At 65.3% G+C, this 56339-nt stretch carries 53 protein-coding genes and 1 tRNA gene (1 of these 54 running past the window's edge); 17 read left to right on the forward strand and 37 right to left on the reverse strand.

Translation table 11 applies throughout. The features are described 5' to 3' along the window. Window positions 1-625, forward strand: a 625-nt coding sequence (locus tag AC1DRE_RS13215; protein ID WP_476985069.1) for an NAD-dependent epimerase/dehydratase family protein, incomplete at its 5' end; no start/stop codon positions are given. A 54-nt stretch (window positions 626-679) separates the two neighbouring features. Here the strand turns inward: AC1DRE_RS13215 and AC1DRE_RS13220 are convergent. From AC1DRE_RS13220 to fdxA, 3 genes are all read right to left on the reverse strand, one after another. Beyond that, entirely contained in the window at window positions 680-1963 is a 1284-nt protein-coding gene (locus AC1DRE_RS13220) for a citrate synthase (protein ID WP_104172158.1), read from the reverse strand. A 260-nt stretch (window positions 1964-2223) separates the two neighbouring features. Then, complete coding sequence (gene dapC, locus AC1DRE_RS13225) at window positions 2224-3372, reverse strand: succinyldiaminopimelate transaminase (RefSeq protein ID WP_476985070.1); 1149 nt, start codon at window positions 3370-3372, stop codon at window positions 2224-2226. A gap of 10 nt (window positions 3373-3382) precedes the next feature. Further along, window positions 3383-3709, reverse strand: a complete 327-nt coding sequence (gene fdxA, locus AC1DRE_RS13230) for a ferredoxin (RefSeq protein WP_055796733.1) — start codon at window positions 3707-3709, stop codon at window positions 3383-3385. A gap of 151 nt (window positions 3710-3860) precedes the next feature. Here fdxA and AC1DRE_RS13235 point away from each other — a divergent pair, with 151 nt between their 5' ends. Together AC1DRE_RS13235 and AC1DRE_RS13240 are read left to right on the forward strand one after the other, a co-directional pair. Continuing rightward, a complete protein-coding gene (locus AC1DRE_RS13235) occupies window positions 3861-4109 on the forward strand; it encodes a putative acetyltransferase (protein ID WP_476985071.1) in 249 nt (82 codons plus the stop codon). Window positions 4110-4172: 63 nt separating this feature from the next. Beyond that, window positions 4173-4682 (forward strand): helix-turn-helix domain-containing protein, encoded by a 510-nt coding sequence (locus AC1DRE_RS13240; protein ID WP_476985072.1) that lies wholly within the window; start codon window positions 4173-4175, stop codon window positions 4680-4682. A 7-nt stretch (window positions 4683-4689) separates the two neighbouring features. Here the strand turns inward: AC1DRE_RS13240 and AC1DRE_RS13245 are convergent, their stop codons facing one another. Then, window positions 4690-5058: a hypothetical protein gene (locus AC1DRE_RS13245; protein WP_476985073.1), complete on the reverse strand. Its 369-nt coding sequence runs from the start codon at window positions 5056-5058 to the stop codon at window positions 4690-4692. A gap of 48 nt (window positions 5059-5106) precedes the next feature. Continuing rightward, the gene (gene typA, locus AC1DRE_RS13250; protein ID WP_364119421.1) at window positions 5107-7035 is read right to left on the reverse strand and encodes a translational GTPase TypA; all 1929 of its coding nucleotides are present in this window, start codon (window positions 7033-7035) and stop codon (window positions 5107-5109) included. Window positions 7036-7310: 275 nt separating this feature from the next. On the opposite strand from typA, the gene AC1DRE_RS13255 reads away from it, so the two are divergent. Then, complete coding sequence (locus AC1DRE_RS13255; RefSeq protein WP_476985074.1) at window positions 7311-8264, forward strand: SGNH/GDSL hydrolase family protein; 954 nt, start codon at window positions 7311-7313, stop codon at window positions 8262-8264. A gap of 98 nt (window positions 8265-8362) precedes the next feature. On the opposite strand, the gene AC1DRE_RS13260 is transcribed toward AC1DRE_RS13255, so the two are convergent. The 5 genes from AC1DRE_RS13260 to AC1DRE_RS13280 form a co-directional block, all read right to left on the reverse strand. Continuing rightward, window positions 8363-10078, reverse strand: coding sequence for an ABC transporter ATP-binding protein (locus AC1DRE_RS13260; RefSeq protein WP_364119415.1), 1716 nt, complete (start codon window positions 10076-10078; stop codon window positions 8363-8365). 11 nt (window positions 10079-10089) lie between these two features. Further along, on the reverse strand, window positions 10090-11040 hold the full coding sequence (locus tag AC1DRE_RS13265; protein ID WP_476985075.1) for an ABC transporter permease: 951 nt from the start codon (window positions 11038-11040) through the stop codon (window positions 10090-10092). Continuing rightward, window positions 11030-11959, reverse strand: a complete 930-nt coding sequence (locus tag AC1DRE_RS13270) for an ABC transporter permease (protein WP_476985076.1) — start codon at window positions 11957-11959, stop codon at window positions 11030-11032. Before AC1DRE_RS13270 ends, AC1DRE_RS13265 begins: the two co-directional genes overlap by 11 nt. A gap of 133 nt (window positions 11960-12092) precedes the next feature. Beyond that, the gene (locus tag AC1DRE_RS13275; RefSeq protein ID WP_476985077.1) at window positions 12093-13778 is read right to left on the reverse strand and encodes a peptide ABC transporter substrate-binding protein; all 1686 of its coding nucleotides are present in this window, start codon (window positions 13776-13778) and stop codon (window positions 12093-12095) included. 239 nt (window positions 13779-14017) lie between these two features. Further along, window positions 14018-15853 (reverse strand): ABC transporter ATP-binding protein, encoded by a 1836-nt coding sequence (locus tag AC1DRE_RS13280; protein WP_476985078.1) that lies wholly within the window; start codon window positions 15851-15853, stop codon window positions 14018-14020. Between the two features lie 77 nt (window positions 15854-15930). Between AC1DRE_RS13280 and AC1DRE_RS13285 the strand changes: the two genes are divergently transcribed. After that, entirely contained in the window at window positions 15931-16560 is a 630-nt protein-coding gene (locus AC1DRE_RS13285) for a PH domain-containing protein (RefSeq protein ID WP_476985079.1), read from the forward strand. Window positions 16561-16584: 24 nt separating this feature from the next. Here the strand turns inward: AC1DRE_RS13285 and AC1DRE_RS13290 are convergent, their stop codons facing one another. The 4 genes from AC1DRE_RS13290 to ychF all read right to left on the reverse strand — a co-directional run bounded on the left by AC1DRE_RS13290 (window position 16585) and on the right by ychF (window position 22599). Beyond that, the gene (locus tag AC1DRE_RS13290) at window positions 16585-17685 is read right to left on the reverse strand and encodes an ABC transporter permease (protein WP_476985080.1); all 1101 of its coding nucleotides are present in this window, start codon (window positions 17683-17685) and stop codon (window positions 16585-16587) included. Further along, window positions 17682-19223 (reverse strand): ABC transporter permease, encoded by a 1542-nt coding sequence (locus AC1DRE_RS13295; protein ID WP_476985081.1) that lies wholly within the window; start codon window positions 19221-19223, stop codon window positions 17682-17684. The genes AC1DRE_RS13290 and AC1DRE_RS13295 overlap by 4 nt, the downstream gene beginning before the upstream one ends. Before the next feature lie 175 nt (window positions 19224-19398). Continuing rightward, window positions 19399-21177, reverse strand: a complete 1779-nt coding sequence (locus AC1DRE_RS13300; protein ID WP_476985082.1) for an ABC transporter family substrate-binding protein — start codon at window positions 21175-21177, stop codon at window positions 19399-19401. A 336-nt stretch (window positions 21178-21513) separates the two neighbouring features. After that, on the reverse strand, window positions 21514-22599 hold the full coding sequence (ychF, locus tag AC1DRE_RS13305) for a redox-regulated ATPase YchF (RefSeq protein WP_364119388.1): 1086 nt from the start codon (window positions 22597-22599) through the stop codon (window positions 21514-21516). Between the two features lie 128 nt (window positions 22600-22727). Here ychF and AC1DRE_RS13310 point away from each other — a divergent pair, with 128 nt between their 5' ends. Next, a complete protein-coding gene (locus AC1DRE_RS13310) occupies window positions 22728-23939 on the forward strand; it encodes a DNA recombination protein RmuC (protein ID WP_476985083.1) in 1212 nt (403 codons plus the stop codon). Window positions 23940-23967: 28 nt separating this feature from the next. Here AC1DRE_RS13310 and AC1DRE_RS13315 read toward each other — a convergent pair whose 3' ends face one another. Both AC1DRE_RS13315 and AC1DRE_RS13320 read right to left on the reverse strand, forming a co-directional pair. Continuing rightward, window positions 23968-25047 carry a 4-hydroxy-3-methylbut-2-enyl diphosphate reductase gene (locus AC1DRE_RS13315; protein WP_476985084.1) on the reverse strand — a complete coding sequence of 360 codons (1080 nt, stop codon included), beginning with the start codon at window positions 25045-25047 and terminating at the stop codon, window positions 23968-23970. A 9-nt stretch (window positions 25048-25056) separates the two neighbouring features. Then, entirely contained in the window at window positions 25057-25914 is an 858-nt protein-coding gene (locus AC1DRE_RS13320; protein ID WP_476985085.1) for a hypothetical protein, read from the reverse strand. Between the two features lie 196 nt (window positions 25915-26110). Between AC1DRE_RS13320 and xseA the strand changes: the two genes are divergently transcribed. Together xseA and AC1DRE_RS13330 are read left to right on the forward strand one after the other, a co-directional pair. Continuing rightward, entirely contained in the window at window positions 26111-27385 is a 1275-nt protein-coding gene (xseA, locus tag AC1DRE_RS13325) for an exodeoxyribonuclease VII large subunit (protein WP_476985240.1), read from the forward strand. A 66-nt stretch (window positions 27386-27451) separates the two neighbouring features. Then, window positions 27452-27682, forward strand: coding sequence for an exodeoxyribonuclease VII small subunit (locus AC1DRE_RS13330; protein ID WP_104172140.1), 231 nt, complete (start codon window positions 27452-27454; stop codon window positions 27680-27682). A 41-nt stretch (window positions 27683-27723) separates the two neighbouring features. Here AC1DRE_RS13330 and AC1DRE_RS13335 read toward each other — a convergent pair whose 3' ends face one another. The 7 genes from AC1DRE_RS13335 to rsgA all read right to left on the reverse strand — a co-directional run bounded on the left by AC1DRE_RS13335 (window position 27724) and on the right by rsgA (window position 34964). Further along, complete coding sequence (locus tag AC1DRE_RS13335) at window positions 27724-28578, reverse strand: polyphosphate kinase 2 family protein (protein ID WP_476985086.1); 855 nt, start codon at window positions 28576-28578, stop codon at window positions 27724-27726. 104 nt (window positions 28579-28682) lie between these two features. Further along, the gene (locus AC1DRE_RS13340) at window positions 28683-29903 is read right to left on the reverse strand and encodes a pyridoxal phosphate-dependent aminotransferase (protein ID WP_104172138.1); all 1221 of its coding nucleotides are present in this window, start codon (window positions 29901-29903) and stop codon (window positions 28683-28685) included. Between the two features lie 147 nt (window positions 29904-30050). Beyond that, window positions 30051-31007: an ABC transporter substrate-binding protein gene (locus tag AC1DRE_RS13345; RefSeq protein ID WP_476985087.1), complete on the reverse strand. Its 957-nt coding sequence runs from the start codon at window positions 31005-31007 to the stop codon at window positions 30051-30053. After that, the gene (locus AC1DRE_RS13350) at window positions 31004-31750 is read right to left on the reverse strand and encodes an ABC transporter permease (RefSeq protein ID WP_476985088.1); all 747 of its coding nucleotides are present in this window, start codon (window positions 31748-31750) and stop codon (window positions 31004-31006) included. The genes AC1DRE_RS13345 and AC1DRE_RS13350 overlap by 4 nt, the downstream gene beginning before the upstream one ends. Continuing rightward, window positions 31747-32457 carry an ABC transporter permease gene (locus AC1DRE_RS13355; protein ID WP_476985089.1) on the reverse strand — a complete coding sequence of 237 codons (711 nt, stop codon included), beginning with the start codon at window positions 32455-32457 and terminating at the stop codon, window positions 31747-31749. The genes AC1DRE_RS13350 and AC1DRE_RS13355 overlap by 4 nt, the downstream gene beginning before the upstream one ends. Continuing rightward, window positions 32457-33557: an ABC transporter ATP-binding protein gene (locus AC1DRE_RS13360; protein WP_476985090.1), complete on the reverse strand. Its 1101-nt coding sequence runs from the start codon at window positions 33555-33557 to the stop codon at window positions 32457-32459. The genes AC1DRE_RS13355 and AC1DRE_RS13360 overlap by 1 nt, the downstream gene beginning before the upstream one ends. A gap of 231 nt (window positions 33558-33788) precedes the next feature. Continuing rightward, a complete protein-coding gene (rsgA, locus tag AC1DRE_RS13365) occupies window positions 33789-34964 on the reverse strand; it encodes a ribosome small subunit-dependent GTPase A (protein ID WP_476985091.1) in 1176 nt (391 codons plus the stop codon). Window positions 34965-35335: 371 nt separating this feature from the next. Here rsgA and AC1DRE_RS13370 point away from each other — a divergent pair, with 371 nt between their 5' ends. Next, the gene (locus AC1DRE_RS13370; RefSeq protein ID WP_476985092.1) at window positions 35336-36394 is read left to right on the forward strand and encodes a pirin family protein; all 1059 of its coding nucleotides are present in this window, start codon (window positions 35336-35338) and stop codon (window positions 36392-36394) included. Between the two features lie 3 nt (window positions 36395-36397). Here the strand turns inward: AC1DRE_RS13370 and AC1DRE_RS13375 are convergent, their stop codons facing one another. Then, window positions 36398-37372: an N-acetylglucosamine kinase gene (locus AC1DRE_RS13375; protein ID WP_476985093.1), complete on the reverse strand. Its 975-nt coding sequence runs from the start codon at window positions 37370-37372 to the stop codon at window positions 36398-36400. A gap of 36 nt (window positions 37373-37408) precedes the next feature. Between AC1DRE_RS13375 and AC1DRE_RS13380 the strand changes: the two genes are divergently transcribed. Continuing rightward, window positions 37409-38458 (forward strand): nitronate monooxygenase, encoded by a 1050-nt coding sequence (locus tag AC1DRE_RS13380; RefSeq protein WP_476985094.1) that lies wholly within the window; start codon window positions 37409-37411, stop codon window positions 38456-38458. A gap of 14 nt (window positions 38459-38472) precedes the next feature. On the opposite strand, the gene AC1DRE_RS13385 is transcribed toward AC1DRE_RS13380, so the two are convergent. Continuing rightward, entirely contained in the window at window positions 38473-39456 is a 984-nt protein-coding gene (locus tag AC1DRE_RS13385) for a LysR family transcriptional regulator (protein WP_476985095.1), read from the reverse strand. A gap of 90 nt (window positions 39457-39546) precedes the next feature. On the opposite strand from AC1DRE_RS13385, the gene AC1DRE_RS13390 reads away from it, so the two are divergent. Next, window positions 39547-40812, forward strand: a complete 1266-nt coding sequence (locus AC1DRE_RS13390; RefSeq protein ID WP_476985096.1) for an MFS transporter — start codon at window positions 39547-39549, stop codon at window positions 40810-40812. Between the two features lie 9 nt (window positions 40813-40821). Here AC1DRE_RS13390 and AC1DRE_RS13395 read toward each other — a convergent pair whose 3' ends face one another. Continuing rightward, the gene (locus tag AC1DRE_RS13395) at window positions 40822-41985 is read right to left on the reverse strand and encodes a trans-sulfuration enzyme family protein (protein ID WP_476985097.1); all 1164 of its coding nucleotides are present in this window, start codon (window positions 41983-41985) and stop codon (window positions 40822-40824) included. Between the two features lie 132 nt (window positions 41986-42117). Between AC1DRE_RS13395 and AC1DRE_RS13400 the strand changes: the two genes are divergently transcribed. Further along, a complete protein-coding gene (locus AC1DRE_RS13400; protein ID WP_307045800.1) occupies window positions 42118-42621 on the forward strand; it encodes an Lrp/AsnC family transcriptional regulator in 504 nt (167 codons plus the stop codon). Window positions 42622-42662: 41 nt separating this feature from the next. On the opposite strand, the gene AC1DRE_RS13405 is transcribed toward AC1DRE_RS13400, so the two are convergent. The 3 genes from AC1DRE_RS13405 to AC1DRE_RS13415 form a co-directional block, all read right to left on the reverse strand. Next, window positions 42663-42902, reverse strand: a complete 240-nt coding sequence (locus tag AC1DRE_RS13405; RefSeq protein WP_364119343.1) for a 2-nitropropane dioxygenase — start codon at window positions 42900-42902, stop codon at window positions 42663-42665. Continuing rightward, complete coding sequence (locus tag AC1DRE_RS13410; RefSeq protein ID WP_476985098.1) at window positions 42899-43750, reverse strand: ArsR/SmtB family transcription factor; 852 nt, start codon at window positions 43748-43750, stop codon at window positions 42899-42901. The genes AC1DRE_RS13405 and AC1DRE_RS13410 overlap by 4 nt, the downstream gene beginning before the upstream one ends. A 171-nt stretch (window positions 43751-43921) precedes the next feature. Further along, entirely contained in the window at window positions 43922-45163 is a 1242-nt protein-coding gene (locus AC1DRE_RS13415; RefSeq protein ID WP_476985099.1) for an MFS transporter, read from the reverse strand. Window positions 45164-45320: 157 nt separating this feature from the next. Between AC1DRE_RS13415 and AC1DRE_RS13420 the strand changes: the two genes are divergently transcribed. Genes AC1DRE_RS13420 through zapE form a run of 3 tightly spaced genes read left to right on the forward strand, consistent with a single transcriptional unit; the run spans window position 45321 to window position 47320 of the window. Further along, window positions 45321-45833: an Lrp/AsnC family transcriptional regulator gene (locus AC1DRE_RS13420; RefSeq protein WP_476985241.1), complete on the forward strand. Its 513-nt coding sequence runs from the start codon at window positions 45321-45323 to the stop codon at window positions 45831-45833. A gap of 15 nt (window positions 45834-45848) precedes the next feature. After that, entirely contained in the window at window positions 45849-46844 is a 996-nt protein-coding gene (gene corA / locus AC1DRE_RS13425; RefSeq protein ID WP_476985100.1) for a magnesium/cobalt transporter CorA, read from the forward strand. Window positions 46845-46855: 11 nt separating this feature from the next. Continuing rightward, window positions 46856-47320, forward strand: a complete 465-nt coding sequence (gene zapE / locus AC1DRE_RS13430) for an AFG1/ZapE family ATPase (RefSeq protein ID WP_476985101.1) — start codon at window positions 46856-46858, stop codon at window positions 47318-47320. Here zapE and AC1DRE_RS13435 read toward each other — a convergent pair. Further along, complete coding sequence (locus AC1DRE_RS13435; protein ID WP_476985102.1) at window positions 47317-49989, reverse strand: PEP/pyruvate-binding domain-containing protein; 2673 nt, start codon at window positions 49987-49989, stop codon at window positions 47317-47319. The genes zapE and AC1DRE_RS13435 overlap by 4 nt on opposite strands. A gap of 156 nt (window positions 49990-50145) precedes the next feature. On the opposite strand from AC1DRE_RS13435, the gene AC1DRE_RS13440 reads away from it, so the two are divergent. Continuing rightward, window positions 50146-50496 (forward strand): spore germination protein GerW family protein, encoded by a 351-nt coding sequence (locus AC1DRE_RS13440; protein ID WP_476985103.1) that lies wholly within the window; start codon window positions 50146-50148, stop codon window positions 50494-50496. Here the strand turns inward: AC1DRE_RS13440 and AC1DRE_RS13445 are convergent. The 7 genes from AC1DRE_RS13445 to galU form a co-directional block, all read right to left on the reverse strand. Then, the gene (locus tag AC1DRE_RS13445; protein ID WP_476985104.1) at window positions 50477-51316 is read right to left on the reverse strand and encodes a S1 family peptidase; all 840 of its coding nucleotides are present in this window, start codon (window positions 51314-51316) and stop codon (window positions 50477-50479) included. The two genes, AC1DRE_RS13440 and AC1DRE_RS13445, sit on opposite strands and share 20 nt — an antisense overlap. Window positions 51317-51493: 177 nt before the next feature. Continuing rightward, window positions 51494-53086 carry an ABC-F family ATP-binding cassette domain-containing protein gene (locus AC1DRE_RS13450; protein WP_476985105.1) on the reverse strand — a complete coding sequence of 531 codons (1593 nt, stop codon included), beginning with the start codon at window positions 53084-53086 and terminating at the stop codon, window positions 51494-51496. A 101-nt stretch (window positions 53087-53187) separates the two neighbouring features. Continuing rightward, a tRNA-Ala gene (locus AC1DRE_RS13455) sits at window positions 53188-53260 on the reverse strand. Window positions 53261-53318: 58 nt separating this feature from the next. Further along, window positions 53319-53534: an NAD(P)H-binding protein gene (locus AC1DRE_RS13460; RefSeq protein ID WP_476985106.1), complete on the reverse strand. Its 216-nt coding sequence runs from the start codon at window positions 53532-53534 to the stop codon at window positions 53319-53321. Between the two features lie 22 nt (window positions 53535-53556). Continuing rightward, the gene (locus AC1DRE_RS13465) at window positions 53557-54522 is read right to left on the reverse strand and encodes a hypothetical protein (protein ID WP_476985107.1); all 966 of its coding nucleotides are present in this window, start codon (window positions 54520-54522) and stop codon (window positions 53557-53559) included. A gap of 143 nt (window positions 54523-54665) precedes the next feature. Continuing rightward, complete coding sequence (locus AC1DRE_RS13470; protein WP_476985108.1) at window positions 54666-55283, reverse strand: GNAT family N-acetyltransferase; 618 nt, start codon at window positions 55281-55283, stop codon at window positions 54666-54668. Between the two features lie 6 nt (window positions 55284-55289). Next, window positions 55290-56195, reverse strand: coding sequence for a UTP--glucose-1-phosphate uridylyltransferase GalU (gene galU, locus AC1DRE_RS13475; RefSeq protein ID WP_476985109.1), 906 nt, complete (start codon window positions 56193-56195; stop codon window positions 55290-55292). Window positions 56196-56294: 99 nt separating this feature from the next. Between galU and AC1DRE_RS13480 the strand changes: the two genes are divergently transcribed. Then, window positions 56295-56339, forward strand: partial view of a 5-formyltetrahydrofolate cyclo-ligase gene (locus tag AC1DRE_RS13480; RefSeq protein ID WP_104172405.1) — the start only. Its footprint extends 552 nt past the window's final position; only the first 45 of its 597 coding nucleotides appear in the window; it begins with the start codon at window positions 56295-56297; the stop codon falls past the right edge of the window.

Genomic DNA, 56339 nt, shown 5'->3' on the forward strand with positions numbered 1-56339 from the left:
GCACAACCCCATCCCCTATGTGGAAAAGATGGAGATCGGCGCCAACAACCCCTACGGCCGGACCAAGGAACAGATCGAGGACATCCTTTCGGACCTCGGCGCCGCGGACAGCCGGTGGCACATCGCACTCCTGCGCTACTTCAACCCGGTGGGCGCACACCCGTCCGGCCGGATCGGTGAAGACCCGCAGGGCATCCCCAACAACCTGGTCCCGTTTATCGCCCAGGTGGCCGTGGGCCGCCGCGAGAAGCTCATGGTGTTCGGCGGCGACTACGACACCCCGGACGGCACCTGCCTGCGTGACTACATCCACGTCGTGGATCTTGCTGAAGGCCATGTGGCAGCCCTTAACCACGTGGCTGACCGTACCGGCGTCTACCGCTGGAACCTTGGTTCCGGCAAGGGTTCCTCGGTACTGGAAGTGCTTCGATCCTTTGAGAAAGCCGTGGGCCACAAAATCCCGTACGAGATCACCGGCCGCCGCGCAGGCGACCTCCCGGCCTTCTGGGCCGATGCCACCTCCGCCCTGGCTGACCTGAGCTGGTCCACCACGAAGACCGTGGACCAGATGTGCGAGGACCACTGGCGCTGGCAGAAGAACAACCCGCTGGGCTACAACTCCTAGCACGAAAAAGCGGCCGCCCGTCTCTCGCGAGGTGGGCGGCCGCCGTCGTTATTCCTAGCTGACCGGGTAGTTGCGCTCCGGCTCTCCGGTATACAGCTGCCGCGGGCGGCCGATCTTGGTGTTGGGGTCGCTGATCATTTCGCGCCACTGGGCAATCCAGCCCGGCAGGCGGCCGATCGCGAAGAGCACGGTGAACATCTTCTCCGGGAAACCCATGGCCTTGTAGATCAGGCCGGTGTAGAAGTCCACGTTCGGGTAGAGCTTGCGCTGGATGAAGTAGTCGTCATTCAGGGCCTTCTCTTCAAGGCGCAGCGCGATGTCCAGGAGCTCGTCGTTGCCGCCGAGTTTGGTAAGGATCTCGTGCGCCGTGTCCTTGACGATCCTGGCCCGGGGATCGTAGTTCTTGTAGACGCGGTGTCCGAAGCCCATGAGGCGGACGCCGTCCTCCTTGTTCTTGACCTTCTCCATGTAGTCCTCGGGCTTGGTGCCGTCGGCCTGGATCTGGCGCAGCATCTTGAGCACGGCCTCGTTGGCGCCGCCGTGGGCGGGGCCGAAGAGGGCATTGATGCCGGCAGACACGGAGGCGAAGAGGTTGGCGTTCGACGAGCCGACCAGCCGGACCGTGGAGGTCGAGCAGTTCTGCTCGTGGTCGGCATGCAGGATGAGGAGCAGGTCCAGCGCCTTGGCGACGATCGGATCCACCTCGTACTGCTCGGCAGGAAGGCCGAAGCTCAGGCGCAGGAAGTTCTCCACGAGGTTGTGGGAGTTGTCCGGGTAGAGCATCGGCTGGCCGATGCTCTTCTTCAGGGCGTAGGCGGCGATGACCGGCATCTTGGCCAGTAGCCTGTAGGTGGAGACCTCCACCTGCTCGGCGTTGAACGGGTCCAGCGAGTCCTGGTAGAACGTGGAGAGAGCAGACACTGCCGAGGACAGCACCGGCATGGGGTGCGCGTCCCGGGGGAAGCCGCTGAAGAAGCCCTTGAGCTCTTCGTGCAGCAGGGTGTGGTGGCGGATCCGCTGGTCAAAGGCTTCGAGCTCGGTGGGGCTCGGCAGGTTGCCGTAGATGAGCAGGTAAGAGACTTCCAGGAAGCTCGAGTGCTGGGCGAGCTGCTCGATCGGGTAGCCGCGGTAGCGCAGGATCCCGGCATCGCCGTCGATGTACGTGATTGCGGACGTGGTGGCCGCGGTGTTCATGAAACCGGGGTCAAAAGCAACGGCACCGGTCTGCTTCAGCAGCTTGGAAACGTCGTAGCCTTCGTTTCCTTCTACAACCTGGATGCGCGGGAGTTCGAGCTCGCCGCCGGCATGGCGCAGGGTTGCGCTGGTGGTCTCAGTCATGGAGTCTCCTCATGAGGCGTCAGGGCCTCTCTGTAGAAAGCTTGATCCAACATCTGGTGAAGCCGCCCGAGGAGCCTGTATGGACAGGGATTCCAACGGCCGGGCTACCTTCTTGTAGAAAGCCACCATTGATAGTCAGTTAAAAAGTACCGCTCCTTGGCAAGGTGGCACTAATCCGGTAGTGCCAAAATGCCCCAAAAACGCCCCAGTTGTGTCGCGTGTCACACCATTGTTACGGACCTGCACCTGCTTCGTGGCGGCTACGCGCCGATAGTCAGCCGCTCCACTGCCGCATCGATCCGTTCGTCCGCGGCCGTCAGCGCAACGCGAATGAACCCGTTGCCTGCATCGCCGTAGAAAACACCGGGGCCCACCACGATGCCGATTCCGGCGAGCCTGCCCACGGTGTCCCAGGTGGCTTCACCGGCAGTGCACCACAGGTAAAGCCCGGCCTGCGATTCGTGAATGGTCAGCCCGAATGCCTCGAGTGCCGGCACGATCCGTTCCCGCCGGCCGCGGTACAGGTCCTTCTGCGCCTGGACGTGGGCGTCGTCGCCAAGCCCCACCCGCATGGCTTCCTGGACCGGGTAGGGAACAATCATGCCCGCATGCTTGCGGCTGTTCACCAGGTTGGCCATGAGCACCGGGTCACCGGCCACAAAGGCCGCACGGTACCCTGCAAGGTTCGACTGCTTGCTGAGTGAGTACACTGCCAGCAGCCCCTCGTGGGAACCTTCGGAAACGCGCGGGTCCAGGATGCTGGGCACGGGCTGGCCGCCCCGCTGGACGTCCCACTCCCCCCAGCCAAGCTCCGCGTAGCATTCGTCGGATGCCACCACGGCGCCGAGGGTGCGGGCCTGGTCCACTATCCGTTTCAGGGATGCGGCGTCGCGGACGCTTCCGGTGGGGTTGGCCGGCGAGTTGACCCACACCAGCCGGACACGCTGCCGCGTTTCGTCGTCCAGTTCGTCGAGGTCGTCAGCGGCGATCTGTTCGGCTCCCGCGAACGTCGCCCCGATGTCATAGGTGGGGTAGGCAACTGTGGGACGAACGACGACGTCGCCCGGCTTGAGCCCCAAAAGGAACGGCAGCCACGCCACAAGTTCCTTGGAACCGACCGTGGGCATCACATGCTGCGGGTCCACCCCGGGAACGCCGCGGCGGCGGCCGAACCACTCGGCGATGGCCGCGCGGAGTGCCGGCGTGCCGTGCACTGTGGGGTACCCGGGGGCGTCTGCTGCCTTCTGGAGCGCCTCCTGGACCAGAGTGGGTGTGTGATCCACCGGTGTGCCGATAGAGAGGTTAACCGCCCCGCCGGGGTGCTCTGCCGCCCTGGCAAGATAGGGCGCCATGGCCTCCCACGGGTAGTCGGGCAGGCTGAGGCCGAAGCTGCGTACCGCCGAAGTCACGCCAGGCGCCTCAGTGGTCCTGGTTCTGGGGCGGCAAGGCAGCAATCATCGGGTGGTCGGTGTGGGTGTTGCCGACCTTCGCGGCACCGCCCGGCGATCCAAGGTCGTCAAAGAATTCGACGTTCGCCTTGTAGTAGTCGGCCCACTCGTCCGGAGTGTCGTCCTCGTAGTAAATGGCCTCAACAGGGCAGACGGGCTCGCAGGCACCGCAGTCGACGCACTCGTCCGGGTGGATGTAGAGGGACCGCTCACCCTCGTAGATGCAATCGACGGGGCATTCTTCAATACATGCCTTGTCCTTGACATCTACACACGGCTGCGCGATTACGTACGTCACGTCCCTTGCCTCTCCACGTTGGTTCCGGCACCTGCCGGTTATCACTCCCGGCCTAAGCGCCGGACTGCTGACTTCTGAGCCTATTATCTAACAGCCTGTTCCCGCGAACCTAGCGGCGCGTCATACAAGCCACGAGTCCTAGTATGAAGTGGTGAATTCGCAGATCCCCACTCCCCGGCAGTTCCTTGAAGGCGCCTCCCTGGGCACGAGGGTAGTGGTGCGGTACAGGATATCGGATGGCCTGACGGATGCGCTGGGCGATCTGGTGGCGATCAGCGATACCAACTGCACGGTCCGCACGCGGCGGGCCGACGTCGTTATTCCGTTGGCACGGGTGGTGGCAGCGAAGCCGGTGCCACCGGCGCCGGCGAGGCGCGCCCCGCGGACGGCTCCCTGGTAATTGCCTGTCTCCACGCTGACAGTGATTGGCATGTGTCAATCACTTGTTGGCTACACTTTCCTTATGAATCAGCCGGGGCAGGACTCTAATGCGGACGCTGTAGCCAAGGGCCGCGCCCTGAGTTCCCCGTTGCGGCTGCGGATCCTGCGGCTGTGCCTGCACCAATCACGGACCAACAAGGAAATCGCCGAACTCCTGGACCTCAATCCGGCGTCGAGCCTGCATCACGTCCGGACGCTCGTACGGACCGGATTCCTCGTCGCGGAGGAGCGCCGAAAAGGTAACCGGGGCGCCGTCGAGGTGCCGTACATAGCGAGCCGCAAGTCCTGGCAGACGCCCGTGGACAACGTGGCGCCGGTCCTGATCGAGACGTTCCTGCAGGAGACCAGGGACCTCCCGCCGGAGGACATCGAAGTCTGGCGGCTCGGGGTGAAATTCAATGCCGCCCGGCGCGAGGAAATGCTCGGCAAGCTGCGGGCGGTCATTGAAGAATATGTCCAGCTCCCGGCGGACGACGACGGCGAGGCCACCTCGCTGATGATCGCGCACCACCGGGACCCCACGGCGGGCTAACGCGCCGTCAGGCCGGCGGCTGCGTGTGCGGCTGCCGGTAGCGCCGGCACCAGGCGAGCATGAGCACCGATGTACCGGCGATGCCGTAGATCCAGATATTCCCGGAAATATCGGCGGCGATGAGCCGCTTGCCGGGCTCCAGCATCGACCACCAGCCCGCCAGCATGTAGCACAGCACTCCGCAGGCCGCCGTCGGGATCAGGGACCTGAAGGCCGCCCCGAGCAGCAGCTGAACGGAGCCGAGCAGGAACAGGGCCGCCACTGCACCCCAGGGAAGAATGACACCGGACAGCATCCACTGCTGGCGGTGCAGCGCGGTCCCTGCGGTGGCGACAAAAAGAGCTGCCGGCACAGCGGCGGCGATGCCGCCTGCCATGCCGGCAGCTCTATTGTTCACGAGGGTGATGACCGGAACGTGCCCGGATCAGACCTTGGCGCGGGCGCGGTTGGCCTTGGCCCGCTCGTTGGTGTCCAGGATGAGCTTACGGATGCGGATGGACTCCGGGGTAACCTCGACGCACTCGTCTTCGCGGGCGAATTCGAGTGATTCTTCGAGGGTCAGGTCGCGCGGCGGCGTGAGGTTCTCGAAGGTGTCGGAGGAAGCGGCACGCATGTTGGTGAGCTTCTTTTCCTTGGTGATGTTGACGTCCATGTCGTCGGCGCGGGAGTTCTCGCCAACGATCATGCCCTCGTAGACCTCGGAGGTCGGCTTCACGAAGAAGGAGCCGCGTTCCTGCAGGTTGATCATGGCAAACGGCGTCACAACACCGGCGCGGTCGGCGATCATCGAACCGTTGGTGCGGTATTCGATCGGGCCGGCCCAGGGCTCGTAGCCCTCGGAGATCGAGGCCGCGATACCGGCGCCGCGGGTGTCCGTGAGGAACTTGGTGCGGAAACCGATCAGGCCACGGGCCGGAACGATGAACTCCATGCGGCACCAGCCGGTGCCGTGGTTGGCCATGTTGGTCATGCGGCCCTTGCGGGCAGCCATGAGCTGGGTGACGGCGCCGAGGTACTCTTCCGGCACGTCGATGGTCATGTGCTCCATCGGCTCGTGGATCTTGCCGTCGACGGTCTTGGTGACAACCTGCGGCTTGCCGACGGTCAGTTCGAAGCCTTCGCGGCGCATCTGCTCAACCAGGATGGCCAGCGCGAGCTCGCCACGGCCCTGGACTTCCCAGGCGTCGGGACGCTCGGTGGGAAGAACCTTGATGGAGACGTTACCGATCAATTCCTTGTCCAGGCGGTCCTTCACCTGGCGGGCGGTGACCTTGGCGCCCTTGACCTTGCCGGCCAGCGGCGAGGTGTTGATACCGATGGTCATGGAGATCGCGGGATCGTCCACGGTGATCAGCGGCAGCGGCTGCGGGTTCTCGGCGTCGGTCAGGGTCTCACCGATGGTGATCTCCTCGATGCCGGCGACGGCGACAATCTCGCCCGGGCCTGCGGACTCGGTCGGGACGCGGTCAAGTGCCTTCGTGGCCAGCAGTTCGGTGATCTTGACGTTCTTCAGCTCGCCGTTGGCACGTGCCCATGCGACGGTCTGGCCCTTGCGCAGGGTGCCGTTGTAGATGCGGAGCAGAGCCAGGCGGCCCAGGAACGGTGAGGCGTCCAGGTTGGTGACGTGCGCCTGCAGGACACCGTTCGGGTTGTACGTCGGTGCCGGGATGTGCTCGATGATGGTCTTGAACAGCGGCTCAAGGTCCTCGTTCTCCGGAGCGGTGCCGTCAGCCGGCTGCTCGAGGGAGGCGCGGCCTACCTTGGCTGCTGCGTAGACGACCGGAACTTCGAGGATCTTGTCCAGGTCGAGGTCCGGAACTTCGTCGGCGAGGTCGGAGGCCAGGCCAAGGAGCAGGTCCATGGACTCGTGGACAACTTCGTCAATCCGCGCATCGGGGCGGTCGGTCTTGTTGACCAGCAGGATCACCGGCAGGTGCGCGGCGAGGGCCTTGCGAAGCACGAAACGGGTCTGCGGCAGCGGGCCCTCGGAAGCATCGACGAGGAGCACAACGCCGTCAACCATGGACAGGCCGCGCTCCACCTCGCCACCGAAGTCGGCGTGGCCCGGGGTGTCAATCACGTTGATCGTGATGGTCTCGCCGTTGGAGGACGGTCCGTTGTAGGCCACCGTGGTGTTCTTGGCCAGGATGGTGATACCTTTTTCGCGTTCCAGGTCACCGGAGTCCATGACGCGGTCTTCGAGGTGGTTGTGCTCGGCAAAGGAGTTGGTCTGCTTGAGCATGGCGTCGACCAGCGTGGTCTTGCCGTGGTCAACGTGGGCCACGATCGCGACGTTGCGCAGGTCACTGCGCGATGCAGTGGCTACCGCGGTGTTGGTGGTGGTTTCAGACATGCGTTATTGCTCGATTCAGTGGTGAAGTCAGCTGTGGTATCGCGACATTTCCAACCGGAACGCACGACGGACGAGACCCTTTGGCACAGGGCGCCTTCTACCAGTCTAAGCGCTAGGTCATTTATTGGCCTAAAATCCAGAAACCGGTCCGGTTCCGGCCCCGTTACAGGATCGTCACCGGAATGGGACGAATCGGGCCCAAAGTTACTGGATATTCCTCGTGGGATGCCCCATTATTACGGTGATAACAGCAAAGAAAAGCCCGGAGACCACAGATGCGAAATGCCTCGGCTCTGACCCGCTTCGTCGCACCTATGATCGCCGTCGGCGTTCTGATGGCCGGCTGCGGGCAGGCACCACAAACACCAGACGCTGCCACGGGATCCACCGGTCCCGCCGCAAGCGCCCAGGCATCGCAACCATCCGCCGAGGCAGTTTCCCCCAAGGCGGCGGCCGCCCCCCGGAAATCAGCGGCCGCCCCCGTGGCCGCGGCGCCGGGCGAGCCTGTTGCTGCCGGTTCAGCCGGCAAGGCACAGCTGGCCACGGAGCCGGATCCGTCCACCATGGCGCCCGGGTCCGTTTACAGGAACCCCGCAAACGGCCGGAACGAAGTCATTGTGGCCAACATCAGGCGGACCGCCGTCCTGATCGGCGATTCCCAGTCCGAACCGGAAGCCGGCTGGCCCCGCCAGGGACTGGCCGCCATCGGCTACAACGTCTTCTTCTGCGGCCGCGGCGGCACCGGGTTTGTTGCCTCGAACGGCAAGACCGGCAACTACATCGATGCCCTGCAGCGCGGCGACTGGCAGCTCCCCTACGGTTCACCGGCGCTCGTGGTCATCCAGGGCGGCGGGAACGATGCCGCGCGCGGAGCCACTGACGCCCAGATCGTGGCCAACGCCGAACGCCTGATCTCGTCGCTGAAGCAGCGCTATCCGGGGGCCAAGTTCGCCATGATCGGCACCCTGGCCCGCGGCATCAATTACGGCGGCGGCCGCCGGTCGCAGGTGGATGCCCTGCTCGGCACGGTGGCGGCCAAGCACTCGATTCCCTTTGTCAGCGTGGGTGACTGGCTGACGAAGTACAACCTGGCCAAGGAACTGGCGGACGGCGTGCACATGAACAACGTCGGCCACAAGGCACTGGGTGGCCTGCTGGCCACCAGGCTGCAGGAACTGGGGCTGCACGCTCCGCCTGAGCTGGCCACGTCGGCGTTGCCGCTCGGTTGAGCAGGGCGTCCCGGCTTTAGCGACTGTCCACGTATTAATAGGAGCCGGTGCCCGCCCCCTGCAGGGCGGGCACCGGCTCCCTTAGTTATGCAGCTGCCTCAGGCGACTTCGGGCGGCAGCATCAGCCGCGCGCCCGGAATGGCATGGAGCAGTGCCTTCGTGTAGTCCCGCTGCGGATCATCGAAGACGTCATCCGTTGAACCGGTCTCAACCAGCTTGCCCTTTTCCATGACGCACACGTGGTCCGCGATCTGGCGGACCACGGCAAGGTCGTGGGTAATGAACAGGTAGGTCAGGCCCAGCCGTGACTGCAGGTCGGCGAGCAGGTTCAGCACCTGTGCCTGGACCAGCACGTCGAGGGCGGAGACCGCCTCGTCGCAGATGATCACTTCCGGATCGAGTGCCAGTGCTCGCGCGATGGCCACACGCTGCCGCTGGCCGCCGGAGAGTTCATTCGGGTACCGCTGCATGGTGGATTGCGGAAGCGCCACCTGGTCCAGGAGCTCGCGGACCTTCTTCTCGCGGCTGGCCTTGTCCCCGATCTTGTGGGTCCGCAGCGGTTCCTCGATGGTCCGGAAGATGTTGTACATCGGGTCCAGGGAGCCGTAGGGGTCCTGGAAGATCGGCTGCACACGGCGGCGGAAGGCGAAGATCTCCTTGTTGTTCAGCGTGGAGGTGTCTACTCCGTCGAACACGATCTTGCCGGAGGTGGGCTTCTGCAGGTTCAGCACCATCTGGGCCACGGTGGACTTGCCGGAACCCGACTCCCCCACGATCGCCGTCGTGGTGCCGCGCTTGACGCTGAAGGAAACGTCGTCGACGGCGGTGAAGTCGGTCGACTTGCCGAAGCCGGAGCGCAGCTTGAACACCTTGCGGAGGTTCTGGATCTGCAGCACGTCTTCGGTCATGGTCGGCTCGACGACCACCGGCTCGCCTTGAGCGAGCAGCTCGTCCGATTCGACACCGAGCTCCTTGGCCACCTGGATGCGCCGTGAGGCGAGTGACGGTGCCGAGGCGACGAGGCGCTGCGTGTACGGGTGCTGCGGGTTCTGCAGCAGCTCCAGCGACGGCCCGGCCTCCACCACGTTGCCGCGGTACATCACCACAACCTTGTCCGCGCGTTCCGCTGCGAGGCCGAGGTCGTGGGTGATGAGGAGCACTGACGTGCCCAGTTCCGACGTCATCGTTTCGAGGTGGTCGAGGATCTGGCGCTGGACGGTGACGTCGAGTGCGGACGTGGGCTCGTCGGCGATGAGTAGCCGCGGCTGGCAGGACAGTCCGATGGCGATCAGCGCACGCTGGCGCATGCCGCCGGAGAACTCGTGCGGGTACTGCTTTGCCCGGCGTTCGGCGTCGGGAAGGCCTGCCTGGGACAGAACCTTCGCGACGTCGGCCGGTCCGCTGGGACGGCCGTTGGCGCGCAGCGTTTCCTTGACCTGGTAGCCGATCTTCCAGACCGGGTTGAGGTTGGACATCGGGTCCTGCGGGACCATGCCGATGGTGTTTCCGCGCAGCTCGATCATGCGCTTTTCCGAGGCATGGGAAATGTCCTCGCCGTCGAGCAGGATCTGCCCGCCGGAGACCCGGCCGTTGCCGGGCAGCAGTCCGATGGCGGCCAACGCCGTCGTCGACTTTCCGGAGCCCGACTCCCCCACAATCGCAACGGTTTCACCGGGCATGATGGTCAGGTGGGCGTTCCGGACAGCCTGGACCTCACCGGAACCGGTCTTGAAGGAAATGGCGAGGTCGCGGATTTCCAGGAGCGGCTTGTCGGCCAGCGCGGCCTCCCTGATTCTGACATCGGAAGTTGTCATGATTGCCTCGTTCATCGTTGACGGCTCTTCGGGTCGAGGGCGTCGCGCAGGGCGTCGCCGAGCATGATAAAGCTCAGGACGGTGACGGACAGCGCCATGGCCGGGTACAGCAGGATGGCCGGGTTGGTGCGGACGGACGACCTGGCCGCCGCGATGTCGTTGCCCCAGGACATGATGCTGCCGGGCAGCCCGATGCCGATGAAGGACAACGTGGCTTCCGCAACGATGAAGACGCCGAGTTCCATGGTGGCCAGGACGATGATCGGCGCGAGGGCATTCGGCAGCACGTGCCGGACCAGGGAGCCGATACGCGAGACGCCCAGCGAGCGGGCAGCGGTGACGAAGTCGGCGTTGCGCACTTCGATCACGGCGCCGCGGGTAATGCGCGCCATCTGCGGCCAGCCCAGTGCGACGAGGATCAGGACCACTGTCCACACCCCGCGGTTGTCACGCATGAACGGAAGCTGCGAGACCACCAGTGCGCCCAGGACAAGCGGGAGGGCGAAGAAGATGTCTCCGAGACGGGCAATCACGGCATCGATCCAGCCGCCGTAGAAGCCCGCGAGGGCGCCGAGGGTGACCCCGATGATAACGACGAAAAGCACGGAGAAGACGCCCACCATCAGCGATGCCTGGGTGCCGTGGATGATGCGGGAGTACACATCGCAGCCCTGGAAGGTGAAGCCCAGCGGGTGCCCCGCTCCCGGAGCCCCGTCGGAGTTCGCCAGCTGGCAGTTGTTGTTGGGCTCCACCTGGGTGAACAGGCCCGGGAAGAGCGCCACCAGGATGATCAGTGCGATCATCACCGCGGAGATGATGAACAGCGGACGACGGCGGAGCTTGCGCCAGGCGTCCGCCCAGAGGCTCAGCGGTGCCTGGTCTACTTTGAGCGAGTCCGTTGCGAGCAGAGGGGTCTCCTCCACGGGGGCAACGAAGTGCTCGATTTCGCGGTTAGTTTTCATAACGGATCCTTGGATCAAGCCAGGCGTACAGCAAGTCGACCAACAGGTTGGCAATGACGAAGACGAGCACCAGGACGCTGACAATCGCGACCACGGTGGGGCCCTCGCTGCGGATGACGGCCTGGAACAGCTTTTGGCCGACGCCCGGGACGTTGAAGATGCTCTCCGTGACAATAGCGCCGCCCATCAGGCCGCCTAGGCTGGCGCCCAGGTAGGTGATGACCGGAATCATGGAGTTGCGCAGGATGTGGGTGACCACCACGCGCGGCCGTGACAGGCCCTTCGCGGTGGCGGTGCGCACGTAGTCGGCGTTCATGTTTTCGATAACCGAGGCACGCGTGAGCCGCAGCACGTAGGCGAAGGAAACCAGCCCCAGCACCGTGGCAGGAAGGATCAGGTTGCCCCAGTCCGCGGTGGCGCCGACAGTCGGCTTGGCCCAGCCGAGCTGAACACCCACCAGCAGCTGCAGGACGAAGCCGAGCACGAAGGTGGGGATGGCGATGACCACCAGGGACGCGACAAGCACCGTCGCATCGAACACCTTGCCCTTGCGGAGTCCGGCGATGAGGCCGAAGGTGACGCCGAAGACAGTCTGGATAATGAGGGCTTCGACGGCCAGCATGACGGTGACGGGGAAGATCCGGCCCAGGGACGCCGCGATGGGCTGGCCGGTGAAGTCGACGCCGAGGTTGAAGGTGAACAGGTTCTTGAGGAAGAGCCCGTACTGCACCCAGAACGGCTGGTCGAGGTTGTACTGCTGACGGAGTTGCGCGATGACGGCCTCGCTGGGAGGACGGTCGCCGAACAGCGCGCGGATGGGGTCACCCGGAAGGGCGAAGACCATGAAGTAGACGAGCAGCGTGGTTCCGATGAAGACCGGAATGATCTGCAATAAGCGCCGGAGAATGTACTGGATCACAGCAACGTCTCCTGAGCGTTTGTGGGGCTAAGGGGGTTCATGTAGGACAGCTTTCGTGCCGGTTCCAAGGCTATGGGGGCCCGGCTTATGGCCGAACCCCCACTAGCTTTTTGACGTGGATTTGTTCCGAGGACTACTTGGCGGTGATGGCCCAGTACTGCAGGACGCCGTTCCAGCCGGAGTCGACGTTGCTGACGTTCTGGCTCCAGACGGCCTGGCGTGCCTGATACCACAAGGGTAGGTTGGGGAGATCCTGGAAGAGGATCTCCTGGGCCTGGGTGAACTTCTTGTTGGCGTCATCCGTGGACTTCGCGGCCAGGCCTTCGGTAAGCAGCTTGTCGAACTCAGGGTTCGTGTAAGCCTCGTAGTTGGCGCTGGCCCCGGTCTTCAGGACAGGCCCCAGGAAGTTGAACAACGACGGGTAGTCTGCCTGCCAGCCCGCTCGGGTCAGGCCCGGCAGGTTCTTGGCGGTGCGCAGCTTCAGGATCTCGGCGAACTTGGCGAAGGGCTGGCCTTCGGCCTTGATGCCCAGGTTGTTCTTGAAGTTATTTGCAACGGCGTCGATCCACTCCTTGTTGCCGCCGTCGGTGTTGTAGGCAAGCTGCAGGGTCTTGTCGGCCGGCCACGGGCTGATGGCATCCGCTTTCGTCCAAAGATCCTTGGCCTTGGCGGCGTCAAACTTGAGGACATCTGAGCCGGCAACATTGTCGTTGTAGCCGTCAACGGCCGGGGACGTGAAGTCCTTCGCCGGGATCCGGGTGCCGGAGAAGATGACCTTGGTGATCTCTTCGCGGTTGATGGCCATGGAGAGGGCCTGGCGGCGGAGCTTGCCCGCTTCGCCCTGGAACTCGGGCAGGTAGCCCGGGATGTTCAGGGTGGCGTTGCCTGCATACGGCTTGTTGAGGTGGTTCTCAGGGAAGTCGGTGGTGTAGGTCTTGAGGGCATCGGTCGGCAGGACGTCCGTGACGTCGAGGTTGTTGGCCTGGATGTCCGTGTAGGCCGGAGCCGGATCGGTGTAGAACTTGAAGGTCACGCCGGCGTTCTTGGCAGCACGCGGACCGGCGTAATCGGCGTTCTTAACCAGTTCGATCTGGCTGTCGTGCTGCCAGGCGCCTTCCTTGGCCATCTTGTACGGACCGTTGCCGATCGGGTTCTCGCCGAACTTCTTCTTGTCCTTGATGGCGTCCGCGGGCAGCGGCATGAAGGCCGAGTAGCCCAGGCGCAGCGGCCAGTCAGCCTCGGGCTGGGACAGCTTGACCGTGATGGTGGAATCGTCCTTGAGAACCAGGCCCGAGAGAGTCTGCGCGGTGGGGGCCGGGACGTCGATGTCCTTGCCGTCCGCGCCCTTCTCGGTCTTGGTGGCACTGACGGCGTCGTAGCCCTCGATGGATTCGAAGAAGCTGCTGTTGTTCTGGGCGTTGGTGCTCAGCGCGGCGAAATTCCAGGCATCAACGAAGCTCTTGGCAGTTACGGCCTCGCCGTTGGTGAACTTGCTGCCTGACTTCACCTTGATGGTGTAGTTCTGGCCGTCCGCGGATTCGATGGACTCGGCAAGCGCGTTGACCGACTTGCCGCTGGGGTCGTAGCTGCGCAGGCCTTCGAACAGGAGCTCGACCACGCGGCCACCGTAGACTTCGCTGGTGTCGGCGGGCATCAGGGGGTGCTGGGGTTCATTGCTGTACGCGGTGATGACCTTGTTGGGGTCGCCGGCAGCCTGGCTGCCGCCGTCAGTGGCGCCGCCTCCGGCGCCGCATCCGGTCAGGGCCAGGGCTGCGATGGCAACCATGCCCAGTGCTTTGGAAGTGCGCGAAAAACGCATTCCGCCTCCTATGAGTTGTGGGAGTTGAGTAGGGAAAATCGTGTTTTCCCTGCAGGCCCAGGCACAGAGGTGTCCTGTGACGTGGCATACATAAGTGAGTAGCCTAACCCCAACATGTCCAAATAATGGAACTCTGTTGCCAAACCGTGACCGGGTCACAATTTGACCATTCGAGTCAACTCAGGTGTATTTCAAGTCACATGTTACTCACTGGTATGCTTCCCGTCATGTGACGGACGCTACTCCACTCCACTCGCCAGCAACTGTGCCCGCAACTCCCTGCGCTCACGCTGTTTTTCGGGGTCCGGCAGGGGCACCGCAGCAAGGAGGCGCTGCGTGTAGGGCTCCTGCGGGTTGCGCAGGATCTGGTCCCGGGAGCCCTGCTCCACGATCCTGCCCCGCTGCATCACGCAAATCCGGTCGGCCAGCACGTCGACCACTGCCAGGTCGTGTGTCACGAACAGGCAGGCAAAGCCGAGGTCCTTCTGGAGGTTCTGGAACAGTTCAAGCACTTTTGCCTGCACGGACACGTCCAGTGCCGACGTCGGTTCGTCCGCCACCATCAGCTTCGGTTTGAGCGACAGTGCCCGCGCGATGCCCACGCGCTGCTTCTGCCCGCCGGACAGCTCATGCGGGTAGCGGTTGCGGTAGTTCCTCGGGAGCTCAACCTGGTCAAGGAGGGCCTCGATCCGTTTCTGCAGCCCGCTTCCCTTGGCCTCCCCGGCGAGGAACATGGGTTCGCCGATGCTCTCGCCGATCGGGAGGCGGGGATTCAACGACGACGACGGGTCCTGGAACACCATTCCGATGTGGCGCCGGACCTGGTGCAGCTGCTTCCCGTTCTTTTTGGCGGCGGAAATGTCCTGGCCCACCACCCGCATGGTGCCGGCCGCGACAGGAAGCAGCCCGACGGCGGCCCTGCCGATGGTGGTCTTGCCCGAGCCTGATTCGCCCACGAGACCCACCACTTGGCCGGGGTAGATCACGAGGTTTGCACCCTCCACGGCCCTGAAGGCCGGTACGCGGCCCTGCTTGGGGTATTCGATGGCTACATCCGTAAGTTCCAGGACCGGTTCGCCCTGGGGCCGCGCCGCGGCCGCGGCAGCCAGCGCGGCGGCGTTCTCACGCTCGCGGCGGACCAGGTCGTCGGGGTCCACCGACTCCAGTTCAGCGTGCGTGGCGGCCGCCAGCGCGGCGGTAACGTCCACCGCGGCGCCTTGGTCCGCACCGCCTTGGCCGAGGTGCGGCACTGCTGCGAGCAGTGCCTGGGTGTATTCATGCCGGGGGTTGCGGAAGACCTGCTCGGCCGTTCCCGTTTCAACAATCAGCCCCCGCCGCATGACGGCGATGCGGTCTGCCAGGTCCGCTACCACCCCCATGTCATGGGTGATGAGCACAATGGCGCTGTCCAGCTTGTTCCGCAGGTTGCGCATGAGATCCAGGATCTCGGCCTGGACGGTGACGTCCAGGGCCGTGGTGGGCTCATCGGCAATCAGCAGTTTGGGATCACAGGACAGCGACTGGGCGATCATGGCCCGTTGCCGCTGGCCGCCCGAAAGCTGGTGGGGGTAGGACTTGAACGCCTTCTCCGGGTCCGGCAGTTCCACCAGTTCCAGCATGCGCAGGGCACGTTCCCTGGCCTGGTCCGGTGAAACTTCGTTGTGCAGCCGGACCGTCTCAACAATCTGCGCCCCGACCGTGTACACGGGATTGAGGGCGGTCATGGGCTCCTGGAAGATCACGGCCACATCCTTGCCGCGGACCTCCCGGATGTTGGCGGCATTGGCGCCGAGGAGCTCCTTTCCGGAGAGGCGGACGCTGCCGGATACCCGGCTGTTGCTGGGCAGGAGACCCAGCAGGGCCATGGAACTGGCGCTCTTGCCGGAGCCGGACTCCCCCACGATGGCAAGGACTTCCCCCGCCCGCACCTCATAATTCAGGCCGATGGCGGCGGGCACCCATTTTTTATCCACGCCGAAGTCGACGCTGAGATCGCGGACCTCGAGGACTATTTCTCCCTTGGCGGGCTCGTGCGCCGGGGAGGTGCCCTGGTTCGGGGTGATGTTGTCAGTCATGACGGGTTCCCTTCCGCCCAAGCCACGACAGCACCGGAGATTAGTGCTGTGGCCTGGAATCCTGAATTATTGGGGGCATGAGCAGTGTGCCGCACGCCGGAAATGTTGAAGTCTTCAAAGCCCGCACGAACAAATGGTTCGCCTGGCTGTCCTGGCTGGTGGCCGCCGTCGGCCTTGTTGTCACTGCCGCGGCCGGCGGGCCGGCAGCAATGCTGGGTACGGGTCCGCTGCTGCTGATCGGTTTTCTCGGCTGGCTGCTGTTCTGGATGCCCTCCGTGGTGGTGCACGACAGCGGCATCACGCTGGAGAATCCGTTCCGCTCCATTGACGTCCCGTGGGCAGCCCTGGTGAACGTCGATACCCGGTTTGCCCTGACGCTGGTCACACCGGCCAGGAGCTACGCCTCCTGGGCCGCCCCGGCGCCAGGCATCTGGGGCGGCCGGAACGCCCGCCCCGAGGATCTCAGGGGCCTGCCTTCCGCCACCTACGGACCCGGACAGTCCGTGCGCCCGGGTGACCTGAAAACCACTGATTCCGGCCAGGCAGCCCGGCTGGTTCGCGGCCGGTGGGAAGAGCTGGTCGAAGCCGGCGCCCTGGACACCGGAAGTGCCGAGACCACGGCCGTCAGCGTGACATTTCGCTGGACGGCGATCGCCACCACCGTGGTCCTCCTTGCCGCCAGCTACTGGGGCGTCACAGTTCCGTAGGGCGGATGCCCGGACAGCCCGCATTCAGTCGCCCGCAGACCCGTCGGCTGCAGCAGCCGGTGCCTTCTCCGGCGCTCCGGCAGGCTTGGCGTCTTTGGCCTTTTTGGCGTTGAACTTCTTCTGCCTCGGATCGAACGCGTCCCGAAGTCCGTCGCCGATGAAGTTGATACTGAGGCAGATCAGCACAATGAAGAGGCCCGGGAACCAGAACAGCCACGGCCGGGTGGCGAACGCTTCCTGGTTCTGCGAGATGAGCAGGCCCAACGAGGTGTCCGGGGACTTCACGCCGACGCCGAGGTAGCTCAGTGCAGTTTCCAGGAGGATGGCAGCGGACATGGTCAGGGTCACGTTAACGATCAGGACGCCGATGGCATTGGGCAGGATGTGCTTGAAAATAATCCGTGCATTGCTGGCCCCGGAGATACGGGCTGCGTCGACAAACTCCCGTTCACGCAGGGTGAGGAACTCCCCGCGCATCAGCCGCGCCAGGCCGACCCAGCTGACCAGGCCCAGGAAGATGCCCAGGACGAGGATGCCGTTGCTGGCCGCGAAGCCCGAAAACCAGCCGCCCTGGTCCCTGCGGTTGACGGACTGGGCCACCACGGCGGCAAGCAGCAGCACCGGGATGATGATGATGACGTCCGTGATCCGCATCAGGACTGCTTCCACCCAGCCTCGGAAGTACCCGGACAGGCCGCCGATGACAGTGCCCAGCAGGCCGGCGATGGCCCCGATCAGGACCATGATGGTGATGGACTGCTGGGCTCCGCGCATGGTCATGGCGAAGAGGTCCCGGCCGATCCGGTCCTGCCCGAAGGGATGTTCGCCCCAGGCCGGCAGCCACAGGGATGCCGTCGGAACCCCGTCGTTGACCAGCGGCGACACATCCAGGTGGTCGTATTTCCACCAGCCCGGAATGCCAGCCCAGCCGACCGAGGTGAAGGCCAGCAGGAAGATGAAGACAAAGATGAAAAGACCGGCGATGGCCCCGCTGTGGCCCAGGAACCGTTTGCGGACAATCTGCCCCTGGCTCAGCCCCTTCGCTTCCGGTTCAAAGGACACTCCCGGCGGCCGGGGGTGCGAGTGCTCGGCGAGGAATTCTTCCTGCTGGGTTGGCTGGCTCATGCCTTAATCCTTACGCGGGGATCGAGTGCGGAGTACGCAAGGTCTGCTATCAGGTTGAACACCATTGCGGTCACTGCCACACAGACGAAGACGCCCATCACGGGGTTCGGGTCAGTGTGCACGATGCCGTCCAGGAAGAGGAACCCCATTCCCCGCACCGAGAACACCGTTTCGGTAATAACGGCACCGCCGATGAGCGCCCCGATATCGAAGGCCACGATGGTGGCGATGGGAATCAGCGCGTTGCGGAACGCGTGGCCCATCACCACGGACCGCTCGGAGAGTCCCTTGGCGCGGGCTGTCCTGATGTAGTCCATGTTCATGATTTCCAGCATGGACGACCTGGTGAACCGCGTGTAGCTTGCCAACGAAACAAGGATGAGGGCCATGGTCGGAAGAATCAGGTGCGTGAAGGTGTCCAGGCTCAGGACCCAGAAGTCGCCCTGGATGTTCGGGGTGCCGGCACCGATCGTGGCGATCGGCCTCCCCCGGACCCTGCTGTTGTTGAAGTAGGTGGGCCAGGCCTGCATGAAGCGGTCCATCAGGATGAGTCCGCCCACGAGGAAGGCTGTTATCCCGGCGGCGCGCATTGACTGGCCGCGATCGTAGCCGCCCATGAGGTAGCCCGTTGCCACGCCGACACCGATTGTCGCGATGCCCAGCAGGACTATCATGAGCGCCGTCGCCTCGTTCAGGAGCGGCTGGACCGCGAAGTAGGCAACCACGCCAAGTGCCACCACGATCAACGCGGACTGCAGGGCACGCTTGTTCTTGAGCCCGGCCACGAGGACTGTCACGGCGAAGGCGAGGCCCACCCCTGCAATCGCAATGACCACCGGGCCAAGTCCGGGGTTCCGGAACCACTGCACAACGGAGAAGTAGATCAGGATAAGGCTGGCAGCGAGGAAAACGATGCCGCCTGAAACCAGCCGGCGGCGGGCTGCTCCACCGACGGCAACCGCAACGATCACGCCCGCTATGGCACCTATCCCCAGGGCCGCCGGCAGTGGTATTTCGGGATTGCGGAGGAAATCGTTGAAGCCGATGGCACCGTATTCCTTCAGCAGCACGGCCACCCAGAAGATGGGGAGCGAGAAGAACAGGAACGCCATGAACGTCACGCCATAGTCGAGGGCGCTGTACTGCCGGAGGGCCGTGATGATGCCGAGGGCAATGCCGATCAGGATTGCCAGGACGGTGGCGCCGGTGACGAGCGTCAGGGTCTGGACCAGCGCGAAGCCGAGGGCCTCCGTTATTGGCTGCCCGGCGATGTTCTTGCCGAGGTCGCACGAGCCGGCGAAGGGAACCAGGCATTTGGCCGCTCCGCCAAGCCATTTGAAGTACCTGAGGGGAGCCGGCGTGTCCAGGTCAAGGAGCTGGCTGCGCGAGTCCATGAGCTGTTGTTTGTTGGCGGCACTGCTGGCACGGAATTCCTCCAGTGGATCTCCGGACGACGCTGTCAGGAGGTACACGAGGAATGATGCCCCGAGAAGTATGAGTGCGGCAGTAATAAGCCGCCGGACGATGTACGTCACCATGGTGGTAAGCCTCGATATCCGGGCCGGGATCTGACCGGGCCCATCGCAGAATCAGACCGGCTTGCCGAGTGAGGTGGGCGGAAAGCCGGCGAATGCCGGTGGTGCCAGCGAAGGCGCCGGGACGCTGCTGCTGTCCCGGCGCCTTCACCTGCTGTTCGCTCGCTGAGCGGGGGCTTTACTTCTCAGCCCACTCCCAGAAGTTCCACCAGACACCCGTCTGGTTCGGCATGAACTTCACACCGGTGATGCGGTCGCTGTACGCGTCCACGCCCACGGACTGGAAGAGCGGAAGACCGTAAGCGGAATCCCAGATCTTCTTGTCGATCTGCGTAATCAGCTCATCCTGCTTGCTGCGGTCGGTGGTGACGATCAGCTCGTCCATCAGCTTGTCGGCTTCAGGATCGCTGAACACGTTGAAGTTGGAACCGTTGCCGCTGCGGAAGATCTGCGGTACGCCGGAAACGCCGACACCCGGGTTGATCCAGCCGAAGATCGTGGCGTCGTAGCTGCCGTCGCCGAGGGCCTTGCCCCAGTCAGAAGCACCCAGGCCGCCGTCAACGATCTTGAATCCGGCCTTGGTGGCCGACTCGCGGATCAGGGAGAAGGCGTCAACACGGTTGGGGTTGTCCTTGTTGTACATGATGCGGATCTCAGGGGTCTTGCCGGCCAGAAGAGCCTTCGCGCCGTCAATGTCCACGTCCTGGTAGGCCGAAGAGCCGTTGTTCTTTGCAGACTCCTCATAAGCAGCCTGGGCCGGAACGAACAGCTGGGAGTCGAGCGGCTTGGCTTCCGGATCGAGCTTCTTCACGATCTTGTCGACGATGTCCTTGCGGGGGACGGTCTTCATGAACGCCTCGCGGACGCTCTTTTCGGCCAGCGGACCGGAGAAGTTCAGGTCGATGTGGTCGTAGGAGAGCTGGTTGCCCTGTTCCACGGTCACGCCCTGGCTTTCGAGTGCCTTGAGCTGCTCGATGGTGTCGGCGGAAGCCTGGGGAGCAATGATGTCCGCTTCGCCGTTCTTCAGTGCCTGCACCTGCGCCGGAGAGGAGCCGATGTAGCGGACCGTTATTTCGTCCAGGCTCGCCTCCGGGCCCCAGTTGTAATCCTTGTTACGGACCATGGTCAGCGACTGGTCCTGCGTGACGCTCTTGACAATGTACGGGCCGTTGGAGAGGTAGAGGCTGGGGTCCGACGGCAGGGTCTTGGTGTCGAACCCGGTGTTCCAAAAGTCAGCCATGGCCTTCAGCTTCTCATCGGCCGGCTTCGGGGCCTTGGCGTCGCCCTTGGGCTTCTCCTTGAGGTAGTCCACCAGTGCCTTGGCATCGGCGAGGCCTGCCTTCTTGGCCATCACGTGGGCCGCGATGTCAATGCCCGGACCGCCCAGGACGGTTTCCCAGTCAGCAAACGGCTTGGTGTACTTGATGGTCATCGTGCGGTTGTCGTCGCCGAGTTCGGGGAAATCGGTGAGCTTGAGGCCGGTGGGGTCACCGGCGTAGGAGAAGTACTGCGTGCCCGTCTTCGCCTCTGAGTCGGCGTCGTCGTAGTAGCCGGAGAACGCTGCCCACTGCAGCAGGAGGTCGGCTGCCGTGACCGGGGTTCCGTCGGACCACTTCACGCCCTCGTTGACGGTGTACTTGACCGTCAGCGGGTCATCGGAAGTCTTTTCCATCTTGCCGAACTTCTCGTTGCGGACAACGTTCAGCTGATTGTCGATGTAGTAGAAACCCGAGTGGGTGGCATAGCTGATCTTCGAGTTGATGTCAGTGTTGCCGTCGGCAGTGTTCGGGTTGAACGTGTTGAAAGCGTTCACCTCGACCACCGTGGCTGAGCCACCCTGTTTGCCGGCAGTAGCGCTGGACGGGGTTGTCCCGCCGCTGTTGCCGGCGCAGGCGCTGAGAGCAAGCGCGGCAGCTGCCGCGACGCCTACCGCTTTGGAAATACGACCGAAGCGCATTCCGCCTCCTATGTTTCTGTGGTTTGAAAAGACCGCCGCTGTAGGCGCCGGCCAGACCGCCCATTCCCCCAGTGAGAATGTGGCTGGCCTCACATGAGCAGTAGCCTAAACCCGAAAGGTGCGCCCGTGGGACCAAAGTTGCCCATGAGTAAAGGTTGTTACCGAGCTGCAACAATGGTCAAGCTGTGCCACTTTAAATCGTTGGAGAACCTTGATGCGCAAAAGGCCGGGCGGGAACGGGTCCAATCACAGCAAAAGCCCCGATCCAAGGGAATCGGGGCTTTTGCTGTTAATGCTCAATCACTGACTGTGACTGTGCCTTGTGGCAGCTGCCTGCTACACGTTGAAGCGGAACTCCACGACGTCGCCGTCGGACATCACGTATTCCTTGCCTTCGATGCGGACCTTGCCGCGGGCCTTCGCCTCGGCCATGGAGCCGGCCTCGATGAGGTCGTCGAAGGAGACAACTTCGGCCTTGATGAAGCCGCGCTGGAAGTCGGAGTGGATCACGCCGGCGGCCTGTGGTGCGGTGTCGCCCTGGTGGATGGTCCAGGCGCGCGTTTCCTTGGGCCCTGCCGTCAGGTAGGTCTGCAGTCCGAGGGTGTGGAAGCCGACGCGGGCCAGCTGGTCCAGGCCCGATTCATCCTGGCCGTTCATCTCCAGCATTTCGCGGGCCTCTTCCTCATCCAGCTCGACGAGGTCGGACTCGAGCTTGGCGTCGAGGAAGATGGCGTCCGCCGGGGCAACCATGGCCCGCAGTTCGTCCTGCTTCTCCGGACTGCCCAGAATGCCTTCGTCCGCGTTGAAGACGTAGATGAAGGGCTTGGCGGTCAGGAGGCTGAGCTCCTTGAGGTGCTCCATCTCCAGTTTGTCGCTCTTGATCGAGGCGAAAATGGTGTCGCCACGTTCCAGCACAGCCTGGGCCGCCTTGATGGCAGCCAGCTCGGCAGCTTCCCGCTTCTTGATCTTGACTTCTTTTTCGATCCGGGGAATGGCATTTTCGATGGTCTGAAGGTCGGCCAGGATCAGCTCGGTGTTGATGGTCTCCATATCCGAACTGGGATCCACCTTGCCGTCGACGTGGATCACGTCGGGGTCGTCAAACACACGGACAACCTGGGCGATGGCCTCGGCCTCACGGATGTTGGCGAGGAACTTGTTGCCCAGGCCTTCGCCCTCCGACGCACCTTTTACGATCCCGGCGATGTCCACGAAGGACACCGGGGCGGGCAGCAGCCGCTGGGATCCAAAGATGGCAGCCAGCTTCGCCAGGCGGGGATCCGGAAGGTTCACGACGCCGACATTCGGCTCGATGGTGGCGAACGGATAGTTCGCGGCCAGCACCTGATTGCGGGTCAGTGCGTTGAAAAGAGTTGATTTGCCGACGTTGGGCAGTCCGACGATGCCAATAGTAAGAGCCACGAGTATTGATTCTACCGGTAATCGGCCCGGAACCCTGCGGCCGCCTGTCTTGTTCACCGCAGCTGTTCGCCGTCGGCGGCGCGTGCGCCTGCGCCAAAAATGTCAGAGGCCCGTGCCAAAGTGAACCCATGGACGCTTTTGCACTGATACTTGCCCTACTGATGCTGATTCTCGGCGCCTTGATCGGCGCCGCCTTCACCTATGTGGTGTTCCGGCGGCGGAACGTTGCCCTGGAGCAGGATTTCGACGGCGTCTCGGCCCGTCTTTCGGAGGTCAGCGCCCAGTTCGCGGCAGCCGACGCCGAGCGGCGCCTTTTGTCGGCACAGAACAGGGAGCTCGGCGAGTCACGCAACCAGGACGGCAGCGTCCTCCGGGCCCTGGCTCCCGTGGCGGAGAAGCTTACGGCGGTCCAGCAGCAGGTGTCCCTGCTGGAACGTGACCGGCTGGAGCAGTACGGACAGCTCGCACAGCAACTGCAGGAAGCCCGCCTCTCCGACGAACAGCTCCTTCGCTCAACCCATGCCCTCGAGTCCGCCCTGCGGTCCAACAGTGCCCGCGGCCAGTGGGGCGAGGTCCAGCTGCGGCGCGTGGTGGAAGCAGCCGGCATGCTCCGCCACGTGGATTTCCATGAGCAGCACCACAGCGCCGCGGCGGGGAACGCTATGCGGCCCGACCTCGTGGTCCAGCTCCCGGGCGAGAAGCAGCTTGTGGTCGACGCCAAGGTGCCGCTGGCCTCCTACCTTGAAGCCCAGGACCTGGGGCCTTCCTCGGGACAGCAACAGCACGGGCACGCGCTCAACGGACAAAGTGCGCTGCTGGCAGCACACGCAAAGGCATTGAAATCCCATGTGGACGCCCTGAGCAACAAGAAGTACTGGGATATCCCGGGCAATTCACCCGAACTCGTGATCTGCTTCCTGCCGGCGGAATCCATCCTTGCCGCCGCCCTGGCAGCCGATCCCGGCCTCCTGGACTATGCCCTGAACAAGAACGTGGTGCTCGCTTCCCCCGGTACCCTGCTGGCCGTCCTGAAGTCGGTGGCGTTCACCTGGCGCCAGGACGTGCTGACCGACAGTGCCCGGGAACTGTTTGAGCTGGCCCGGCAGCTCTACGAGCGCATGGGAACGCTCGGTGACAACGTGACCAAGCTGGGGTCTTCCCTCAAGACTTCCGTTGACCGCTATAACTCGATGGTCGGGACGCTCGAAGCACGCGTCCTGCCCACGGCCCGAAAGCTCAACGCCCTTGAAGCCGAGGGGCTGACCACGCCGCCCGCCATCGAAGTGACCCCGCGCTCAGTGGCCGCCCCCGAACTCCAGTCGGAGGAATCAGCCGCGTAGTCGAGCCAGGGAAAGGACCCCGGAGGGGTCAGGCCCGCGCCTTGTTTCCGCCCAGGGCGCGGGTCACGTCTCCGGATTTCTTCAGCGTCGCCCGGAGCTCCTTGGGCAGGGAGAAGAGCAGGTCTTCCTCCGCTGTGACCACTTCCTCCACGGCGCCGTAGCCGTAGTCCGCGAGGAGCCGCAGCACGTCCTTGACCAGCACTTCCGGAACGGATGCACCAGAGGTGACCCCAACAGTGGCAACCCCTTCGAACCAGGCCTCGTCCACTTCGTTGGCGAAGTCAACGCGGTAGGAGGCTTTTGCGCCGTATTCCAGGGCAACCTCCACAAGGCGGACGGAGTTGGAGGAGTTGGCGGAGCCCACCACAATGACCAGGTCGGCCTGCGGGGAAATCTTCTTGATGGCCACCTGGCGGTTGGTGGTGGCGTAGCAGATGTCGTCGCTGGGCGGATCCTGGAGCGTCGGGAAACGCTCTTTCAGCAGCCGGACCGTTTCCATCGTTTCATCCACGCTCAGCGTCGTCTGCGAAAGCCAGATGACCTTTTCCGGATCCCGGACCGTCACTTTATCCACCTCGTGCGGGCCGTTGATGATCTGGATGTGCTCGGGGGCTTCACCGGCCGTTCCCTCAACTTCCTCATGGCCGTCATGGCCGATCAGAAGGATGTCGAAGTCGTCCTTGGCAAAGCGGACAGCTTCCCGGTGCACCTTGGTCACCAGGGGGCATGTGGCGTCAATGGTGCGAAGGCCGCGGTCCTCGGCGGACTGCACTACCGCGGGCGATACGCCGTGGGCCGAAAAAATCACCAGGGCGCCTTCGGGGACCTCGTCGGTCTCGTCAACGAAGATGGCACCCTTTTCCTCGAGGGAGCTGACCACGTGAACGTTGTGGACGATCTGCTTGCGGACGTAAACCGGCGGACCGTAGCGTTCCAGCGCCTTCTCAACGGCAATAACGGCACGGTCTACTCCGGCGCAGTAGCCGCGGGGAGCCGCGAGCAGAACCTTTTTGGGGCCCGACACCGGAGCCGCTGCCAGTACGTCCTCAGGCGAACGGCGCCTCCGCGGAATTGAAGGCATGGGGATGGAGACAGCTGAGGTGGTCATTGTTCAATGCTACCGGGAACGCAGGGCACGGCCGGCGCCGGCAACAACGCGGAAAATGACACCGGCCACGATGAGGACGGCCCCGGCGATGAGGGTTGCCAGGATCCACTGCCCGAACCGGTCGGAGGACGCGGCGACGAATTCGCTTTTGAAGATGTCCGCCACCTCGTTCCCGCTGGCTGTTCCGGCAACCGCCAGGCCAGCTGCGTCTGCGCCGAGTTTCCAGACCGCCGCCAGCACCAGCGCTCCGGCCCCCGCACCCACCAGCACGGTCCAGCGCCGGCGTGCGGCAATCAGGCCAAGCAGCAAGGCGATTGCCGATCCCGCGGCCAACGCATAACCCATGGGCGCGTAGGCCGACACCTGGTCCACGAGTTGCCGCTGGCTTGGCTGCCCAATGTCGATCAGCGTCTGTTCCGGCGCTTCCAGCGGCACCTTGGTCGCGTCCGAAATCTGCTGCGTCAGCAGACCCACCAGGGGTGCCACATCCAGGGTGAGGGACGTGGACGGTTCGGCCTCCGACGGTGCGGTTCCGGAAGCCGTGAAGTTGAGGCGGTGGCTCTTCCTCAGCGTTTCCTCCCACGCCGCGGGGTAGCCGGGAAGTGTTGTCAGCGATTTGGCGGCGGAATCCAGGATCGGCTGCACCAGGTCCGCGAACGGTTCAGGAATCTGGCCGGTCGGATCGATGCTGCCAACCGCGGCGGATGCCAGCCTTTGTTGGAAGACAGTGTCCTTGCCCAGCGGGGCGGCGAGGGAGACAAAGCCGTCCTCCTGCACAATGTTCCGGTCCACCCAGATGGCGGGAACGGCGACGGCGGCCAGCAGCAGTCCAAGGATGACGGCGGCAGCTGAGACAAAAGTGCGCAAGGGATTCCTAGGTTTGGTTGGCGGTACTGCCATCCTAGGGGTGCCGGCTGGGAAGCAAAAATGTCGGCGGACAGTGGTAGAGCTATGGATAGAGTTGATTCGGTTTGATGCCATTCCGTTTTGATGCACTGCCACCCGCAAAGGATTCCCATGCCAAAGGCTCCCACCCCGTCACGGTCCGCCCGTGGCTGACAACATGCCCGCGGCAACCACGGTTCCTGCGACGGCTGCCGAAACCAGCCCGGACAACCCTTGGCCCTTGCAGCTTCTGTCGCAAAAACTCAAAGCCCACATCGACCGCACCCCCTCGGCATGGGTCGAAGGCCAGGTCATCGAGCTGAACCGCCGCGGCGGCAGCGCCTTCATGACGCTCCGGGATGTTGACGCCGAAATCTCCCTACCGGCGTCCATCTGGTCGAATGTTCTGGACCGCCAGGAGGTTCCCCTGGAGCGGGGCTCCAGGGTGGTGGCACTCCTGAAGGCAGAGTTCTGGCTCAAGACCGGACGCCTCAACATGTCGGTGAAGGACATCCGGCCAGTAGGGCTCGGAGACCTGCTGGCGCGGATCGAGCGGCTCCGCCACGCGCTCTCCATGGAAGGACTTTTTGCGGATTCCCGGAAGAAACGCCTGCCGCTCCTCCCGCACCGGATCGGGCTCATCACCGGACGCGACTCCGATGCCAAAAAGGACGTGCTTCGCAACGCCGCGCTCCGGTGGCCAGCCGTCGAATTCGAGGTCCGGGAAGTTGCGGTGCAGGGAAATACCGCTGTGTCCCAGATCATTGGCGCGCTGCGCGAACTCGATGCGGATCCCCACGTTGACGTCATCGTCATCGCCCGCGGCGGCGGCGCTTTGGAGGACCTGCTCCCCTTCAGCAACGAGGACCTGATCAGGGCAGTGTCCGGAGCGTCCACACCCGTGGTCAGCGCGATCGGGCATGAGGCGGACCGGCCCATCCTCGACGACGTCGCGGACCTCCGGGCTTCCACGCCCACGGATGCCGCCAAGAGGATCGTTCCCGACGTCGCCGAAGAACTCACCAGGGTTCGGCAGGCCCGCGACCAACTCCGGCGCGGCGTGACGCGGCTGGTGGAACGCGAATCCGACCGGATGGCCTCCCTGCATTCGCGGCCCGTCCTCGCTTCGCCGGAAGTCATGGTCAGCACCCGGGCCGAAGACGTTGCACGACTCAGCAGCCGCTCACGCGCCGCCATCAGCACCGCAGTGCTGAGGGCCGCCGACCAGGTCGTCCACCTCCGCAACCAGGTGCGCGCCCTCTCACCACAGCAAACGCTGGACCGCGGCTACGCCGTGGTGCAGGTGGCCGGTGCGGACCAGGCCGCGGATACCCGGAAGACCGTCGTGCGGCACCCGTCGCAGGCACCGGAGGGCTCCGAGCTTTTCGTACGGGTTTCCGGCGGCAGTTTTTCGGCCCGGTCCACCGGCGGCCACCAGATTTCCGAAAACTGAATCAGCGCGGTGCCGGACAAACACCGGAACCGCCCAGTCCACCTACCACCAGCAGGGAGCAGCACATTGGCAGCAGAACAGAAACCGAACGCCGACATCGAAGGACTGAGCTACGAGGAGGCCCGCGAACAGCTCGTGGCTGTGGTGGGCAAGCTCGAAGCCGGCGGCGCCAGCCTGGAGGACTCACTCGCCTTGTGGGAAAGGGGCGAAGCGTTGGCCAAGCGCTGCGAGGAATGGCTCGAAGGCGCCCGCAAGCGGCTGGCCGCAGCCCGGAACCAGGCCGGGCCGGAGTCTTAGCCCGCCTCGCCCTTAGGCCGCCCGGGTCCCGGGCCGCCGGATCAGGACCTTTCCACCAAGCTACGCTCCAGGGCAACGTCGAACTCGGCGGCGGGCCAATCCAGATGGAGGTCTTCCATGGCGTGCAGCAGCAGCTGTTGCACGGCGATGCGCGCGTACCACTTCTTGTTCGCCGGGACCACGTGCCAGGGCGCCACTTCAGTGTGCGTCTTGTCAAAGGCTGCCTGGTACGCGGCCATGTAGTCGTCCCAGAAGGCGCGCTCCTTCAAGTCGCCGCTGCTGTACTTCCAGTGCTTCGAGGGATCATCCAGCCGCGCGAGCAGCCGGGCCTTTTGTTCATCCCGGCTGATGTTCAGCATCACCTTGACGATCCGCGTACCGGAGGCCGTCAGCCTGGCTTCAAATTCGTTGATCGCGGTGTAGCGCCGCTCCAGCTCTTCCGGGGAGGCCCAGCCGCGGACCCGGTGGATGAGCACATCCTCGTAATGGGACCGGTCGAAGACACCCACCATCCCGGCCGCGGGGACTTCCTTCTCGATCCGCCAGAGGAAGTCGTAGGCTTTTTCCTCGTCGGTGGGCGCCTTGAACGCCTTGAGCTGCACACCCTGCGGGTCCATGGCACCCACAACGTGGGCCACGATGCCGCCTTTGCCCGCGGTGTCCATTGCCTGGAGGATCAGCAGGATGCGCTTGTTGCCGCCGAACTTGGCCTCGGCGAACAGCTTCTCCTGCAGCATCGCAAGTTTGCCGTCGAGTTCGGCAAGAAGTGCCTGCCCATCCGATTTGTCGCCGGCATAACCCGGTGTCGAACCAGGGTCCACATCGGCCAGCTTGAAGCCGTCACCCGCGGCGAGGGTCCCTGACGGGGACTTCTTGAACGTTTCCATGCCTGCCATGACTAGCCTTCCGCCGATGTGCCGCCAGTCCGGAACGCCGCCTCGTGCGGTTCCCTCCGGCTGCCGCCGCCCGGGATCCACCGGGCGGCGTTGCTGCCATCAGGCTAGTTCCCCTGGTACCGGCTGAGGAAGTCCCCCATGCGGCCAATAGCCTCTTCGATGTCCTTCACGTTGGGCAGGGTGACCATCCGGAAGTGGTCCGGCCGGACCCAGTTGAAGGCACGCCCGTGGGAAACGAGGATCTTCTGATCGCGGAGCAGGTCCAGGACGAACTTTTCGTCGTCGCGGATGTGGAAGACCTCGGGGTCCAGTTTGGGGAACAGGTAGAGCGCTCCCCTGGCCTGCTGTGTGCTGACGCCGGGGATGGCGTTAAGCAGGTCATAGGCCTTGTTCCGCTGTTCCAGCAGGCGTCCGCCGGGCAGGATCAGGTCGTTGATGCTCTGGTATCCGCCCAAAGCCGTCTGGATGGCGTGCTGCGCCGGCACGTTGGCGCAGAGGCGCATGTTGGCCAGCAGGCTGATGCCTTCGAGGTAGTCGGCGGCGTCCTTCTTCGGCCCTGAAATCGCCATCCAGCCGGCCCGGTACCCGCACACCCGGTAGGCCTTGGACAGTCCGCTGAAGGTCAGGCACAGGACGTCGTCGCCGGTGAGGCCCGCAAGGTTCACGTGGACGGCGTCCTCGTAGAGGATCTTCTCGTAGATTTCGTCCGCGAACAGCACCAGACCGTGCTTTTCGGCGAGGGCCACGATCTTCTTCAGTGTCTCTTCGGGATACACCGCGCCGGTGGGGTTGTTCGGGTTGATTACCACGATTCCCTTGGTACGCGGGGTGATCTTGGATTCGAGGTCCTCCAGGTCCGGCTGCCAGCCGGACTCCTCATCGCAGAGGTAGTGCACCGGCCGGCCGCTCGCGAGGGCCACGGAGGCCGTCCACAGCGGGTAGTCCGGAGTGGGGATAAGGACCTCGTCGCCGTCGTCGAGGAGCGCCATGAGCGACATGGTGATGAGTTCACTGACACCGTTGCCGAGGTAGATGTCATCCACGTGGATGTTCTGGATCCCGCGGGTCTGGTAGTACTGCGACACGGCGGTCCGGGCGGAAAATATGCCGCGGGAATCACTGTACCCCTGGGCATGCGGCAGGTGGCGGATCATGTCCACCAAAATGGCGTCCGGCGCTTCAAAACCAAACGGGGCCGGGTTTCCGATATTCAGTTTGAGGATGCGGTGACCCTCTGCCTCCATCTGCTGGGCGGCCTGAAGAATCGGTCCACGGATGTCGTAGAGGACATTATGAAGCTTGGTGGACTGCTTGAATTCTGCCATCCATCAAATATGCCATATGGCGGATGTACTTCAGCTGAGACTTGACTCACACGGGAGCGAAGCAATGGCGCTTCGGCCGGCAGCCGGGGGAAAACGACAACGGCGCCTCCCGGACTGTGAAGTCCGGAAGGCGCCGTCGGGCTCTGGCTACTTAACCAGGCCCTTGTCCTTGAGCCAGGCCGCTGCTGCGTCCTTCGGGTTCTGCTTCTGTGTGCCGCTGACGGCGCGGTTGAGGTTGATCAGGTCTTCCGTGGTGAGGATCTTGGACACGGAGTTGAGCGCTTCCTTGGCCTTGTCCGTCATCTTGGCCTTGTTGTACAGCGGCAGGACCTGCTGGGCGATGAAGTTGTTCTTGGGGTCCTCCAGGACCACCAGGTCATTGTCGGCGATGGCGGGCGTCGTGGTGTAGATGTCCGCGACCTGCACCTGGTCTTCGAGCAGCGCTTTGACGGTGATGGGGCCGCCGCCGTCGCTGAACGGTTCCAGCTTCTTGGGCTCGCAGCTGTAGTTCTTCTTCAGGCCGGGCAGGCCGTACGCGCGCTCGGCGAAGGTAGCCGGTGCGCCGACCACCAGCTCACTGCAGACCTTGGCGAGGTCTTCGATGGACTTGAGCTGGTACTTTTCCGCCGTCGCTTTGGTCACCACCATGGCATCCTTGTCCTCAGCCTTGGAAGCCTCCAGCACGGCCAGTCCCTCGGGCAGCTTGGCCGGGAGCGCCTTGTAGATGTCGTCCGCCGACACCTCGGTGGCTTCCTTGTCCACATGCAGCAGGAGGTTGCCGCTGTAGTCGGGGATGACGTCCACGGACCCGTCCTGGACAGCCTTGAAGTACACCTCGCGCGACCCGATGTTGGGCTTGGTGCTTGCCGTCACGCCGGCCGCGTTCAGGGCGCCGGCGTAGACCTCTGCGATGATCTGGCTTTCCGGGAAGTCGGCGGAACCGATCACCAGCGCCGAACCTGATCCCGAGCCGCCTGTGGCGGGCGCGCTTCGCATGGGGTCCGACCCTCCGCCGCACGCGGACAGCGTCAGGGCAAGCCCGACGCCGGCGGCCAGACCGCCGAATGCGCGCCGGCCCAGGACTCTAGAGTGGGTTTCCTTCATGACGTACCTCCTTGAAGAACAGGCTCCGCGGACACGGGGTCTGTGAGATCAACCGGTGCCTGCTGGCTCCGGTCTGGCGTGGCAGAAACTCTCCTGGACAGGAACAGCCTCTGGAAAACGGCGAGAATCAGGTCGACGGCGATGGCCAGGCCGGCTATCAGGAGCGAACCGCCCAGCATTTGCGGAAAATCGGACAGCACCAGGCCGTCGAAAAGATAGCGGCCCAGCCCGCCCAGATTGATATACGCAACCACCGAAACGGTGGCGATCACCTGCAGCACGCCGGTCCGGAATCCTCCGAACATCACCGTCAGGGCATTGGGGACTTCCGCCCGGAACAGCACCTGCAGTTCAGTCATGCCCATGGCGCGCGCGGCGTCCACCACGTTCCGGTCCACGCTGGCGATCCCCGCGTAGGTGCCGGCGAGCAGCGGGGGCACCGTGAGAATCACGAGGGCCCAGATCGGAGGCATCAGTCCGATGCCGGCCAGGAGGACGAAGAGAGTCAGCAGGCCAAGGGTGGGCAGCGCCCGCAGCGCGCCGGCCAACGCAACAACCGCCACCCGGCCTCGGCCGGTGTGGCCGACATAGAGGCCTATTGGGACGGCGATGCCCGTGGCGATCAGCATCACGAGGCCTGTGTATTGGAGGTGCTCTGCCAGCCGGACGGGAATTCCCGTGCTACCGGCCCAGTTCAGGGGGTCCCCCAGCCAGGCAAAGGTGTCCGTAAAGACATTGCTCATGCGGAGGCACCGCCTGTCCGGACATCGGACAACCGCTCCGCCGCCGAGGCCAGACCGGCCTTGTCCGTTTTTGCTGCGGCCCTGGTCCACGGCGTCAGGAGCCGTTCCAGGAGCACGAGCACCGCATCCATCACGAGTGCCAGAACCAGAATGGCAATGATTCCGACCACCACCTCGGTAATGAAGCCCCGTTGGAGGCCGGAGGTGAACAGCATCCCCAGGTTCCCGATGCCGAGCAGGGCGGCCACGCTCACCAGCGAGATGTTGCTGACCGACACCACACGCAACCCGGCGAACAGCACCGGCAGGGACAGCGGAAGATCGATCTGGACGAAACGCGCACCGGGCTTGAAGCCCATGGCAACGGCCGCCTGGCGAAGGTCGTCATCCACCGAGTCGAAAGCGTCGAGGGCGGCCCGCACCAGGAGGGCCACCGCGTAAATCGTGAGTGCCACAATCACGTTGACCGGATCCAGGACCCTGGTCCCCAGGATTGAGGGCAGGATGATGAACAAGGCGAGGGACGGCACCGTGTAGAGCAGGGACGTCGCCGTGACCACTACAGAGCGCAGGGTCCTGTTTCGCCGGGCGAACTGGGCGAGCGGAATAGAGAGCAGCAAACCCAACAGCATGGGCAGGATGGCCAGCACCAGGTGCTGGCTGGCGAGTTCGAACACCCGCCCGCTGTTGGCCAGGAACCATTCCATCAGAGGGCACCCTGCCGGACCAGCCGGGCCGATTCAATGACCGACAGCACCTCATCGGCTTTGAGGACGCCGGCAAGCCGGCCGTCTGTGTCCACGGCAACGCCCAACCCCGAAGGTGAGGAGAGCGCCGCGTCCAGGGCCCGGCGGAGGGTCTCCCCTTTCCGGAAGAGCGATCCGCCGGGGATGAGGGCTGGTCCCGCGCCCGGGCTGGTCCAGCCCAGCGGGCGCGAATCCGCGTCCACCACGAGCAGCCACTCGTCCGTGGCAGAACCTGCCGCGACGGCCGCCAGGTCACTTTGGCTGACGGTGGGGACCTCGTGGAGGGTGACGGCGTCGGACGGGCTGAACGCCAGGTGGCGGAACCCCCGGTCCTTGCCCACGAAGGACGCCACGAAGTCGTTGGCCGGTGCGCGCAGGATTTCCTCCGGCGTGGCGTACTGCGCCAGCTTGCCGCCGGTGGCGAAGACGGCGACCTTGTCCCCCAGGACCGTGGCTTCGTCGATGTCATGGGTGACGAAAACGATGGTCTTGGCCAGGTCCCGCTGCAGCCTGAGCAGCTCCTGCTGCAGTTCGTCGCGAACGACCGGATCCACGGCACTGAAGGGTTCGTCCATCAGCAGTACGGGGGGATCTGCAGCGAGGGCGCGCGCCACGCCCACGCGCTGCTGCTGGCCGCCGGACAGCTGGGAGGGGTAGCGCTTGCCGAGCACCGAAGCGAGCCCGACGACGTCGAGCAGTTCCTGGGCGCGCTGGCGTGCCTCCGCTTTGGAGACGCCGTTCAGCCGCGGGACAGTGGCGATGTTATCCAGCACCGAACGGTGCGGCATCAGTCCCGAGGACTGCATGACATACCCCATGGACCGGCGCAGTTGCGCGGCGGGCACGGACGTCACGTCCTTGCCGCCAACAGTGATGGTGCCGGAAGTGGGCTCCACCATACGGTTGATCATCCGCAGGGAAGTGGTCTTCCCGCAACCGGAGGGACCAACAAAAACCGTGATGGAGCCTTTGTCGATGGACATGGTCAGGTTGTCAACGGCCGGCTGCCCGCTCTGGTACTGCTTGGTGACGCTCTGGAATTCGATCATGGCTTCAGCCATTTCCCGGCTTACCTAACTGTTGGCGGCAACATCGGACGGACAAGCCAGAAGATCATAAGCTCACTGATTTTCGGCTGTAAAGCAGGTATTACACAGCGTAACCAGCGGTCCCGCCAAAGTCAGCGGTGCCGCGGTTACCGTAAGCATTCGGTGACCTGCGCCTTTTGGATGGGCGGCGGTGCCGGACGTGTCATCCTGAGCAGTCCGGCACCGCTCCCCCCTGGCAGCACGTCACCTGCGCTTGCGTTTACCCCGCTTTCCGTCCCCGCCGGCGCGGTCACCGGCCGCGTCCTGGCCGTACCGCTCGGCCGCCCGCTGGCTTTTGCCGGCCACTACCACCTTCTGGTGCCATTCCCGCTGGTAGGCCCTCCGTGCGGCCACGTCGTGCCGGCGGTTCAGGGCCGCAAGCTCACGTTGGAGCTTGAGGTAGCTCTCCCACCGGCGCCTTTCCAGGGTCCCGTCGGCGAGCGCGCCCCGGATAGCGCAGCCGGGTTCCCGGTCGTGCGCACAGTCGGCGAAGCGGCACTGGCCGAACAGCTCCTCCAGGTCACCGAACATCTCCCCCATCCCGTCGTCCGCGTCGAAGAGCCCGAACCCGCGCACTCCGGGGGTGTCCATCAGCACGGCTCCCCCGGGCAGCGGAACGAGCTCACGGGACGTAGTGGTGTGCCTGCCCTTGCCGTCGCCCGCACGCACCGGCCCGACCTCCTGCAGGCGGTGCCCCGCCAAGGCGTTGATCAGCGTGGACTTCCCGGCACCGGAGGGCCCCAGCAGGACCAGCGTCGCGCCGGCCGGGACGTGTCCGAGCAGTTCGTCAAGGCCATCGCCATATTCCGCCGACGTGGTGACCACATCAACGCCGGCGGCCTGCAGGATGACCTTTCCGACGACGTCGTCAGCGATGTCGGCAAGATCGGCCTTGGTGATGATCACCAGCGGAGTGGCCCCCGAATCCCACGCCGCCACGAGCGTCCGCTCCAGCCGGTTGTGGGTGAGCGGCCGGTCCACCGGGACCACGACTCCCACCACATCGACGTTGGCGCCCAGGACCTGGGCTTCCGAGGACGCCTCAAAGGCCCGCTTGCGGCTCAGCGCCGATTGCCGCGGCAACACGCTGATGACGGCGGGTTCCCCTACGGCGTTGGTACCGAGCCAGACCCAGTCCCCGGTGGCGGGGACCTCGCCGTGGCTCGGATAGGGCAGATGCCAGAACTCCGCCGCCCCCGCGACCAGGACCCTGTTCCGGTCGACGCGGACCACCCGCCCGGGGCTCTGTCCGCCCGGCACGGGATGGGCCTCAAAGAACGCTGCCGTTGAGGGGCTGAAGCCGAACTGTACGGGACCGGCCAACGCAGGATGCCCGTGAGGTGGAGTTGAATCATTGGTTGCTGAAGAATCTGCGGTCATCACATGACCGGAAGTTGTATTCAATGGAGAACCTCTGGTGAGGCCCCGTTGCATGGACTCCGCTGTTTGAGCCGGCCGGCGCGATTTCTGCGCGGCGATTCAGGCCCGGCGGTTCGGGTGGATGCGGGTCAGGACATGCGATGGTCCGGGGCAGGGTAAATGACTTTGCTGAGGCGCTTGGCGCGCAGGAATATTGCAGTCATCGTCTCCACCTCCCCTTGTTCACGGCCACGACTTCGATGTGGGGCCGTCCGCTTCACCGGGCCCTGGGGGCCGGCGGCTTTTCAAGGGTAAGCCGTCCGGCCCCGGCTTGGCTAGGGGTTTTGGGCACGCCGCTGCCGATAACCGGACGTTCGGCCTAGAGTTGGTCTGTGACGAACCTTGAAGTAAGCCCCAGGGAAGAACTGTGCCCGCCCGGACAGCCCGGGGGGTACGCCGGAAACGGCCCGTGCGTGCAGTTGTGGCCGGCACGGGAGGTCCCGCTGGGAGGAGTCCGGGCCATGAACGTCCTGCGGACGCTTCCGCAACGGGGCCTCCCCACAGTCGGCGCCTGGTGCTTCCTGGACAGCTTCGGTCCGGACCGGGTGGCCATGTCCGTGCTGCCGCATCCGCACACCGGGCTGCAGACAGTGACCTGGCCGCTCGCCGGCAACATCAGGCACCGCGACAGCGTGGGCAGCGACGTGATCGTGCGCCCGGGCGAGCTCAACATCATGACCGCCGGCCGCGGCGTCTCCCACTCCGAGTTCGCCGTGCTGCCGCACCAACAGCGCGATCAGCACCAACAGCACGATCAGCACGACGCCGGACCGGAGCTTCCGCTGCAGCGCGGCCTTCAGCTGTGGGTCGCCCTGCCGGACGGAGAACGCCACCGGGCCCCGGCATTCGAGCAGCACCGCGACCTGCCGGAAGTTGCCGGAGCCGGCTTTTCCGCCACGGTGATGGTGGGAAGCTTCGCCGGAATGACGTCACCGGCCACCATGTACTCTCCGATTGTCGGAGCAGACATCAGCTGCAGCGGCTCTGTCGCGCTGCCTCTTGACCCGGAGTTTGAGCATGCGGTGCTGGTGCTCGACGGCGGGATTGCCATCGACGGCCAGGACGTTCCGCCGGGTCCGCTGGGCTATCTCGGTACGGGCCGCCAACTTCTCGAACTTGACGCGCTTCCTGACACACGCTTCATCCTGCTCGGCGGGGAACCGTTCCAGGAAGAGCTCCTGATGTGGTGGAATTTCGTGGGCCGGACCCATGACGAGGTGGCAGAGGCCCGCCAGGACTGGGAAGCCCAGGCCGGCCTTCCGGATCCGGACGCCGAGGCATCGCGTTTTGGCCTGGTCCGGGGCCATGGCCCGGACGCGGGAGCCGAGGCCGGGCGCATCCCTGCTCCGGCGCTTCCCGGAGTCCGGCTCCGCCCGCGCACGCGTTCCTAAGGGCTAGCCCTGCTCGGCCACCAGCTGCAGGACGCCGAAGACGGGGTCCTGCTCCAGCACACGCACATCCGTTACGCCTTCGGCGGCAAGGGTGCGCCTGAAGGATTCCTGCAGACGTGGCACGTTCATGCCGAGGCCGCCACCGAGGATCACCGGCCCCTTGATTCCCAGCTTCGTCAATGCCTGGGCGGTCAGGCCCGCCAGGTCCCGGCCCGCCTGCTCAACCAGCGCCCGGCTCGCTTCGTGACCCGCGTCCGCGGCCTCGACCACAAGCCGGGCCTGTTGCGCCCAGAAGCGGCGCCCGGTCTCCGGCGAGTGGAACAGGGCAATGAGCTTGTTGGGGTCCTCGACGTGGCAGGACCGCAGCAGTGCGGTGGTGAGTTCGTCCGGCTCCAACCCCTGGTTCATCCGGCGCAGGCTGTGGCGGACAGCCTCGCGGCCCAGCCAATAGCCGCTGCCCTCGTCACCGAGCAGGTATCCCCAGCCGCCCGCGCGCGCTTCCTCGCCCTGCGCGTTCTTGCCCCAGGCGGCGGAACCGGTGCCGGCGATAACGGCCACGCCCGTGCTCGCCCCGCCGGCTGCCAGCAAGAGCCGCGAGTCGTGGACCACCGTGATTTTTGCTGCAGGCACATGGGGAGCGATCAGCGCCGCGAGCGCCGCTGCGTCCTCGTCCGTGTCGATTCCGCCGGCTCCGGCGTAGACCTGGGCAACCGTACCTCCGCCGATCCGGGCAAAGAGCTCGGACAGGTGCCGGGCTGCCTCCTCGCGGCTGACGTTTTGCACGTTTGAACTGCCGACGCTCTCATCGGCGACGGGCCGCCCGTTTTCGAAGCGGACACCGCGTGTCTTGGTGCCTCCGATATCCAGGCCGATCACTGCGCCGGACGGCACACCTGCCTGCATACCGGGCGGCGCGGCGTGGGCCCCGGCGGTGGAAGGAACAGAATCCGTTGCCGGCAGGTTGTCAGAATTAGTCACGTGAACAGACTACTGAGTCGCTACAGGGAGCATGGAATGACAGGCGCCATATTCGGAACAAGAATCATCGCGGCTCCCATGGCCGGGGGCACATCAACATCCCGGTTCGTGCAGGCAGTGCACCACGGCGGCGGGGTGGGTTTCCTTGCCGCGGGCTATAAGGGCGTGGCGGCCATGGAGGCCGAGATACACGAGGTCCGCTCCGCCGGCGCCCGATTCGGCATGAACCTCTTCGTGCCCGACCGGGCCCAGCTGAACCCGCCGGCACCCGTCAGGGCAGCCCTGGAGGACTACCGGCGGAGCCTTGAGCCGGACGCCCGGCGCTACGGCGTGTCGCTCCCCGAACTGCGGCTCGACGACGACGACGAGTGGCAGGGCAAGGTCGATTCCCTGCTGGCGGACCCGGTGGAATTTGTCAGCTTCACTTTCGGGCTGCCGGAGCAGGACGAAGTGCGTGCGTTCAAGCGGGCCGGCTCCATGGTCATTGCCACAGTCACCAGCAAGGCCGAAGCCCTGCTGGCCGTCGAGCGGGGAGCTGACGTTGTTGCCGTCCAGCACGGGAGCGCAGGCGGACACAGCGGTGCTTTCCTGGCGCCCGGCAGCGCAGCAGCCTCCCCCGCCCACCGCACGACGGCGGACCTGGTCGCCGAGGTGCGGGCCGCCGTCGGCGTTCCCCTGATTGCGGCCGGCGGGATCATGGATTCCGCGGGCATCGACTCCGTGCTGGCCGCCGGCGCAGCGGCAGCCCAGCTGGGCACGGCCTTTGTCCGCAGCGATGAAAGCGGCGCGAGGCAATTGCACAAGGACGCCCTTGCCAGCCCCGTTTTCACGGAGACACGCCTGACGCGTGCCTTCACCGGCCGGCAGGCGCGGGCCCTGGCCAATTCCTTCGCCAGGGACCATGAGGATGCGCCGGAGGGGTACCCGGCAATCCATCACCTCACCGCCCCAATACGCGCAGCTGCCGCCGCGGCCGGCGATGCGGAGCGGTTGAATCTCTGGGCGGGAACCGGGTGGCGGCAGGCGGCAGCGGGACCGGTCTCGGCCATCATGGACGGGCTGCTGGCAGGGTCCGAACTTTCCTGATCCGCAGGGCGGAGTCAGCCTTCCGAACGTGACCGGACGAGTCCGGCCAGCAGCGCCGGCCCTTCGGCCACCACCAGCTCGCGGAACAGCCTGACCTGGTCCGGCACGCTCTCGGGGCCGCCGCGGCGCTCCCGCCAGGCGAGGCCGATTTCACGGAATGCCAGGTCCGATTCCAGCGGCACCTCCACCCAGCCCAGGTGGCCGGTGTGCGGTGTCACCGCCCGGCCGGGAGCCAGTCCGCCGGGCGGAAGGATGCTGACACCGAGCCCGGCGGACACGAGGCCGCGGACGGTGTGGGAATCCTGGCTTTCAAAAGCGATCCGCGGGCGGAGGCCAGCCTCGCGGAACAGCGCGTCCGTCAGCGAGCGCAGGCCGTATCCGGGTCCCATCGCCACAAACGGATCCTGCCTGATGTCCGCCATCCGTGCGCTCTTCCGGCCGGCCAGGCGATGTTCATGGTGCACCACCAGCCGCAACGGTTCCCGGTACAGGGCGGCTGAGCCGATGCTCCGGCCCGCCGGTGCGACGGGCGCGGTCAGGGCCAGGTCAGCGGTTCCCGCCGCGAGTTCGGCCAGGCACGCGTCCCGGGCACCCTGGCTGAGGTCGAAAGCGGTCTGCGGATGACGGCTGCGGAAGACGCTGATCAGCAGCGGCAGCGTCGCCTCGCCAAAGGTGTGCTGGAACGCCACGGCGATCCTGCCGCGCACCACCTCGGATTCGTGCCGCACCAAATCCAGCCCCGTCCGGAACTCGTTGAGCGCCGAGTCGATGTACGGCAGCAGCGCCTTGGCCGCCGGAGTCAGCCGGACTCCCCGGCCGTCCCGGACCAGCAGGTCGGTGCCCACGACGGCGCTGGCGCGGGCGAGCGCCCGGCTGACCGTGGACTGGGGCATGCCCAGCAATTCAGCTGTTTCCGTGACGTGCTGCGTCCTCCCGAGCTCGGACAGGACGGGAAGCAAGGGCAGCAGCTGCACCAGCTGTTTGTGTTCGATGTCCATCGGGCCTCCCGAAGATTGATCCGATACTGACATCTATTCTATGTAAATCATGCATTGGAAGCATGCCTTTCGTCCGTCTACGCTGGCTTTATGCCCCTGCTGTCAACGCACAATCCGACGAAACCCGAGCCGTGGGACGGTCATCCGAAGGGCTCGGCGGCGTACGGAAGGCTTCTGGCGGGGCTGGCGTTCGCCGGGGTGGCAACGTTCGCGCAGCTCTACTCCACCCAGGCCGTGCTGCCCATCATGGCAACCGACCTGCAGATCACGGCGGCCGAAGCCGCCCTCACCATCTCCCTTGCGACGGTGGGACTCGCCGTCACAGTCATCCCGTGGTCCTTCCTCGCAGACAGGATCGGCCGGGTCCGGGCCATGGCCCTGGGCATCCTGGCTGCGACCGTCCTGGGCCTGCTGGCGCCCCTGGCCGCCACTTTTCCCGTCCTCCTGGGCCTCAGGCTGCTTGAGGGCATGGCACTGGGCGGGATTCCGGCGATTGCCATTGCCTACCTGAACGAGGAAGTCCACAAGGCTCACGCCGCGCTGGCTGCGGGGACCTACGTCGCGGGCACCACGCTGGGCGGGCTCGCGGGCCGGCTTGTTGCCGGTCCCGTCGGGGAACTGTGGGGATGGCGGGCAGCAACATTGGCCGTCTCGGTTCTGGCCGCGGCCGCGGCCGTCCTTTTCCTGGTGCTGGTGCCCAAGGCCCGCGGCTTCACCCCGGCACGGGCCAGCGGCTTCCGCGGTGCCACCAGGACGCTGGCGGGCCATCTCCGCAACCCCCGCCTGCTGGCCCTCTATGTACAGGCGTTCCTGCTGATGGGCGGCTTCGTGGCCGTCTACAACTACCTCGGCTTCCGCCTCTCGGGGGACCCGTTCGGGCTGCCTGCCACCCTGATCAGCCTCATCTTCGTGGCCTACCTGTCCGGGACGGTGACCTCCCGGCTGGCAGGCGGACTCACGCTGAAATTCGGGCGGCGGACCATCCTGCTGGCCGGCATTCTGCTGATGGTCCTGGGCCTCGCGCTGACCCTGACCCAGTTGCTGGCGCTGATCCTGGCCGGACTGCTGGTCTTCACCGGCGGCTTCTTTGCGGCCCACAGCATCGGGGCCGGCTGGACCGGAGGAATCGCCACGACGGGCAGGGCGCAGGCCGCCTCCCTGTACAACCTCGCCTACTACCTCGGCTCCAGCGTCATCGGGTGGGCCGGCGGCCTCGTCTTCCAGTCGTTCGGCTGGACGGCGCTTGCCCTGGCGGTCATCGGGCTGGGATGTACGACGGCGGTGATCACCGCCGTCGTACATCCCGCGTCGGGTGACGGGCATACGAAACGTGCCGGCCAAAAGAAGCCAGCCTGAGCGGTGCAGCTAGCGGGTTCCCTCGATCGCCTGCACCAGGTCCGCCACGATGTCTGCAGCGTCTTCCAGTCCGACAGACAGCCTCAGCAGCCGGGCATGGGGCTTTGCCTCGGCGGCGACGGGCCGGTGGGTCAGCCCCGCCGGGTGCTGGATGAGGGTGTCGATGCCGCCGAGGGAAACGGCGTGCGTGATCATCCTGACCTCGGCCGGAATCCTCTCGGCATGCTCCGCGCTGGAGAGTTCAAAGGCCATCAGCGAACCCGGGCCGGACATCTGGGTGCCCACGAGCCCCAGCGGATCGCACTCCGGGAGGCCCGGGTAGTGGACAGCCTTCACCAGCCCGTGGCCGGCGAGCGCGGCGGCCACCTTGTGCGCGGTTGCCTGCTGCGCGCGGACGCGCACCGGAAGCGTCGCCAGCCCGCGGTGGAGCAGGTAGGCCGGCCACGGTGTAAGGATGCCGCCGGTCACGGCACGGACCTGGCGGAGCCTGGTGGCCCATTCCGGTGACGTGGCCACCACCCCGCCCATGGCGTCCCCATGGCCGCCGAGGAACTTGGTGGCACTGTGCAGCACCAGCGTGGCGCCATGGCTGAGCGGCTGCTGGAGCACGGGGCTGGCGAACGTGTTGTCGACCAGGAGCGGGACGCCGTCGGCGTCGTCGGCCAGCCGTGTGATGTCCACGAGCTCCAGGCTGGGGTTGGCGGGTGTCTCCACAATCACCAGTCCGGTATCCGGACGCAGCGCGGCGCGCACGCCATCCGGCGTCGTAAAGGTCACCTCGGTGCCCAGGACGCCCGAGGCGAGGACGTGGTCGCTCCCGCCGTACAGCGGACGGACAGCCACCACATGCTTCTTGCCGGCCGCCACCGTTGCGAGCAGGACCGCCGACAGCGCTGCCATGCCGGTGGCGAACGCGACGGCTTCGGGCGCGCCCTCCAGGACGGCCACGCCTTGTTCGAAGCGGGCAACTGTGGGGTTCCACAGGCGCTGGTAGACGGTGCTCTGGCCTTCCAGATGCACCCCGCCGGTGGCCATTTGTTCATAGGCCTGGCCGCCGTCGTGCACTGACGGAAGCGGCGCCGTGGTGGACAGGTCAATCGGCACGGCATGGACACCCTGCTCGGTGAGGCCGCTCCGGCCTGCGTGGACAGCCAGTGAATCGAGAGATAGCACGGGACTCCTTTGAATTATTCGCCATTGAATCCGGCAAGTATCTGGCAATAATTCGGAGTTTCACAGGGCACACGAATAGAACTGTCGGAAAGTGGAGTTTATGATGAACTCATAACACTTTGAGGAGGCCCCGTGAGCAGCGGTGCGAAGAATATTCGGCTCGGAGCGGGAACCGAACCGCTGGACGCCATTGATGAGCGGCTGCTGGCCGCCCTGGTGGACGACGCCCGGATTTCGAACAAGCAGTTGGCCGAGCTCGTGGGCATAGCCCCGTCCACCGCGCTGATGCGCACCCGGGCACTGTCCGAACGCGGGATCATCCAGGGGTTCGAAGCGAAACTGAGCCTGTCCGCCATCGGCCGTTCCGTCCAGGCACTCATCGCGGTCAGGCTCCGCGCCCACGACCGCGAACAGATCGACAGGTTCACGTCCCGCGTGCCCAGGCTTCCGGCTGTGCTTTCCACTTTCCACACCTCCGGCTCGGTGGATTACCTGCTGCACATCGCAGTGGCGACCACCGAGGACCTGCGCGACTGGGTCCTGGACAACCTGGCAACTGATCCCGTGGTGGGCCACACCGAGACCACGCTGGTGTTCGACCACATCCAGGGCAACCACGGGCCACTGCCCGACTGAGCTTCCTGGGTGCCACTGAGTTTCCGGGGCGCGACTGGCCCCTAGTGCCAGATGTAGAGCCCGGAATGCGCGGCGCCCATAATGTCGGTCCGCAGCACGTCCAGCTGCTCGCGGCGGAGCGTTGCGGCGCGTTCACGTTGGGCCCAGTCGGAGAGAATGACGCGCCGGTGTTCGGCCCAACGGACCAGGGCGGAGCCCAGTCCGGCCGCGGCCGACTCGACGACGGTCGGGCGACGGTAAGGGCTGCAGGCCGCTGAACCGGCGGCGGAGACTGTGCTCATGGCACTTTCCTTTCAGGACTTCCTGGTTGTGCGTGCTCTGGTTGTGCGTGCTCTGGTTGTGCGTTCCGCGGGTGGATCGTCCGCGATGTGCGGCCCCGGCCGCCCGCCGAAGCGGGAACGCCAAGGATGGGGAAGGCGTTCAGGTGGATCTGCACCGGGCGGGCGCCTTCCTGCTCGCCTTCGCTCCTGATGTCCTCCAACAGGCGGTGGCCGTAGGCCTCCAGTGCGTGGGTGTACCTTGCCAACTGGTCCGCAGTCAGGCGTGCATTCGCAGTGCTGATGAGGGCCGCATGGAGCCATTCGGCATCAAGGCTTTCGCTGCCGTGCGCCATAAAGTCTGCCAGCACGGCCTGCCTGCTGTGTTCAAACTCGCGGGTGACCAGCCGGGAGGCTTCCTCCGTTGCCGGCGACGTTGCCAACTCCGGGGACGTGATCTGGATGGCGCCGCGGGGGCGTTCCCACCAGCGCTCCCGTGCGGTCCCCTTGCCTTCCACTTCCCTGACAAAGTCGTGCTTGGCCAGCTGGCGAAGGTGGTAGCTCGTGGAACCGCTGGACTCGTTGAGCAGTTCGCCCAGGCTGCAGGCCGTCTGCGCCCCGTAGCGCGAGAGCATCTCGAGGATCTGCACCCGCAGCGGGTGCGCGAGCGCCTTCAGCGATACGGTGTCCACCCGGCGAACAGGGAACGGCTGGTCCTCCCCCGCCGGCAGGCCGGCGTCAGCTGAACCGGCTGCCGCGGCGCGGACTGCTTCCCCGGTGCGGGCCGCTTCGACGGCGGGGGCTGCTTCGGGGGCGTGGGTTGCTTCGGCGGAGTGGGCCGTGGGTGATGCCGTTTCCGGTGAACTGTTCATGCCTCAAAAATACGCTTGCAAAGAAACCTTTGCAAGCATTTCTTTGCAACACTTTGTTTGCAACAGTTTCTTTGCACACGGGCATCTGCCGGGGGCCCCGAGGGCTCCGAAAGCGCGCTAAGTCCGGCTCCCGGTCCGGCTTTGCTGCGGACTTGGTGCGGACTACTCGGCTCAGGCCGGCCGGCGGACGGCGGCAGCCAGCGTTACGGCGGCCAGGGCGAACGCAAGGAGTGAGCACAGCACCACAAAGCCGGCTACCGCCGCCTGCAGGCCGTATGCCGCCGTTGCCATGCCCAGCCCGATTACGGGGAGGGCACTGCCGAGGTAGGTGATCACATAGACGGTGCTGATAATTTGCGCGTGCCTCGAGGCCTCCACTTTTCCCGCCACGTCGTTGAACACGGTCCGGAAGGACACCCCCTGGCCCACGCCAGCGGCCAGGCTTGCCGCGATGAGCAGCCAGGGGCTGCTCCAGGCCGCGGCCGCTGCAATCAGGAGCACCGACATGCCAAGTACGGCCAGGCCGGCGGGCACCACGAACTTCCCGCGGACTGCCAGGAGCTGGCTGAGGGCTGAAGCGCCGAGCGTCAATCCGGCGAGGACGCCGATGAGCGGGCGGGAATCGGCGTCGACGATCTGGGCAAAGTAGCCCGGAGCGAGCGAGAGGCAGAAGCCGAAAACGCTGAAACTGAGGAACCCGACGGCCGAGGCCAGCCAGAAGGCGCCGCGGGCCTCGCTTGAAACGGACGGACGGCGCGGTGCCAGCACCTTGAGCGGCTGCGGACCCGCGACGGACGTGATGGCCGGCCGGGCCTTAAGCAGGAAGAGCGGGACAAGCATGGCGATGAGGACCAGCGAGTGAAGATAGTACGGCGTGGACGTCGGCCCCGGCAGGAGGGACAGGATTCCGCCGATGGCCGGCCCGGCGGCCACTCCCCCGGCGGATGCCAGCAGGGTGAATCGTGAGGCCCAGTCGGGACGGGCGGGCAGCAGCTCGCGCAGGGCGGCAGAACTGGCGCCGGTGGCCAGCGCCACGGCGATGCCCTGGAGGGCGCGCCCGGCGGAAAGCATCGCCAGGCTCTGGGCGTTGGCGAACACCATGCCGCCCGCCAGTCCCACGACCACGGCCAGGAGCAGCGCCGCCCGGCGGCCGATGTGATCGGACCAGTGCCCGGCAAGCATCAGCGTGGACACCAGGGCCAGCACATACACCGAGAACGCCACCGTGATGCCGAATGACCCGATGCCAAGGTTCGCCTGAAGCAGCGGGTACAGCGGGGTTGCGAGGTTCGCGCCGACGAGCAGCGTGAAGATCACAACGCCCGCGATAACGAGCCGTGCCGTGGTGGAAGCGTCCCATGCCCAGCCTCCGGCGGTGGCCGGACGCATGCGGAGTTCGCTGAAGACAGTCATGTGCGTGCCTTTGCGTGCAGTGCCGGCCTGACCGTTCCTTGTGGGAACAGACGCGGTCCGGGCGAAACATTGATACCTACAGAATGGGACACACCTGATCCTGAATACCAAAATTCATGGCAAAATTGATCAAAACAATCAATGATGCCTAGCGATGATGAACCGGAGTGATGATTTGAACAGCCTGGACAGCACGGACCTGAGGATCCTGCTGGAACTGATCCGCGATCCGCGGGTCCAGATCGGCGAGCTCAGCGATTCGCTGGGCATCGCCCGCAATACGGCCCAGTCCCGGATCCGCCGGATGCTGCGCTCCGGCCTGCTGCACGACGGCGGACGGGAGATCGACCTCGAGGCGGTGGGGTACGACGTCGTCGCCTTCGTGACGATCGAAGTCAGCCACCGGGAACTCGACGGCGTGGTGGGCGCCTTGCGCCTGATTCCGCAGGTCCTGGAAGTCCACGAGATTTCCGGGCGTGGCGACGTATGGTGCCGGGTAGTGGCTACGGATACCCATAACCTGCAGACGGCGCTGCGCTCGATCCTCAGAATCAAGGGCGTGATCCGCACGGAGACTGTCCTCGCGCTGCACACGCACATCCCCTACCGCACGGAGCCGCTCATCAGCAGGCTCGCCCAGAGCGCCGCGCCCGCCATCCGCGCCAAGTGACTGGGATAATGGCGCGTGACCATCATCGACAACGCCGTGTACGTGAACGGCCGCCGCACCGCCGAGCCGCACAATCTTGAGCAGACCTTCGAGACGCTGGCGGACCACGGCGGCATGGCCTGGATCGGCCTGTACCGGCCCACGGAGGCTGAAATGTCCGCCGTGGCCAAGGAGTTCGGACTGCACGGGCTCGCGGTGGAGGATGCCATCTCGGCCCACCAGCGGCCCAAGCTGGAACGCTACGACGACGTTCTCTTCACGGTGCTCCGCCCCGCCAGGTACCTGGACGCGACGGAAACCGTCGAGTTCGGCGAACTCCACATTTTTACCGGCACGAACTTCGTGGTCACCGTCCGGCACGCTGAAACCGCCGGCGTGGCCCGTGTTCGCCAACGCCTGGAGGAGCGCCCGGAACTCCTGAAGCACGGGCCGGAAGCGGTGCTCTACGCCCTGATGGACCAGGTGGTGGATGACTACGTTCCCGTTGTGGCGGGCCTGGAAAACGACATCGACGAAATCGAGGACCAGCTGTTCAGCGGCGATTCCGCTGTTTCGCGCCGGATCTATGAGCTGGCCCGGGAAGTGATCCAGTTCCAGCGGGCCATCCACCCGCTGCCGGCGATGATGCAGCTGCTCAAGCGCGGGTTCGACAAATACGAGGTGGACACCGATCTGCAGCACCACCTCCGCGACGTGGAGGACCACGTGGAGCGGCTGGTCTCCCGGGCGGACTCCTTCCGCGACATCCTGCAGAATGCGCTCACCCTGGACGGCACGCTGACCGCCAACCGTCAGAACGAGGCGAGCGCCGAGCAGAACGAGCAGGTCAAGAAGATCTCGTCGTGGGCGGCAATCTTCTTCGCGCCGTCCTTCGTGGCCGGTGTCTACGGCATGAATTTCGACCATATGCCCGAACTGCACTGGACGCTCGGCTATCCCCTCGCGATCGCCATGATGGCCGGGACGGCTGCGCTGATGTACACCATTTTCAAACGGAAGGGCTGGCTCTAGGAGCCGCCGGCATGACCGATTCATTGGCCGGCAACCCGCAGTCCGCCTTCCGGCCGGGGCGGATCATCATCCCGGGCACCGCCCGGCAGCTGGGCACATTCGGGCTGTTCGTTCCGGCACCCGGCCAGCGCCGGGCCGTCGAGGTGGCCGGCAGGACGCTGGATGTGAAGAGCGCCGAAGGGAGCCTGCTGTGGATCGGCTTCCGGGAACTCACCGGGGCGGCTGCCCGGGACGTGGCGTCCCTGGCCTCACGGTACGGGGAGTGGGTGGTGGATGGCATTCCGGCACCGGCCGAACCCGTTGCGCCGGAGTGGCAGAAGTTCCTGCACATGGTGGACCGGTTGTTTGCTGCGGACGTCACCCTGTTCCTGATCGGCGCGGCACTGCCGGACTTCGGCGCTGACAGCCCGTTGTCTCTGCTCCTCCGCGTGGAATCGGACGAGGAACTCCCGGCCGGGCATTCGTCCGGGAGTTAGGCCGTGCCGGGCTGTACCAACGTCACGGTGCCGGCGTCGCCGTCCACCTCTATCTGCTGGCCGCTCGCGATCCGGCGGGTCGCCACCCCGGTGCCGAGCACCGCGGGGATGCCGTACTCCCTGGCCACGATGGAGCTGTGGCTCAGCGGGCCGCCCACATCCGTGACCACGGCGGAGGCCATGGCGAACAGCGGGGTCCACGCCGGAGTGGTGATGCGGGCCACCAGCACCTCCCCCGGCTGCATCCGGGCGAAGTCTTCGGGGCCGGCCAGCACCCTGGCCGGAGCGCTGACCCGGCCCTGGCTGGCACCCACACCCTTGATCGTGTTCCCCTCCTGGTCCTGGGACCCCTCCGGCATCATGCCGGCCAGGGACCGCTGCAGCCACCGGATTTCGGGCAGCATCTGCGGGGCTGCAGCCTGGCGCTGGCCCCGCCAGCGCATCCGGCGTTCCCCGACCGCCTCCGCCAGCACCGGCCGCTGAGTGCCGGTAATGGCCGCCGGGCCGCCGGGGCCGGCAAGGCCGAATCCGACGGCGCTGCTGACTTCCTGGTATCGGAGCCAGAACACGTCATCAGGCTGCGCGATGAGTCCGGCAGCGACCAGCCGCCGCCCCAGTTCACGCAGCATCCGCCGCATCAGCGGCCAGCCGAGCCCGACGTCGGCCAGCGCATCTTCGCGGATCGGAGCCGACCCCTGCGCCCACCGGAGCAGCCGCACGAAGGCGGCCCGCCGCGCAGGGTGCAGACGGGCCAGTATCCGACTCGTGCTGTCATCACGGCGGGCGGCGGCGAGCTCCCGTCTCTTGTGCGGATCGTTGCCCTGGCCGCGAAGGTAGAACTTCAGCGTATCCAGCAGCGGAGAGGGGTCATCGGCCGGCACGGGATTGATGAAATCCAGGTTATAGACCGTGTGGCCGAAGCGGTCCAGGTGGAGCTGGAACTTATGTACCCACTGCTGCCAGAGACTGGCATCCATCCCGGCAGGAGGCACCCCTGACAGTTGTGCCGTGGCGAGGGATGTTGTCGGAATTCCCAAGATGGCGTCTGCGAGCCCCGGGACTCCACGGGACCACCCGGCGAGGTCGTAGAGGGCCGTTTCAGCCCGGATGGGTTCGCTCTCGTAGCCCAGCAGGAACGTCTGGGCCGGCGGATCGTCGTCCGCCCGGACGAACCTGTCGTAGAACTTCTGGAAGGCGAGTTCGCTGGACGAGGCGATCGGAATGATGGACTGGACGGCCGTGTAGTACACCGTCCCGGCATCAAGCAGCGCTGACACGCCCTCCAGCAAGTCCTGCCCGGTAAGCTCCGTGACGGGCTTGGCCGACCAGGATTCCACCACGTGCACGTAGCGCGGATGGGAATAGTCCCGCCAGCCCGGGATTCCCATGTGGGCTTCCCCCCGGATCAGGGCGCGGACGGCGGCCGGCACCTTGCCCATCAGCCGCCACAACCCGGACGTGCGGTAGTAGTAATAGGCGTAGCCGTTGATGGCGGGCAGGCCCAGGTCGCCGTCCCGGAGGCTGCTCTTGCCAAACGCTTGGTCCAGCAGGGCATTCAGCGACCGCGACACCGAGCCGTCAATCAGGTCCGCGAACAACGGCGAAAGCGGATCGGGAAGCTGTTCCACGATGCTCGCCCGGAAGTAGAGCCCCTTCGGGTAGGGCACGCTCCAGTCGGTCGGCGTTTCACCCGCGGGCTCGGGCAGCGCCGTGATGGGCCGCGACTGAAGGATGAAGAATTCGCCGTCCGACCTTGCCCATTCAATGTCCTGCGGCGAACCGAAGTGCTGTGCGATCCGTGTTCCGTAGCCGGCCAGTACGGAGGCGCCGGCGTCCTCCAGCACGGGCCGAAGACGGCGGGACGCCGGCACCGGTTCCTCGCGCGTACCCCGGTCCGCATAAACCGTCATGGTTTCCTTGTCGGCCGTCCGCCGGGACACCACGCGGCCTGTCGGGGCGTCTATGACGATGTCATCGGTGGACACGGCGCCGCTGACCACGGATTCGCCCAGGCCCCATGCAGCGCCGATCACGATCTGGTCGCGGCGTCCCGTGGCAGGATTGGCAGTGAACAGGACTCCCGCCGCGTCAGCGGCCACCATGTGCTGGACCACCACCGCCAGCCGGACGTCCTCTGGCCGGATGCCTTCCCGGGCGCGGTAGGCCATCGCCCGGGCGGTCCAGAGGGACGCCCAGCAGCTGATGACCGCCTCTGTGAGGGCATCGCTGCCGCGCACGTTGAGGTACGTATCCTGCTGGCCCGCGAAACTGGCCGAGGCGAGGTCCTCGGCGGTGGCGGAGGAACGTACCGCCACCGCCGTCTCCGTGCCTGGATCGGTGCCCGCGGCTGAGCCCAGCCGGCGGTAGGCATCCCGGATTTCAGCGGCCGCCTCTTCCGGCATCGTGCCACCGGCGAAGAGTGCGAGGATCTGCCCGGAAGCTTCCTCGTAGTCGCGGGACGTGGCTGCGGCCGGCACGGCGGCGTACTCCTGGATGCGCCCGGCCAACTGGTTATCCCGGACGAACAGCTCATAGGCACCGGTGTTGATCAGGAATCCAGGGGGCACCGGCACGCCCGCCCGAACGAGTTCGCCCAGCCCGGCACCCTTGCCGCCCGCCGTCGCGACGTCGTCCCGGCCGACTTCGCTGAAACCATTGATGTAAACCATGACCGCGGTGCCTCCCATCCGGCCGGGCCTTCCCGGCAGCCCCTGATTCACAACATACTGGCACGCGCACCGCCATCAGGCCACGGCCGGGCTGTCCGGTGCCGAACCTGTCCTAAGGCCCTTCCGCTACCCCGCCCGGGTCCCTAGTGTGGGTCCATGGCTGACGCATTTTCCTCCCTCGTGGAGACGTTCAGGAACGTGGGTGTGGCGCGGGCTTACGGCGCTCCGGTGCAGATCGGAGGCGAGGAGCTGATTCCCGTGGCGCTGGTCTCCTTCGGCTTCGGCGGCGGGGGTGACTCCGGTCCGGAGGGCGCCAACGGGTCAGCGGAAGGCGGCGGGGGCGGGGGCTTCGTGCTCCCGCTCGGCGCCTACCTGGCGAACGGGCAGGGCAGGGTGGTGTTCCGGGCCAACACATTAGCGGTTCTCGCGGGGCTGGTCCCGGTGGTGTGCGCCATAGGGATGTCTGTCCGCAGCGTGCTCAAGACGGTCAGCGCAAACCGGCGGTAGCCCTGATCCAGTCCAGTTCGTAGGGGACGGACGCCGACAGGTTGAGATAGGCAGGGGCGGGCGGCAGTTCAATCGCGTTCGTCACCCCGACCAGCTTCTGCTCACCGTGGTCGGACCAGATGACGGGGCCGCCGCTGTCGCCGCGGTTCGCCGACGTATCCGGCGAGTACGTGCAGAACTGCCAGGGCCCTGCGATATCCGGGCATGCCTCCGCGGGGACTGCTGTGAGCCGGGTTTCCAGGAGCCGGGGCGCGGGATCGCACTGTGCCGCCGGGTTGAACGGGTCGCCTGTACAGCCATAACCGGCCACGGTGACTTCTGCCCCGACGGGAGCTGGCGTGGACGCCAACTCGATGGTGGGCTCGGACACGGCCGATTCAAGGAAGAGCAAGGCTATGTCGTCCTTGATCCTGGCGGGGTCGTAGTGCGGCATGGGGACTGCCGTCGCCACGCCGATGGTGTACTCGGAGCGTTTCTGGCCGTAGTGGAATGTCACGACGATGGCAGACGGGCTGCGACCGTTGTTGCGGATGCAGTGCGCCGCCGTGACTACGGTGTCTTCCGCGATCAAAGATCCGGTGCAGGAAGCAATTCCTTCCGGGTAGGCCAGTTCCACCCTGACGGCCCAGGCGTACTCGTCGGAGTCCGCCCTGCTCCCGTTGTAGACGGCGTGGGCCGGAGCGGCCGAGGCTGCCGCAAGGACTGCAGCGAAGATCGTCGACAGCAGCGGCGCCACTAATCGCCGGCGCCGGCGCGCGGAGCTTGAGGGGATTCCTTCTCCGGTGCGGGCCGTGGTCTGCGGGGGGATTCTCTTGCGCATGAGGGTGCTCCTCATCATTGCCTGAAGATATATCGCGGATGTGGTGGAGGAACCGTGACGAACCTGGTTCCCGGAGATCACACATCTGCCCCCCAGTCGCAGCACCATCACTCTGCTCCTCCCCGCCTGCGGCCGTCAAGGCGTATTGCATGCCGGCGGGCAGGTCCCGGCCAGCGGTCAGGCGGCGCGCACCTCGACCTCGCCGGGCAGCGCCGTGTCAGCACCGAAAACGAGGTACCGGTTGGCGATCTTCTCGCTGAAGAACCGGTCGTGGCTGACCACCACCACGGCTCCGGGGAAATGCAGGAGCGCCCGCTCCATGACCTGGGTGCTGGACAGGTCCAGGTGGTTGGTGGGCTCATCCAGCAGCAGGACCGAGGCGCCGGACAGCAGGCACTGGGCCATGGCGACGCGCGCCTTTTGCCCGCCGGAGAGGTTTCCGATTTTCTGTTTGAGGTCCGCCTCGGAGAACTGGAACATCGCCAGGAACCGGTTGACTGATTTCTTGGTGGCGCTGAAGGCCAGGCTGTCCGGCAGCGCGTTGACGGCATGCGACACGGTGTCGGCGTCGTCGAGTTCCTCGAGCATCCGGTTGTAGGAAACGAAGCCGGGTCCCTTGGCCCAGGAGACGACGCCGGTGTCCGCCTGTTCCTCGCCGGTCAGCACCTTCAGGAGGGTTGACTTGCCGCTGCCGTTGGAGCCCAGGACCACGATCCGGTTGCCGCGCCTGATCTCGAAGCCCAGGCCGGAGAAGAGTGCCTTGTCGCCGTAGGACTTGCCCAGCCCTTCCACGCGGCAGAGGACGTCTTTGACGTGCAGGCCGCCGTAGATTTCGGTGACGATCTGGTCCACGGGACGGGGTGTGCGGGACTTCTTGATTTTTGCCAGTTGGTTGCCAAGCCCGCGGCTGGCCGCTTTGGCAGCCTCGCGGCGGTCGGCGATGCCCTCAGCCTCGAATGCCAACAGCTCGGATTCGTGCACAAACTGCTGCTCGAGGGTCTTGAGGCGGAATTGTTTTTGCACGATGTATTCGCCGAAGTTGCCGGGGTATTCGTGCAGGTGGAAATTTTCCACTTCGATAATCCGGGTGACCACGGCGTCGAGGAACTTCCGGTCGTGCGAGACGATGATCGCCGCGCCCTTGAAATCCCGGAACCAGCCCTCGAGCCATTCGACGCCGGCCACGTCCAGGAAGTTGGTGGGCTCGTCCAACAGCAGGACATCGGGATCCTCCAGGAGGATCTTCGCCAGGGCGGCACGGTTGCGCCAGCCGCCGGACAGCTCGTCGATGGCGCAGAGCCGGTGGGCGTCGCTGAACCCCAGCGTCGTCAGGACCTTGTCGATGCGCCGCGGGTAGTCCCAGCCGTCCAGGCGGTCCATATCCTCGAACAGTTCGGCCTGGCGGGAGATCAGCCGGTCGAGTTCTGCTGCGGCGGGATCCCCTGCGATGGCAGCATCGATGGAGGCCAGTTCGGCTTCGATGGCCTTGATCTCCACGAACAGCCCGTCCAGGACGTCGGTAATGGTTGACTCCCCGTTCAGTTCGGAGAACTGCGAAAAGTAACCGACTGTGGTTCCCTGTTCCACGGTGACGGTTCCGGATTCCGGCGTGATCCGGTCAAGGATCAGCTGGAGCATGGTGGTCTTGCCGGAACCGTTCTTGCCGATGAGCCCCACCCTGTCACCCGGTTCCAGGCGGAAGTACGCCTCGCGCAGGATCTGGGTATTGTCGAATCGCACGTTGACGTCGTGCAGCCGGATAAGGCTCATTGCTGTCCTCTCGAGGGGTGGTGCGTGGGCGCGCAGGGCCGGCCCGGCAAACAGAAAGCTCCCTCACCCGGCGCAGGCGCCGGATCAGGGAGCTGATTCTGTGGAGCTAAGGGGATTCGAACCCCTGACCTCTTCGATGCGAACGAAGCGCTCTACCAACTGAGCTATAGCCCCCGGGCCGCCGCCGTTCCTTGGGATGTTTCCCAGGAACAGGCAAACCGGTGTCCCTAGGCTACAAACTATCTGCCTGCTTCGCCAGCCAGCTCCCGAATGTCTCGCCGGTGGTGACGTCCGCACGGAAGTAGGTGGCGCCGTCGTCGTCCCCTAAAGTGCGGGAATTCGGCGGGTTACGGCTGATGACGGACACCTCGTGGCCCACCGTCAGCGCCTGGGCAACCACATCGCGGCCAACCTGTCCGGCACCGCCGGCAACGCAGATGTGGGTCATGCTGCGGGGCTAGAGTTCACGCTCAGGCGCGGCGGCGCTGCAGGACGTCGTCCAGGTTGCTCAAGGCACTCTGCGCCTTGGTCAGGGGCTTGGTCGAGGCTGCGCCGGCAGCCGGAGCCGCCGCCGGCCCCTGCTTGAGGGACGGTTTCCCGGCGGCCTTCGGGGCTTCGGGCAGGTCAAGCGGCTCAGGGGCTGCACGTTCGGCTCTGGCGGCCTCGACGTAGGTGGGTTTGGGAACGTCAACCGGTTCCCAGCTGGATTCAGTGCTGATCGCAGATCCCGGTGCAGTGGCGGTCCGCAGGGCGGTATCGCCGGAGGCCTTGGCCTCGGCGAGGGCGGCTTCACGCAGTTCCTGGGCCGTCAGGGGTTTTACTTTGGGCTTGTTGCCCGCCTCAGCGTCGAACAGCTGGCTTTCCGGGGCGTCCACGGCCGGTTCCCGGGTGGGACGCGGGACAGCAGCGCGCATCTGGCGCTCCGGGGCAGTCATTGCCGCTCGGAAGGCCGCATTCATCCTGACGCGCCGGTCCCGCACCGCCAGCCGCCGAAGCGACGCCACAGCCACGACAGCCGTCAGGAGGGACACAACAGGCAGCCACGACCAACCAACCCCGAACAGGAGGAGGACACCCGATACGATCCCGGTCAGCAGGGACACGAGCGCCATGAGCGCGATCGCACATCGTCCGTAACGGATCCTAAGTACACCCTGACGCGCCTTCGCCGGCCCCGGGCCGGCGGCGGGGGTCAGGGATCCCTGGGCGGATCCGGTGGCCTGCTTGGTTTCCATTGATTTCTCCTGCTGGGCGGCCATTTTCATGACGTTTCCGGCTTGGGGGGTTGCGGGTTCAGCGAAGTTGAGTTCGGGCATCAGCTCGACGGCGGGCTGCAGCTGGTGCCGGCGGTTCCGGAGTACATACGGGGCCACCCAAACAATCCAGAGCACGACAGCGACCACAAGGATCACTGAGCTGCTAAGGGGGAAGTCCACAATCAAAACCGTATGAGTATTTCGCCCCCCGCACTCGCATTACCTCCGGTGTGTCGCGGGGCAGGTGGCAAATCAATGGATTTATGACGAAGGACACAGCAGCCGACCGTCAGGGCCGACGCAGGAAGGGCAGCGGGAGCGCGTCAGGACGGGCGGTTTCTCAACCATCTGGCCAGCAGCCCTTCGGGAACTTCCTCGGCGGTGAGGGCGAACGACCGGTGGTCTGCCCACTCCCCGTTGATGTGCAGAAACCGTGGCCGGTATCCTTCGTCACGGAAACCAAGTTTCTCTACCACCCTCAGGCTGGGTGCGTTTTCGGGCCGGATGTTGATTTCCATCCGGTGCAGCCCGAGCGTGCCGAAGCAGTGATCAGTAACCATGGCCACAGCCGTGGGAGCAATTCCCCGGCCGGCACACGACCTGTCCACCCAGTAGCCCAGCGTTGCCATCATCGCCGAGCCCCAGATGATTGAGGACACCGTCAGCTGCCCAACAATAACGGGATTGCGCTGCCCCGGCGTCCGCTCGGTAATCACAAACGGCAATGCCGTGGCCTGGGCCGCCTGCGCGTTGAGGGACCTGACCATCTGCCGGTAGTCGGGAAGCGCCCCTCCGGGGGCCGGGTTGGACGCCTCCCACGGAGCCAGCCACTCGGAATTGCGGGACCGGACCGCCATCCATTCCTTACGGTCGCGGTACCGGATGGGCCGCAGCACAAGGTCACCACACTCCAGCGTCACCGGCCAGATGCTGCCCCGCATGGGCCGTTACTTGACCAGCGAGGAAGTGAATTCCGGCAGCCATTCACGCAGCCCTGGGCCGAGGTCATCGCTGTCGCAGGCGAGCTGGACGCAGGCCTTGAGGTAGCTAAGCTTGTCACCGGTGTCATAGCGGCGGCCGCGGAACACAACGCCGTAGACGCCGTAACCCTCACCGGTTCCCGCAGCAAGTTCCTGGAGTGCATCAGTGAGCTGGATTTCCCCGCCCCTGCCCGGTTCGGTGCGTTCGAGGACGTCAAAGACGGCAGGGTGCAGGACGTAGCGGCCGATCACGGCCAGGTTCGACGGCGCTTCATCGACGTCGGGCTTTTCCACGAGCTTCCTGATCCGCACGAAACCGTTCATGTCAGTTTCATCGATGTCGGCGCAGCCATACGCGCTGATCTGGGACGGCTCAACCTCGATGAGCGCAACCACGGAACCGCCGGTCTTGGCCTGGACCTCGATCATGGTGCTCAGCAGTTCGTCCCGGGCGTCGATGAGGTCATCGCCCAGCAGTACGGCGAAGGGCTCGTAGCCAACGTGCTGCTTGGCCCGCAGCACTGCGTGGCCAAGGCCCATGGGGTCGCCCTGGCGGACGTAATGGATGTCGCCGAGGTTGCTGGCAGCCTGGATGGATTCGAGCTTGGTGGTGTCGCCCTTGGCTTCCAGCATTGCCTCCAGCGAGGGAACCCTGTCGAAGTGGTCTTCCAGGGCGCGCTTGTTCCGGCCGGTGATCATGAGAATGTCGTTCAGGCCAACGTGGACCGCTTCCTCCACGACGTACTGGATCGCGGGCTTATCCACTACGGGCAGCATTTCCTTGGGCATGGCCTTGGTGGCCGGGAGGAACCTGGTGCCGAGACCCGCAGCAGGAATGACAGCCTTGCGGACGGAAGTATTGGTGGTAGTCACTGGACTAATCTAACGTCAGGGACCAAACATTGGGTAATTGCACGGACCGCCCGGTTTCGCCCCGCACTGAGGCCTCCGGGCATGGAAGGACAGCCGCTGATGCCATCGAAAGAAGAGATCCGCTCCGCCCACAGAACAGAACGT

Source organism: Arthrobacter sp. P4_H3 (genome assembly GCF_056400885.1).

Coding starts and splice junctions, on each gene's coding strand:
- AC1DRE_RS13220 (WP_104172158.1), bottom strand. CDS start 1,963: ATGACTGAGACCACCAGCGCAACCCTGCGCCATGCCGGCGGCGAGCTC.
- AC1DRE_RS13240 (WP_476985072.1), top strand. CDS start 4,173: ATGAATCAGCCGGGGCAGGACTCTAATGCGGACGCTGTAGCCAAGGGC.
- AC1DRE_RS13245 (WP_476985073.1), bottom strand. CDS start 5,058: ATGGCAGGCGGCATCGCCGCCGCTGTGCCGGCAGCTCTTTTTGTCGCC.
- typA (WP_364119421.1), bottom strand. CDS start 7,035: ATGTCTGAAACCACCACCAACACCGCGGTAGCCACTGCATCGCGCAGT.
- AC1DRE_RS13255 (WP_476985074.1), top strand. CDS start 7,311: ATGCGAAATGCCTCGGCTCTGACCCGCTTCGTCGCACCTATGATCGCC.
- AC1DRE_RS13260 (WP_364119415.1), bottom strand. CDS start 10,078: ATGACAACTTCCGATGTCAGAATCAGGGAGGCCGCGCTGGCCGACAAG.
- AC1DRE_RS13265 (WP_476985075.1), bottom strand. CDS start 11,040: ATGAAAACTAACCGCGAAATCGAGCACTTCGTTGCCCCCGTGGAGGAG.
- AC1DRE_RS13275 (WP_476985077.1), bottom strand. CDS start 13,778: ATGCGTTTTTCGCGCACTTCCAAAGCACTGGGCATGGTTGCCATCGCA.
- AC1DRE_RS13280 (WP_476985078.1), bottom strand. CDS start 15,853: ATGACTGACAACATCACCCCGAACCAGGGCACCTCCCCGGCGCACGAG.
- AC1DRE_RS13285 (WP_476985079.1), top strand. CDS start 15,931: ATGAGCAGTGTGCCGCACGCCGGAAATGTTGAAGTCTTCAAAGCCCGC.
- AC1DRE_RS13290 (WP_476985080.1), bottom strand. CDS start 17,685: ATGAGCCAGCCAACCCAGCAGGAAGAATTCCTCGCCGAGCACTCGCAC.
- AC1DRE_RS13295 (WP_476985081.1), bottom strand. CDS start 19,223: ATGGTGACGTACATCGTCCGGCGGCTTATTACTGCCGCACTCATACTT.
- AC1DRE_RS13300 (WP_476985082.1), bottom strand. CDS start 21,177: ATGCGCTTCGGTCGTATTTCCAAAGCGGTAGGCGTCGCGGCAGCTGCC.
- AC1DRE_RS13310 (WP_476985083.1), top strand. CDS start 22,728: ATGGACGCTTTTGCACTGATACTTGCCCTACTGATGCTGATTCTCGGC.
- AC1DRE_RS13315 (WP_476985084.1), bottom strand. CDS start 25,047: ATGACCACCTCAGCTGTCTCCATCCCCATGCCTTCAATTCCGCGGAGG.
- xseA (WP_476985240.1), top strand. CDS start 26,111: ATGCCCGCGGCAACCACGGTTCCTGCGACGGCTGCCGAAACCAGCCCG.
- AC1DRE_RS13335 (WP_476985086.1), bottom strand. CDS start 28,578: ATGGCAGGCATGGAAACGTTCAAGAAGTCCCCGTCAGGGACCCTCGCC.
- AC1DRE_RS13340 (WP_104172138.1), bottom strand. CDS start 29,903: ATGGCAGAATTCAAGCAGTCCACCAAGCTTCATAATGTCCTCTACGAC.
- AC1DRE_RS13345 (WP_476985087.1), bottom strand. CDS start 31,007: ATGAAGGAAACCCACTCTAGAGTCCTGGGCCGGCGCGCATTCGGCGGT.
- AC1DRE_RS13350 (WP_476985088.1), bottom strand. CDS start 31,750: ATGAGCAATGTCTTTACGGACACCTTTGCCTGGCTGGGGGACCCCCTG.
- AC1DRE_RS13355 (WP_476985089.1), bottom strand. CDS start 32,457: ATGGAATGGTTCCTGGCCAACAGCGGGCGGGTGTTCGAACTCGCCAGC.
- AC1DRE_RS13360 (WP_476985090.1), bottom strand. CDS start 33,557: ATGGCTGAAGCCATGATCGAATTCCAGAGCGTCACCAAGCAGTACCAG.
- rsgA (WP_476985091.1), bottom strand. CDS start 34,964: ATGACCGCAGATTCTTCAGCAACCAATGATTCAACTCCACCTCACGGG.
- AC1DRE_RS13380 (WP_476985094.1), top strand. CDS start 37,409: ATGACAGGCGCCATATTCGGAACAAGAATCATCGCGGCTCCCATGGCC.
- AC1DRE_RS13385 (WP_476985095.1), bottom strand. CDS start 39,456: ATGGACATCGAACACAAACAGCTGGTGCAGCTGCTGCCCTTGCTTCCC.
- AC1DRE_RS13390 (WP_476985096.1), top strand. CDS start 39,547: ATGCCCCTGCTGTCAACGCACAATCCGACGAAACCCGAGCCGTGGGAC.
- AC1DRE_RS13405 (WP_364119343.1), bottom strand. CDS start 42,902: ATGAGCACAGTCTCCGCCGCCGGTTCAGCGGCCTGCAGCCCTTACCGT.
- AC1DRE_RS13410 (WP_476985098.1), bottom strand. CDS start 43,750: ATGAACAGTTCACCGGAAACGGCATCACCCACGGCCCACTCCGCCGAA.
- AC1DRE_RS13415 (WP_476985099.1), bottom strand. CDS start 45,163: ATGACTGTCTTCAGCGAACTCCGCATGCGTCCGGCCACCGCCGGAGGC.
- AC1DRE_RS13420 (WP_476985241.1), top strand. CDS start 45,321: ATGAACCGGAGTGATGATTTGAACAGCCTGGACAGCACGGACCTGAGG.
- zapE (WP_476985101.1), top strand. CDS start 46,856: ATGACCGATTCATTGGCCGGCAACCCGCAGTCCGCCTTCCGGCCGGGG.
- AC1DRE_RS13435 (WP_476985102.1), bottom strand. CDS start 49,989: ATGGTTTACATCAATGGTTTCAGCGAAGTCGGCCGGGACGACGTCGCG.
- AC1DRE_RS13440 (WP_476985103.1), top strand. CDS start 50,146: ATGGCTGACGCATTTTCCTCCCTCGTGGAGACGTTCAGGAACGTGGGT.
- AC1DRE_RS13445 (WP_476985104.1), bottom strand. CDS start 51,316: ATGCGCAAGAGAATCCCCCCGCAGACCACGGCCCGCACCGGAGAAGGA.
- AC1DRE_RS13450 (WP_476985105.1), bottom strand. CDS start 53,086: ATGAGCCTTATCCGGCTGCACGACGTCAACGTGCGATTCGACAATACC.
- AC1DRE_RS13460 (WP_476985106.1), bottom strand. CDS start 53,534: ATGACCCACATCTGCGTTGCCGGCGGTGCCGGACAGGTTGGCCGCGAT.
- AC1DRE_RS13470 (WP_476985108.1), bottom strand. CDS start 55,283: ATGCGGGGCAGCATCTGGCCGGTGACGCTGGAGTGTGGTGACCTTGTG.